Raw genomic sequence first — 57,671 nt, 5'->3', positions numbered from 1 at the left:
TTTAAAGTCTTCTACATACACCTTATCATTTTTAGCTAAACTATCTTTTTTATTGAATTGATAAAAAGCAAAAGTAATTAGAACTACAGCTATGAGTAAAATAATTATTTTCTTCATTACACTCATCCTCATATAAGTTTTCTCCTTGGCTACTCTTCGAATAATCTATGGCTTTTATATTTAGGTTATAATGATTGTGCTGTGTATTATAGATTACAATTCCTGCTTTTTATAATTGAACTATATTATCTATAGAACTGTCCTACTTAGCCAATTCTTCATTCCTATAATCTATTAATTTATGATTAGATAAAACAAAGTTGTGTTCTAATATTAATTCATTGTGGAGTATTTTAGATAAAAATTTAGGTATCATCTCTCCTACGCCGTAATTATAGTCACTTAAAATCCAAGAAATCTCTTTCCAATCTAAAATTCCTTCTGATGCTTTTTTGGGAGTTTGATATGTAAATTCACTAAGTAGCTCTACTAGATAAATATACATACCGCCAGAATATGAAGAATCCTCCCATTTAATAATGCCTTTAAATTGAATTTGATCATGCTTAACTTCTATATTAGTCTCTTCTTTTATTTCACGAATCGCATTTTCTAAAGGTGTTTCTCCCTTTTCTATCTTTCCACCTACCCCGTTCCATAATCCTTTTACAGGGTCATATTCTCTATTTAACATAAGTATCTCTTCATTTCTCTTTATAAAACATAAAGTGTGCTTGTACATAATGTGATTCCTTCCTTTGTTATTAATAAGCTCTTACTGGAGATATAAGATGTACTGCTGCAGATTGTGTCCCTGCTTCAATTAATATCGGTCTCATAGAACCACTGAAACTTAAAGTAACCGTTTCTTCTTTTATTGCCTTTAAGGCATCCATCATAAATCGTCCATCAAAAGATATATTTAATTGTTTTTCACCTTGAATCGTATCTATCTGTTGTGTCTCGGATATTTTTCCAATCTGAGAAGCATTAGAAGAAATTTTAATTGTTGATTCGTTTATGATTTCTAAGTTGACATTGTTATTTGCCCATTCGCTTGCTAATAAGTTTGATCGATCTACACCTTGTAAAATCCTTTTTCTATCTACGTTAATGACTGTTTGAAATTCATTTGGAATTAAACTAGATATATTAGGATATTTTCCTTCAATTAATCTTGAATATAATGTAGTTGTACCGAATGTAAAAATAATGTGACTTTCTGAAAGATAGATGTATACGAATTCTGAATTACTATTCATTAATTTTAGCAGTTCACTAATAGTTGCACTTGGTACGATACAACTTGCTTTCACATCTGTAGATATTTTCGTTTCGCGTATAGCAAGTCTATGTGAATCAGTTGCTACGCAAATTAACTTAGTATAATCTAACTCTAAATGAACACCAGTAAGAACAGGTCTAGATTCATTTTTAGCTACTGCAAAGGCTGTTTGTTTAAACACTTCAATCAATTGTTCCGTTTCTACTTGTACTTTTGCATGATCGTCTATAAGTGGTACATTCGGAAACTCATATGTTGGAAGTCCATTTAAGTTTAATGTAATTTCTTCTGACTGTATCGCAATGATTTGCTCATCCTTACTTTTTATTGTTACATTGCTTGGCATTTTCTTTATAATTTCAATGAAATATTTTGCAGGTACTACAATAGTCCCTACTTTTAATATAGTTGTAATTTGGTCGTCTTCGTTAGAACTAGGGATGAATCTTTCGATGAAAATATTTGAATTACTTGCGATTAAAGTAATTCCAGATTGATCTGCAATTATTTTTATACCGGATAGTATAGGGATTATAGCTTTGGTAGATATAGCTTTACTTACTTCTGAAAGTGCTTGAGTGAAATGTTTATGATTAACGATAAACTCCATTTTTTCCCCGCCTTACATGAAATGATAATTTTATGAAGATTGATGAATGATTGTTCCGTTAAAGAAGTAAGGTACTGTTTCTTTCCTTTGTAATGTATTTAATAAGTGTTCTGGTATACGTAAATGCGGTGCTGCTCTATGTAATTCCATCCAAGTAATCTCTTCAATTTCTTTTGGCCTTGATATATATGTCTCTCCGCCAATTATTTCGCCTAAAAAATTAAAGAAAATTGCATGGTGACCTCTCTCTTCGAAAAAAGCTTCGCTGATAGAACAAATACCGTTTACAGTTATATGTAAACCCTGTTTCTTCTTTCACTTCCCGAGTTACTGCCTCTTCTAACGTTTCTCCCAATTTAACTGCGCCACCTGGTAGCGTGTAATAAGAACCGTTCTTTCCTTTGTTTTTTACCATTAAGATCTTTTCGTTTGTATTATCGTATAAAAGTGCATATGTAACATTTACTTTTTTCATCTAAGTCCACCTTTAATAACGAGAATTTTCTGCCTTTGTTACATTCTACCATTTAATCGTTTTAAAATATAAAAAAGTTAATAGAGTAGTTCATTTATCTGCTCTTAGTAAAAGTAATAATCGATAAACCTTCATTACTAAATAAAAAAGAACGTATTTTGAAAGTAAATATTCAACGTACGCTCTTTATGCTTTATTTTGGGATTCTATATATTTTCTAATCTTTTTTCTAAATAATATCGATTGTGCCCTTTAGGGTGGTCTTCACTTACTCCAATCACCTTATATCCATGCTTTTTATAAAAATCAGGAGCTTGAAAGCTAAAAGTATCTAAATTGATTAGCCTACATTCATTTTCAATTGCAAATTCTTCAATAAGTTTTAATAACTTGCTTCCGTAGCCTTCGTGTCTATACTCATCAGAAACCCAAAGGAAATCGACATGTACGTGGTGCCAAAATGTAATTGCAGTTATTCCGCCTACAATTTCTTCCTTTTCATTTCTCACTATAAAACTAATTTTTTCTGAAGGCTTTTTCTCTTCATCCGAAATATGTTTTTGGTTATATTCAATTACTTTTTCTCTTATGTAATCACTATCTTCTTGGACCCATTGTTTTACTATTTTCATTTTAAGTAGCACACTCCTTTTAAAGTATATATTCAATTTAATAATCGTAATATCCTGTCTAACTTAATAGTCGTAGAGCACTGTTTCATTTCACTAAAATAAAGAAAAGCCGTACTACATTTTATCTGTAGTACGGCTTTATACGGCGTTTGATTCTTTTTAATTAAAACTTCCGTTAGTTTTAACATATTAGTACAATAATTCAATTGTATTACTGCGAAAAAGAATGAACATTCCTAAGCCAATTAGAACAATTGGAACGATAATATGACAATTTCTCTCAAGTACTTTAGCTAAAATAGGAGCTCTTAACAATGTGTAGCTAATAAAACACCATATTGCTATCATACAAAAAAAGATAACTAATGTAACAATATTAGTTTTAAGATTTTGACTAGCGAACATGGGTATATAAATTGAAATATTATCAGCTCCATTAGCTAATGTAATCGAGGCTACTTTAAATAATGAGCTAGAAGCGTTATCAATGACTTCATTCCTTTTATAAGAACGAAGTGACAATAGTACTTTTACCCCCATATACATTGGCACGAATCCTAATAACCCAATCCACGATATAGGAATGAAAAAAGAGCTTAAAGAACCAATGATACTTAGGAAAATAATTACACTAAACCCTAAATATTGTCCAACAACAATATAAAGTTCTTTCATCTTAGTTTTTTCCCGGACAGCTCTACCTTCTTTCTTAATTACTCCTGTCTTTACTTGTGAAAATAAAACAAGGAGTATAAAAATGTCATCAATATTTGTTGAAGTGAATGCCATAAAAGAAGAAATTATGGTTGTAACCAATATAAGCCAACTACCTTTATAATAAAATACTGGTATATAAATGAATTTCATGTCTAATAAAAAAATTGGTTAATGTAGGTTTAAAATAACATTTCAGTTCCTTTTATAAAACCATATGAATATTTTACTAATCTGCTACTTAGTTCGTTGAGAAATAAATCATTTTATTACTTTTCAAATCATTTTACTTAGAATTAAGTAATTCTTTTCTTCCTACACGAGTAGTAAAAACGGAAAATCAAATATTTTGCAATATAAAAAGAGCCCTATATAAGGACTCTTTTTATAATTAAGCTATCTTCCGATACAAATGTTGTGTTTCTTTATTCTTTTCTGCTTTTGGTGGACGAATTAAAATCGAAATAATGAAGGAAATAACACTTAAAACACCGATTATAATAAAGGTCGGTTGAAATCCACCAAGTAATGCTCCAATGAACGCTCCTGCAAGTGCACCAAACCCGAAACCTTGATATACAATCCCGTAATTTGTACTATGGTTTTTTAATCCGAAGAAATCTCCAACAATTGCTGGGAAGATTGTGATATTACCACCAAAGCAAAAGGCAACACTTGCTACACAAGCGAAATAAATACCGTAATTTAGTGGAATGAAACTTAAAGTAAAGACTGACAATCCAATAATAATAAACGTTGCAGAGACAATTTTCATTCGGCCAATTTTATCTGATAACGTTCCAAGAACGATTCTACCTACCGTATTAAAAATTGCAATCATTGCAACGGCGTTAGCGGCGGTTGCTGCACTAAGTCCAACGAGCTGTACCCCAATATCTTTCACCATACCGATTAAATATAGACCGCCCATACACGATGTGAATAGCATAAAAAACAAAAGATATACTTGTTTCGTTCGCATCATTTCACGAGGCGTATAATCATTGTGTAATGTCTCAGTTACAGTATTACTCACTATTGCTTCACGTAAGAAGAACGATCCGGTTAATACTAAAAGTAAAACGATGATACCCCAATATAAAAATGCTTGTGATACACCAAGACTATCGATAAGACTTCCGTTTATATATCTAAAGATTAAGCTGCCCATTCCATATGCCGAAACAGATATACCAGAAATAAGTCCTTTTCGATTTGGAAACCATTTAATTAAATTAGATAGTGATGTAATATAAGCAGTTCCATCTGCATAACCAACAACGACACCAGCTAATAAATATAGTAATGGTAAGGAAGAAACTTGTGAACTAAGTATTAAACCGAGCCCCAAAACAATCCCTGCAGTAGCGATGAGTTTACGAAGTCCTAATTTTTGCTGCAACTTTCCTGCAAATAAGGTTGAGAATGATAATGAAAAACTTGTTATGGAGAAAGTTATCGCTACGGAATTGAGGTTCCATCCAAACTTACTAACAAGGGGTTGATTAAATAAACTCCATGTATAAATTGTTCCAAGGCCAATTTGAACAATAATTGTACCTAGAACAATTAGTAACGGATTTATAGAAGTTTGTTTCATACTAACTGTCCCCTTCTTTTATTTTGACATGATTTTTCACAGTTAGTATAACCATCATAAAATGCAAGATACTGTGTGGAAAATGGAAATTAAGTTCATATACACAAAAAGACACTTCATAATGAAGTGTCTTTTTGCAGGTTATATTAGATTTACTTAAAGAAAGCTTTGTTAAGATAAGACATTTTCGAATGCTTATGTATATAGGATACCAAAAGATTTTTGTTATGTGATGGGACTTAAGATGTATTTTTCATTCATCATATAGTCCGATGAACGAAAAATTAGTATTCAATTTCATCAAAATCCTTCGGCTGCGGTACCGTTTGCATATTAGCAGCATCTTTAGGATCGCTATAAATTGCATTTTGTTCTGTATTCACATCTTTAATATTTTGTTTTTTGTTTTTATTCATTTTATCTTTCATTTTCTTTCACTCCTTTTCATTATAGGTGTAATTATGCCCTATTACCGTTACGAAATGTATCAGCGACTAAATTGCTAAATTCACGTAAATAATATAAATAATTATCACCGCCGTAGTTATATCTTTTATTGTACATTTTCGCAACAACTACATTACATTCAGGTATTACTAAAAGAGTCGGTCCTGTAATTCCTAATATTTGATACGATCCTTTCGGCACTCGTTCACCAAGTTCACTTGAAAGCGCAGGTTCATTTTGAACATACCAAAACAACCCGTTTTGTGGTAGTTCATTGTTTGTAAATGTTGGACTCTGCAAACCTGTTGCAATTTCTATCACTTCTTTTGGAATAATTTTCTTACCATTTATCACACCTTGATTTAAATGAAGATTGCCCCAATAAGCAAATTCTCTAGCTGAGACAAACAGATTTTTTTCAGTACCATCATCTACCGTACCAATTTCACTAATTGCGTCTTCATTTGGATTATCAACAACTTTAACTAAGTTTTCATCTTGCTGAATTCTCCAACCTGTTTCTTTGAAGTTAGCTAGATCAAAAACACGCTCCTTTAACAATTCAGGAAAACTTTTGTTATATAGCTGATAAATAAGACGTGTTACCATTCTTACATTAATATCTCTATACGCCCATGCTTGTCCAGGTTCAAATTCACGAAAAATTGTCCCGTCATTCGTTTCTCCTAAACCGTGCGAATGGGTTACTAAATGTCTTATCGTTGTTTTACCAAGTAATACAGGGTCGAAATCATTAAAGTACTTTATCGCCTCGTCATCAATAGAATTTATTTTCCCCTCGTAAAGCGCATATGCTACCATTAATCCTAAATAACTTTTTCTCGCAGAAGCAACATTAAATTGTGAAGATGCTGTTATTTTTTTACTTGTAGATATATTTGAATGATGACCACTATAATGCTCTAGTACAATTTTATTATCTTTTATAATGCACAGTGCTGTTGCAGAACTATGATTTTCTTCTTTTATATTCTCAACCCAAGAAATCAATTTATCGTACGTATACAAATAAATCCCCCTTACCATGAATAAAAAATTACAACATGAAAGAAAAGTATAAAATAGTATTTACACCTTTCTTTCATGTGAAATATTATTGATGTTCTATACTTAAATGATCCACCAGTTCCAGCAATTAAAGCAGCTGAAACATCCAGCGCAACCTACGCATCCGCCACAACGTCCTGCACAACCTCCGCATCTTCCGCCGCCACATCCACCACAGCGTCCACCACAACCTCCACATCCGCCACAACGACGCGCTTCGTCTTGAATGTAATAGTATGGATATTGATTTTGTTGTAGTTGATCCCAATACACAACATTACCAGATTGATAATCATTAAGGTTTAATGATTGTAATTCTTGTTGAAACTGATTCATTACGAAACCCTCCATTTATACAAATAAATTCCGTCCAAATGTTACAGTTTATCTATTTTTGCAAACAAAGTAGAAATCAGACTATAGACTAAATGCGTACATCAACAAAATATGAACTTACACTAGGTGATGTACCTTGTTTTATAGCCTATTTTCTTAATCTCCTTTCAGTGAACGTATTTACTATTAATAGAGGTGCTTAAAAATTACTAATCCAACAGTTGAGTAGTTCATCACTTAATTTTCTTTCTAGTAACTCTTTAACTGAAGGCACTGGCATGATTTTATACGTATGTAAAGCTTCTTGATTATAATCTATCCAGTGAAACGCTAAATGAGATTCTTTAGATTGTGGTATGAAATCAATATGTAACTCTTGCGAATCTACTTCAAAAATGTGATTGATTTCATGATGAATAACTTCTCGGTCTTCCCATTGGTTTTCTATGACTCCTAAAAAGTTTTTTATACTACAGTTTACTCCGAGTTCTTCTCGTAGTTCTCTTATTAATGCATTCTCAGCTGATTCGCCAACTTCAACATGACCACCTGGTAAAAAATAATGATGGCCAATATATTCAGCCATTAACAATTTTTTATCCTTTATCATAACAGCGCGTACAATATGGTGAAATTTATTTTTCAATTGCTATTCCTCCCAGTTATTTAATTTCATCTTTCATTTCACATCTTTACTTCGTATTACTTAAACGAACAAACGATATACTTGCTCACCATCATATTCATGTCCCAATGGTTGAAAACCGTAAAGTTCATACAGTTTCTTTGCAAAGACATTATCTTTATGTACTGTTAATCTAATTTCTTTACACGCCTTACATGTATTTTTTATTAAGTAAATACTTTCTTGTAATGCCGCTTTACCATACCCATTACCTTGCTGCATTTGATCAATAATAAATCCATTTATCCAATACATATCAGTTGTTTCTCTTACAACAGCATGCATAATAAAACCAACCATTAGATTGCCGTCATATATCGCAAATGGTATATACTCTACATTGTCTCCATCTGGTTTTATATACACTTTAGCAAGTGAAACTGCTACAGATGGAACAAATTTTATTTGCTCTTCTTTAACTTGTAACTTTAATGCATCTTCCCAATTCTCTCTCGTAACAACTTTTAACTGGACATTCAATATTGTAAGCTCCTTTATAAAAAGAATGTATTTATATATTCAACGTAGTGAAATATATCCCTTTTTCGACAACAACTTATAACATGATTTTTATAAAATCTTGAATGAATTGTTGTTCATCAATTTCTAACGCTATACGGGAACCTTTAGATATAGAGCTAGGGCGAAAATCAGCGAATGTTTGTCCTTTCGTATCTCCGTATGTATCTACATTCACTGTACGAAGCGCAAATTTTAAAAAACTTGGGTTAACTAATCCACTTATAGCAACCACATCATGTAGCAAAGGCCCTTCGATAGATGGATTAAGTTTTTGGTATGCAGATAAATAGTAATCATACATCGGTTTCATTATCGTATGAAATGGATTTTTTGCATTAGCTTGGATATAGTTAAATACATTTGGAGTTAACACAGCTTTATTTGTTACATTTAAAGGGAATATAAATAAATTCTTTGCTTGCTGAAAAATAATTTTACTTGCTATAGGATCTCCATACACGTTTGCCTCTGCTAATGGCGTAACGTTTCCTACTTCTAAAAAAACACCACCCATGAAATAGATTCCTTTTACATTCAGCATTAAATCATTCCATAAATTAAAAGCAATCGCTAACGAGGTAGATCTTCCTACATCGACAATTGTTAAATCTTTCCCGTACTTTACAAGAATCGCAGCAATACTGCCAAAATTGTATATCGGAATAGATAATACGCTTTCTGGAACATGGATGGGCCCTAATCCTTCTGCTCCGTGAATTTCAGGGTAGTACATAGTAATTTCTTCTGTAAGTGGTTTTGTTGCACCACTAATGACAGGAATGTCTTGTCTATTTGCTAACTGTAAAATATACGCTGCATTATGTGCAGCATGTATATGCTCAACATTTCCGTATCCGGTTACAATACCGACAATTTCAATTTCGGGATGCAATAAACCATACATAATAGCAAATGAGTCATCAATACCTGGGTCTCCGAAAAATAATACTTTTTCCAAGAAATACCCTCCCCTCATAAAAAATTGAGTCATTAATAACTATGTATATGAAAAAAGTAAGTATATCTATGCAAATTTTAGAACGGATAATGTTTTACAAAATATTAAAAAGGAACTAGCGTATGCTAATTCCTTTCTTAAGTAACCATTCTCAAATTTAATTAATTATCGTATCCTTCATAAATTGCAGCATTTATTTGATTTTGTGTCTTTTTATCTTCAGGTACAGGTTTCCACCAATTTCCTGTAATAAATAACATAGTTAATAAATTATAACTATCACTAAAATAGCTTTCTCTCTTATTCTTCATCCAATCCCAACCGCTATTTACCCACTTTTGATTATTGCTATCCGTTATACTTGCAGCAATAAACGGTGAAACAAATACAGCAGTTGGATAACTACCAATATTGGATCCGTTTAATTGATAACCATCCACAATTTTAGAAGGATTTCCATTCGTTTTATTTTGAATCCATGAAGAGACTTTATCAGAAATGAGTTTACTTCTTTTCTCGCTGTACATCGCATAGTCCATTACAATTCTCAATGGTACCCGACTAGCATTGTAATAATATGCATTTGTATATTCTGACTCATCTAAGAAGTCTTTAGGTGCGGGTTGTGGTGGGTTTTTCACAACGAAATCTGAAATAAGTCCTGTATTTTGAGAGTACTTATTACTAAATTGCGTATAAACATCGTACAAATTATTAATAACAGTAAGCCAAGTTTTATCACCTGTAAATTCATAAAATGCTCTAAGGTGTGACATCATCCAATCAGATGGTCTCGTATCAAATGAATTTTTAGAATCCCAATCTCCCAAATTTAGTCGGTTATTATTTGTAACATTACTAGCTTTAATACCTTTTGTAATCATGTCTTGTGCTTCTTTCAAATAATTAACCGTTCCATGTGATCCCCACTGCTTATGAGCAAGAAGAAGAGAATACGCAATATCTAAATCCCCATCAGTAGCAGAATCAAAATGACCTTGTGCTTTTTTACTATCTGCGACAACCCATCCCATTAAATTAGGATTTTGAGAGCTTTTAAAAGTTCTTGCTGTTTTTAATAAACCGTCATAGATTTTTTGAGCATTCGAATCATAACCAGCCATTAATACTGTAATTATCATCCCATACCCTTGACCTTCTGAAGTTCCAAGTGGCTTAAACCCATCAGCATCACCCGTAATCTCTCCTTTTACGTAATAACCACCAGGTAAAGAAGATAAATCATTTTTCAAATATTTCTTTTTCCAATTATCGTAGTAACTTCTTACAGAAGCATTTAAACTTTCCTGTGTAACATGATTTGGTTTTATAACACCTGCATAATTAACTTGCTGGGGAAATGGTTTCATTTCTTTTACAGCAGCTACTTGTTGATTAACTATGGGAATAGAAGTTTGTACTGAATTGTCCATTACATTTGCTGCGAAACTAGAATTAGAAAAACTAGCTAGTCCAATTCCTATAATAGAAATACATGTGAAAATTTTTCTTTTTCCATTCATTATGTTGTCATCTCCTTTTAAAATGCTTACTATATAAAATGTAACATACAATATTTAACTGAAATACAAAATATTATATTTATCAACATAAGAAGGAAATTACATAAAAAAGTATCATAAAATTATTATTGAATTACATTATACGGATTGATTATTTGCTAAATTCCTATGTTTTTCTTTTCTTAATACTGGTATATGAGCAATCACAATTCCAAGTATAGTAATCCCTCCGCTAATTATCGAAACAAAAGTTGGCACTTCTCCTAACCATATCCAAGCAACAAAACATGCAGTTACTGGAGTTAAATATAGAGAACTTGTTGCCTCAGCAGCACCAGAATGAGATATGATATATGCCAATGCGATATATGGGAGTACTGTTGGAAATAAACCTAAAAATATAACACTCATATTCACTTCAAGAGGAGCTGCTAGTATTTCTTGATAAACTCCGGGTAAGAAAATAAGCATACATACAGTACTAGACAAAATTGTATATATGGTAAGTGGCAAGAAACCATACTTTTTTAAGTAAGAAATTTGGAAAACGAAAAATAAGCTTTCTGAAATCGCTACTAATAATATAAATAATCCTCCACTATTCAATTGAATAGCATCTCCTTGACTAAATGATATGAAAGCAATTCCTATAAAACTAATTACACCACCGATCCAACCATTTATTTTCATTTTTTCATTCAAAAAAACAGATGCAAAAATAGCCGTTACTATAGGTGTGACTGAAACAATTTAACTTGCAGATCCAGCATTTACTGTTTTTTCGCCGTAGTTTAATGCAATGTGATAAAAAGTGAATCCTAAAGCACCGAACATAAAAATTGCTGGGATATCCTTTAAATCCGGTAGCCGTAACTTGTAAATAAAAGAAAACAACAGAAGTATAAATGAAGCGATTAATAAACGTAGTAAAGTAAGATGCTCAGGTGTATAAGATTCAAGCCCCATACGAATTGCCGGAAAGGCAGTCCCCCATATAAAAATCGTAAAAGCATGAGCACAAATAATCCGAAAATCCCATTTTTTATAATTCATGTTTTTCTCCCCCTTCAAACCAACCACTTTATAATTACCAATTATTTCTTTTCATCATATTTAATAGTTGATACAATGTCTTCAACCAGTTACTTATCGTAAAAACCAACCACTTGGCATTTATAAAGTGAACGAGGAAGTTTTTTTATGACAACGAATAAAAAACTGCCTAAATATCGGCAGATAGTAGACTATATGAAAGAAAAAATTGAAAACGGAGAATGGCCTATTGGAAGTAAGATTCCTAGTCAACGGCAGTTAGCCAAATTATTTCATGTAAATTGAAGTACTGTAATAACTGCGCTAGATGAACTTATGGCAGATGGATTGATTCAAGGGAAAATTGGAGCAGGAACAATTGTAACAAATAATACATGGTCATTATTAGCGACGAATCCCCTGCCTGATTGGAGTGAATATGTAAAGGCCGGTATTCATAAACCTAGCAAGTTAATAGTACGAGAAATCAATGAAGCAGAAGCAAATAAAAAACTTATCCATCTTAGTAAAGGTGAACTTGCGCCTCAACTTTTCCCGCTAGAAACTATGCCGACGATTATGAAAAGCGTATGTGAGGAATTAGAGTATTTTGGATACGAAGAACAAAAAGGTTTTTTACCGTTACGTGAAGCAATTAGTAAATACGTAAAATCATTCGGAATACATACATCAGCCAGTTCTATATTAATCGTCTCTGGTGCATTACAAGCACTCCAATTAATATCAATTGGTCTTTTGCATAGAGAATCAACCGTTTTACTTGAACAGCCTTCTTACTTATATTCACTTCATGTATTTCAATCAGCAAATATAAATCTATCTGGTATATCTATGGATCATCACGGTATTTTACCTAACGAATTTTTAAAACGAATTAAATATAGTCAAAAGAAAAATATTTTATATTCTATCCCTTGTTTTCAAAATCCAACAGGGATATTAATGTCTCAAGAACGAAGAAAAGAAATATTAAAAATATGTGAAAAAGAACAGTTACCTATTATTGAAGATGATATTTACCGCGAGTTATGGATTGATGAACCACCTCCAGCTCCTTTAAAGTCGATAGATAAACATGGACATATATTGTATGTTGGTAGTCTCTCTAAAACACTTACTCCTGGACTTAGAATTGGATGGATTATTGGACCAGAACCTGTAATTGATAGATTGTCAGATATAAAAATGCAAACAGACTATGGATCCAGCTCATTATCCCAAAGAGTTGCTGCTGAATGGATAAATAAAGGTTTTTATGAAGAACATGTTGCAAACGTAAGAATTAAACTAAAAGAACGAAGACAAATCATGATACGAGCTTTAAATAAGTACTGCGCAGATATTGCATCGTGGGATATTCCTAGTGGCGGATTATTTATATGGCTAAAGATTGTACCTAGCATTCCGATGAAGAAATTATTTTCAGAGGCACTATCAAATGGAATTCTTTTAAACCCAGGACGTATTTATGAAGAAGAATCAGATCGGTACATTCGCTTATCATATGGATATGCTTCACCAGAGCAAATGACTAACGGGATTAAATTGTTGAGTGAATTAATCCGTAAGCTAATGTCATAACAAAAACTCCTCTTTACTATAGAGGAGTTTTTATGTATCTTATTTACCACAATCTCATTTCCTGTCCCAATAAAATAAGTTCGTCATAAGGGTCTCCGTCAATATTTAATACTTGAGCAAAAGCAGGTTCTGTTTTTAAACCGCTCTCTTTTAAGTGAAGTATTTCTTCCCTTAGATGGGGATGCTGCATTAATAACATGTGCTCTACTATCATATGTCTATATGCATTTTGGTTACGTACTGGCTTAGGCTGAGCAAATAATTCAAATTCAAAACCTTCAAACTCAAAATTTACCTTTATCGATTCTGTAGTTTTAATTTTTTTCTTTTTTATTTTGAATCCTTTATAAGAACCGTATAAAGATCTCATTTCCTGTTCAAAAACATCAAAGTTATGTACTTCCATTACTATATCTAAGTCAGATTGAAGAGTATCAATTCTAATAGGAATTGTCCCGCAAAGAACCGGACTATACAAAGTTAAATCCTCCATAATGTTAAGTTTATTCAAAACATCATACACTTTTTGTTGCTTTTCATTCCCTGATTGTAAATATGTAATAGATGTAAACATGGAAGTCTCTCCTTCATTTCACGTAGTACGTGTCTCACTATATCCAAGAAAAATTTGTCCGTTTAAATTTGTTCTAGGAGTACCTTTATTTCAATATATTAAGGTCGATAAAAAATATGTTTCAACTTTTCTCCTATACTGCAATACTATAAAAATAAAAAAGGAGGAATTATTATGAGCATTTTCAACATTCTTTTAACCATCCATATATTATTTGGAACAATATGCTTAATCACTGGTATTGTAGGGATGGTTGCCCAAAAGAAGAAAGGAAAACATACGGAATGGGGTGAAATATATCATGCATCCTACGTTGTCATCACCCTTACTGCAATTATATTATCCATTATAAACTGGGATCAAATCGCATATTTATTTTATGTAGCAATTTTCTCTTATTCATTTGCGATTTATGGCTACCTGGCACGAAAAAAACGTTGGAAAAATTGGCTGCATCACCATATTAGAGGTATGTTAGGTTCTTATATAGGTGCGGTAACTGCACTTTTAGTAAACGTCGGTATTCATATTCCCTTAATAAATTTACTGCCACCTATATGGTTTTGGTTTTTACCTACATTAATCGGTATTCCTCTCGTAGCCAGTGTATCAAAAAAATATAAAAAGCGTAGTTAAAATTCATTACAATTCCGTTACTTTCTGATGGTAATTACAAAAAATCATACCCAATGTAATATTTTATTAACAAATTCATATTGCTTTAAGTTCGTCACTTAGAGCTAAATAAAAAGAATCCAATAAAAATATTGGATTCTTTTTCGGATTTCATTTCAATATCGGCGCTATGTATTCAATGATGTTACCATTTGAACCATAAACTATCTTTGTATACTTGTGGGTACTTGTTTTATTGGTTCAGTGATAATTACACTATTATAGTTTAACTAACGAATGTAAACGATCCGGGTAATTCGTAAACATCCCGTCAACTCCCCATAAAAGTAACTTTTTCATATCTGTTTCATTATCTACAGTAAATGGATGAACTTCTAATCCGTTTTTCTTTATACTCTTTACATAAGCTGAATCAATATATTTATAGTTCATCCCAAGACCGATACAGTATGTTTTATACTTTTTTATCTCTAATTCAGTTAAATGAGCTGCCTTTTTGTAAGATAGTAATTGTACTAGCGGTATATTAACATCTAAACTATGAATCTTTTGCAGACTTTCTTCACTAAATGATTGAATAATAATTTTATCACTTATTTCGTAGTGCTTTATAATTTCTAATAGCTTTTCTTCCATACCAGGATATTCATCTGGCGATTTTGTTTCAATGTAATAATTAGCATTATGCCCAAACGTTTCAATAATTTCTTCTAGTGTTGGAACTTTAACATCTTCAAATTCTTTCTTCGCTAAACTTAGATGCTTTTCATTAAAAAAAGAACCTGCATTAAGTTGCTTTATTTCTTCTAATGTATGTTCCTTAACTAGCCCCGTACCGTTTGTAGTGCGGTTTACTGTTTCATCATGCATAGCTACTAAATGTCCGTCTTTTGTCATTTGGAGATCAATTTCTATATAATCTCCTCTCAATTGTTGCCCTAATTTATACGCTGCTATTGTATGTTCCGGCGCATACGCAGAAGCGCCTCTATGTGCAATGTTTTTTATATGATTTAATTGATTAATAGCTTTCGTGTACTTAAGTTCATTTGCTTTATGAAAAACAAAAGTACCTATTACCATAAAGGTGCAAATGATTGTAACGATATATATCTTCTTCATAATGATGTTTTAACTCCTACATGAAAGCAATTTGACTTGGATGATTTATTCCATTAAATGTCGATTTTCAAAAACAGTCATTTGTCCTACAGATTGAAAACCAGTCTTTTTATAAATATTAATGCCATCAGGTGAAGCTTGTAATACGCATTGAGCAACTTTCAATTCCTTTGCTTCTTGCAGCAAGTAATTAAACATAGCAGAGCCGAACCCTTTCCCTCTCAATTCTTCTTTAGTTGCTATATCATAAATACCAATACTATCTTTTGTACATACTAATGAACCAACCGATACGACTTCTTCTTTATAAAATCCTAAGTACAGTTTCATTTGTTCACTATTCCATAAATCGAAAGAAGCAGTTTGATTGTAGAACGCTTGAACATGTGTACCTTCCTCTGATGTACCAAATAGATTAGCTAATGTTTCCCCAAACTTTTTAATTTGTCCTGACGAAGATGATTTTTGTATCGTAAAACCTTCTGGCATGTTTATTGTTGGATGAATTGTTTTTAAGTCTGCTACCATCGCGATATTTTGTTCTGCTTCTTTTAAGCCAAGTTTTATTAATACGCTTTTTATAGTCTGCTCATGCCTATCATCCCAAAACCAAACACTCATTGGAAGTTTCTTTTGATTATAGTTGTTTACCACTTTATATAGTTTCTCAATACCTTCCGTTAAATTATTGTTTAGTATAGTAATGATATTAAATGTATCTGCCGGTAAACCACATTCGACAGCAATGTAGTCCTTCGTTTCTTTTACATTCATTCCATGTAACTGCCGCGCAATATATGAGGTTTTATATGTGAAGTTATCTATTAGTAACTGTTTATAATTCATTCATTTTTCTCCTTTCATAAAAATTCGTTTTCGAATTCTTCAGTATTAAATATAACACATAAGAAATGTATCTATTTCTATAAAAATATCTCTATACATTACTCTTTTTTCCTCTAAAAGAATTAAAAATGATATAACGTTGTCGGAATGAAAAAAGTGGTATATAATAAACAGTAACATTACTAGTAATTATTTTAGGTATTCCTAGAATAAAGGAGCGATACATATGAAAATTACTATTTATTTCGGAAGTCATGAAGATCAAGATGTTCGTACTATGGACTGTCATTTAGATGTAGAAGATACAGAAGAGATCGTTTCTGTATCATAATATAAATAGTTGGGATGAACCCTCTTCCCTACAGCGTTTAAGGCACCTTTTACAGGTGTCTTTTTTGTTATTTTTTCATCAAAAACCCTTTACTTTAGAGTGTTTTAATAGTAAAATATAAATATACGAACAAACGTTCTTTTTTATTTTAATTGTACATGAAGGGATGATTTTTACAATGGCTCAAGCAAAGCGCAGAGGAAGAAAAAAGCAAACACCTATTATTTCAAATACAGGCTTTATCGGCTCTGTCTTTATTGATACATTGGAGTTACAAAAGAAATCCTATTATTTCGCTCGTAAAAAACTTCAAATTGTTCATCACGTACTTGATGGCCTCTCTGGAGCAACAAGTTCTCTATTTAAAGAACATAACATTTCAGCATACATGTCATGTGTGTATTTACATAAACAAAAGAAAATCGGCTTTGTTCTTTCAACGAAACCATTTGAACAAAGTGACGGCGTTTCTTACTTTATAAATTATTTAATCGAAAAGAATTTTTACGGTAACGAAGAAGTAGAATATCAAGAAGTATTTAATACAGGTTTTATCGGTGTAGTATTCGCTGATTTATGTAGCATAGATCGCTTTAATTTCGAGTTTGAAATGGGTATGTTAACGAAATTAATGAAAGATATGATTATTCCGGTTAAAGAACTTTTTTTACGCCACAATGTACCGGCCTACATCTCCACTTCTCATTTAGAGGAACAAAACAAATTAGGTTTCGTTCTATCTGTAAAACCATATGATGAACGTGCAGAAGCGGATTTATATTTTGAGGCGTATTTACAAGAACGCGGTTTATTTATCGGTGATGAAGAAGATGATATTGATAAGATTGTTATTAGAAAAACAGCTGAACTACGATAGATAAGCGCAGGATGATTATCCTGCGCTTTTTATAATTTGAGTTTTACTTTAAATCAATATTGTGTACTGTCTTATTTTTTTTAGGGAATCATTATATTAGCTTGGAATATCCCGGAAATCTTGATCACTATGCAAAAGAATCCCTTGTAGATATAGTTAGAATTTTGTATCTCATAGAAATCTATATCCTAATTACTACTATTTATCGTTTAGTTCTTTTATTGTCTGTATTGTTTTCTTTATCTTCTTTAAAGCATCATCCATATGTTTAGAAGACTGTGTGACTGTTTCGGGGTTACCTTTATCTAAACCTTCTACCATTTCTGTTAAAGAGTCTTCGTACATTAACATTGCATCAGACAACTCTTTTTGTAAATCATCATATTTCTTAGGTGGTTTTATCTCTTTCATTTTCTGTGTTACAACCTTAAAATTACCTATTTCTGTTTTAAACTCATTTTCTGTAGTAGCAAATGAAGGGTCTTTTGCTATTACATCTGATATAACTTGATACTGGTTTACCCACTCTTTTGCTACATCATTAACCTTTTCTTTGTAATCATGTGCGTTTTTTAATCTACCATCATCTTGCTTTTCTTCTGCTACTTTTATACTATCAGTTTTCTTTGTTTCGGAGACATCCTTACTGCAACCTACTCCTAATGCTAATGTAATTGGTAAAACTACTGTTAATATTTTACGTTTCATTAATATTTACCCCTTTGTTTAAACTATATCTACGTTTCTTCCAACTCTTTCTTTAGTCTTCCTAATTTATTCACTCTATGAATATTGTTTATTGCACCTTAAGACGTTATATAAATTAGAGTGGCATCTTTTCTTATTTATAACTTATTTAAAGGTGTTGTATTTGACTAGCATAAAGTAAATAATAGTTCCTTTCCTGTTCTCTAATGGAAAATTTAGGTTTTTAATAATATGAACATATGATAACATGTATTATAGTTGTAGATAATCCCCCCCACCGTATGCTTTTTCAATACTCTCCCTAATGTATTTTTCAACGTTTAAGATCCTTTTTGTCTAAGTATTCAGTGAAGAGACATGCTACAACTAACAATATTTCTACAATCTCGATTTAAAAGTATGAGGATTATTTATTGGTATTGAAGAAGATAATATTGATAAGTGTATGAGTGGAATAACAACGGAATTACGATAGAAAAGCGCAAGATGATGATCCAGCGCTTTTTCGATATTATTTAATTACGTTCAACACTATACTCTTTTGAATGAATTTCTAAATTCAACTTATTTGAATAAACTTTATTCAAAATAAGAAATACGATGCCCCCTCCAATTGGAATCGTGTAGGCTGGAATATGATTTAATAATAGACCTGATAATACCAGCGCTATCGGCTGCATCATTTTACCTATACTTAATCCAATACTAAGCACTCTACCCCTATATTCATCTGGAATCTCTTTTTGCATAAAATAAATTAAAGGGATATCGATTAATGCTATCGTTAGCCCTACAAAGAACATAATAGCGCAATACATAGTAACAAATACAATATTATTTACTTCAATACTTTTGAATAAAACAGGGATACCTGAAACTATCATAAAAATCGCCAACATAAAACTTATTTTTTTCAATAGATAGGAATAAGAAAAACGATCAGTTATCTTTTTTACTAATATTGCACCCACTATCATACCTATTGGAAAAGTCCCTTGAATTATACCAAATTGTTTAGGACTCAGATTGAGAACTGTATTAATAATGTATGGTAATGGAACAGTTACAGCAAAACCTAAGAAAAAATTAAGGGAAATTAATATATTAAACGTATTCTTTAAGCTTTTCCTCTCAATTAAGTAAGAGTATCCCTCTTTTATATCTTTAATAAAATTAATTTCTCCCATAGAACATTCCTCGTTTATGTTTTGCTCGAACAATTTAAAGTTAATAAATAATATGGATATACCCGAAAGAATAAATGAAATACCGTTTATAATGATAAATGTTTTAATATCAAAGACTGCAAAAACAATCCCCCCTAGCATAGGGCCTAGTATTAAAGATACAGAATCGATAATTTTACTTATTGAATTAATACTCATAAGCCTCTTTTTAGAGACGATATTTGGTTTTGCAGCCTCTAATCCTATTCCAAAAAAGGTTGTAAAGACCGTCATTAGAAAGGTAGTAGTATAAATGATGAATAAGTTTAATCCATAATAGCTGCTTAATATATAAACAGTTACTAATAAGCACCCACTTAGTAAATCCATACAAACAACTAGTTTCTTTTTATCAACCTTATCAGCGATTACACCAGCAAATGGATTCATAACAATCATTGGAATCGTTCCTAATATGAGCGTAATTGCGAAATTTAACGCAGATCCAGTTATGTGTAAAACATATAATCCTAGTGCGAAACTATACATAGAGCTACCGAATATTGATACTGTTTTTGCAATTGAATATAAACAAATATTTCTTAGTTCTTGATTTCTTTTTTTATTTTCTATATGTAATCGTAAACTTCCCATCACTTTTCCCCCTGCCTAACTTTGTGTTACGTACATTGTAAGTTCTTGGGTCAACCCAATAGCAATATGTACTATTTGAAAAGTTTTAAGGGAAAATAAATAAAAGATGGGGTTAACCCCATCTTTTTCCGAAAAATGAATATGTATAAATTTCTTCTCCTTGAACAAAGAAATCCTCGTATTTTCCACCTCGTTTCAAATAGTTTGAAGTACTTTCATCTATGGATTGAAACTGTAAATCTTGGATTTCTTTCGTTACTTTTGAAAGTGTAAAATTTGCTCGAAAGTTATTTGTAATTTGACTATTTGAGCTGAAATTTTTAAATAAAATAAATAAACTTAATAAATAACAATCCGTTTTAAAAAGTGGATTTAATTCGTGAAGTAAAAAATCCTCATGCTCAAAACTATAATTGCTCGTACCAGAATGATCAATTACAATATCAACAGACCGTTTCTGAATAGGGATATTCAAAAAATCAGCACAGATAAAGAGAATGTTTCTTTTCGGATTTTTTTTCGCTAATACATCTTTTAAAAATAAAAGTTTATTTAAATCTCGATCCACTGCAATGTATAGGCAATCTTCTGGTAGTTCTTCATAAATGTTTCTCAAAAAGAACCCAAGTCCCGATCCTATATCCAGTATTAATTTATTATTTAAATCTAAATGTATTAGTTTCTTTTTCGCCCATTGTCCTTCTCTATGCATATTTTCCAAATACGCATTATCAGTTTCATGAATATAATCCGAAATAGTATCTTCAAGTGACGTTCGCTCATTTGCTTTAAATGATTTACCCGCAGTTATAATTCCTGAAGTAATAATATATTCTTCACCACAATTACAAATTAGCTTCCCCTCAGTAATTTGATTGTTAGTAATAATTCCATCTTGAAGAATTAGTTTTTTGCTACACTTAGAACATGTAAGCAAATGAAGTACGCTTAAATCTATCCCTATAATTGAATTCGAAGTTTCATTTGTTAATAATAAATCATGTAACACTTCCTTTAATTTATCCCGTCTCTTCTCCAAAAGTTCTATTTCCTGTTCCATCTGGTCATACTTCAATTTAAATATAGATTGGTAAAAAGTATCTTTTTTGTAATTCATAGATTTCGCTAAATTTTTATAAAAAAACAGTTCTTTAATTTCATTCAAGCTAAAACCTAGCTCTTTGTAATGTAATATAAGCTCTAAATCTGTTTGACAATACTCGTCAAAAAAATTGTGACCGCCCTTTTTTTCAGAAATAATGAGGCCGAGATCCATGTAATGTCTAATTGTATCAATACTTATGTTATTTACTTCTCCAAATTTACCTATTTTCATAGTATCACTACCATTTATATATTTTTTTATATAGATTTCTATTTTTATATTAAAAAACCCTTTAAACTTTCTAAACAACATTATTTACGGTTTGTTACTTATAATATGTCTTAAACAAAATGTACGCGAGGTGTTAAAATGGTAAGGTTAAAATTATTAAAAGGGATAGGACAATATACTGTTCATAGTTATTTTAGCTTTATGAATTAAAGAGAAAGCGGATTCATATCTTAAATATAAAAAAGACACTTACTGAAAAAGTAAATGTCTTTTTTGAATTAATTATAATCAAATAGCATAAATTACTTACGTTTTACTGCTTGTAGACTGTTTCCCTTTACGTCTGTCATCTTGAACGAACCATCTTTAAATGACTCAACATTGTAGTCTATTGCTACCTTTAACTGACTTGTATCAATCTTATTCCCACCTTTTACAACTTCTTTCGCCGTTAAAGAAACTTGTTTTTTTTCTTGAGTATAGTACCAACTTCCTTCCATGTGGTCTTGCTCATAAGGCGTTTTACCTTTGTCATCATAAGCGATATATGTACCATCTTTTCGGAACTCAACTGCTTTGATAAATTCAGAACCTTCATAGCTACCCCATTCTCCTACTAACTCTTTTCCAGTTATTGATAGTTGCACATCTTTATTACTAAAAGTAGAAGTATCAGAGGTTGAAGGACTATCAGTTTTAGATTCAGAGTTGTTCTTACTTTCATTCGATTTACCTACTATCGTATCTTGAATCGGTTTGTAACCAGATGCCCAAAGTTCAGAACCTTTTTTTAGTAACTCTTTTGACTTATCTGCTTTATCCATAAGTGCTTTCTCGTCTGCTTTCTTGTCCGATGTTAAAATTTCTTCTTGAATCGAATATGATTCTTTATAACAATCTACTGCTTTTAATATGTCTTTATGGGCTTCTTGATACTCTACTGGCGGTTCAATAGTATCAAACTTCTTAATGGTTTTCTGTATATCCTTTAATTGTGCTAATATTTTCATAGATACTTCTTTATTACTGGTTGTTCTATCTTTTGCTATTTCAGACATTTCAGTGACTTTCTGCAAGAATTCGGTAGATATAGCCGTTATACGCTCAGGATACTTGTCTTTCGATAACTTCTCTTTTGTTTCTGCTTTTGATTCCACTTTTCCTTTCGGTTTTGCATCTGTTTTCTCCGATCCACAACCTACTAATAGCATAAATGGTACTGCAAGCGTAACTAGTTTTTTTACTTTCATATTAACTCTTCCCCCTTAAAACTAAAAAATACATACCTAAGCATTTAAAAAGATATATCTTTTATATACTATTGGTTAAATTTGGATGAACGAATAGTATTTTATAGTGAAAAAATAAAAACGTCAAAATTATTTTACAAAAATTATAGGATTTATTGATTGCTGGCTATTTATATTATATCCCCTAAAAACGAAAAAACGTGTTTATATCTGTGAATGTATAAGAAAGGGTAATGTTTTTATTTCTATTTGTGTGTATGATGAATTACATCTATTTCCTTGATAATTTTAAAGATCCTCATTTCCAAATACCTTACGAGTTATTGCTACAAACCTTAGTTGAGCACAACAAATTGATAGAAACCAAGAAAAATTTTTATTGCTTTTTATGTTTAGAGAAGTTAAAAAACCGCTAACATCTCTTTCAAACGCATGGAATATACAGGGATTTACAACTTAATATAGAACATAATAAGGAGAAGTTTATATTTTAAATAAGGGGACATACATATAGAATGGGGATTAAAAAATGAAAATTGCAATAGTCTGTTTTGATAACTTTACTGATATAGATGTTTTTCTACCATGGGATTTATTAAATCGTGTACGTTTAGTTGGCGGTATTTCTGATTGGGACGTTCAACTATTAGGAACGGGAAAAACTCATATATCCATGTCTGGCTTACGTATTCCCATGACAGGAAGCATATCTGATATTCCGTCTGCTGACGCTGTAATATTTGCAAGTGGTAAGGGTGTACAAAATTTATATACAAATCAAGAATATCTTAATAGTATTCATGTAAATCCTCAAAGACAATTAATAGGATCTATGTGTTCTGGTTCATTACTACTAGGAGCTAAAAAATTGCTAACAGGTAAAAAAGCCACTACATATCCATCCGCAGTAGAACAGCTTAAAGAATTTGATGTGGACGTTATTGAACAAAGTTTCGTGAACGAAGGAAATATTTCGACTGCTGCAGGCTGTTTTGCAGCTCAAGATCTCTCAGCTTGGATTATAAGGAACCTAATCAATGAAGAAATGGTCAATACTGTGCTAGAAACTGTTCAGCCAGTAGGCAAAGGTTTATATTTTTAATTTCAAATCAAATTGAGGGATTGGTTGCTCCCAAAAATGATAAAATGATCTTTTTTGCTTGATAGCGATGTAATATGCCTCCAATTTCAATTTAATTAAATAAAAAACCCGCGAATCATTCACGGGTTTTCATCTTAATAACTAATTGCTATTGTACCTTCACCTGCATGAACCGCAAATGAAATTGGTAATGGATATAATTTAAAGTCCATTTCAGGGAATGCTTGTCTAATATCTGAAATCCATTCTTCAGCTCCATCTTTATCGTTAGCATGGAACATATGAAGTACTTTTGGTAATTCTTTTTCAAGCTCATTTTTAATGTATTCTCGACATTTTTGGATTTTGCGAACTTTCTTTTCAAGTAAAAGTTCTCCACCTTTTACTTCTAATATTAAGTTAACACTTAATAAACTTCCAAGTAAAAATTGAACTCCCTTTACACGTCCACTTGCGTAAAGGCCTTTTAAACTTTTCGGGAATACGTGGAAAGGTCTTCTTTTTTCATTTACTAATGTTTTGTGTATATCTTGTAACGTCATACCATCATTGTATAACGATTTCGCTTTTCTAATTAGTTCATCCATTGGATAACTTGTTGTTTCACTATCCAATACCGTTAATGGGAAACCTGCCATGTCTGCAGCTAACTTCATGTTTTGATAAGTTCCACTTACTTTTCCGCTAATAGCAACTGCAAATCCCTCTTCATATTCTTCTTTGCATTTCGAAAATAAATCTACCATTTCCCCTATGTTAGGCTGTGATGTAGTGACAGTTTTACCTTCGTTCAAAGCATTATAAACGCGCTCACGCACACCTTCTTCACAATCTTTGTACGACACACCATCAATAATAACTTCAATTGGGATAACAAAGTTATCTCCTTCTGTTTTAAAACTCGCAGTTGTACTATCAGTAATCCAAGCAACACGCTTCATGTTGTTCCTCCCTTAATTCAATTCCTCTTTTCTGACTTTTCTATATATTTACGTTACGAAAAGAGAATATCCCTGTAATAGTAACAGGACTTTATTGTTTTGGCTATAGTAGATGGATATTAAATGTGAATATTTTTTGTCATTTTCACCAAAAAAAGAAGAAAATCGAAGTATTTGCCCGATTTTCTTCTTATCATACATTATTTAAAAGTTTCATTATCTAAAATTACAACATAATCGTTCGTCAATTGGCCAGCTTCTTTCGTATAACTAACAAGTCTTTGTATGTTATCACAGCAAAGTTTTGCTCCCCATACAAGTAACGGTACACCGATAAAGTCAATGTGGAACCTTCTAGAAAACAGACCACCGAAAGTCATTGGTATAGGTACTGTTGGTGATGTATTAGAAAAAATAATCTTTTCATGACTTTGATAATGTTTTTGCAGAATCTCTCCTAAATGCTTCATCGCAGGTACAACAACTTTTGATGCGCCGCATCCAATTGTATAAACCGGATTACCATTCTCGTCTATTCCATGAAAAATAATTTTCCCCATATCCTCTGTTTTCAATTTATTAAAGTAATCTACATTCAAAATTTCTTCTTTCGTTAACTTACGATCCGTTGGTAATTTATTTAAATGATAAGCTGCAGCAAGTGAAGTTGAATGTGTTCCGCCGAAATCTGTGTAAATAAATATCATATTATCATTCCTTGTTGTAAAAGTTCAATGTTATTTAGTATTACCGTTCACAGCATTGATAAACAAAGGATGAATGTATTTACAATTTTTTTGTTAATTCATTATATATTTTTCGATTATACTATCATCTATTTATTACGGTACACAATGTAATAGTCGTAAGCATTATTAATAAAAATAAACAGACGTACGTTTGACTCGTACATCTGTTAGCATCTTTATTCAAAACAAACATATCTATTAACCTGTATGAACTGTTAGTTAAAATACTTTTCGAAACAAAAACAATCATGAACTCGTTTAAATTGTTTTCTTATGTCTTCTTTATTTTCACCTGTATAATGAGCAAATGTTTGAACTGGATATAGCTGATCTATATCACTTTTCATGACACCTTTTATCTCGTCTTTATGATCCGAGTATACGTGTAAATATGAATCTACGTTTACAAATCCGTTCTTTTCATACTAATTGGATTGAATATGTTTTTTCTATATATTCCGTAAATTCAAGTCCTGTCTGTCTGTTCTTCGATTATTAATCCCAGTATGATAAAACCTGCATTGTTGTAGTGAAACTTACTTCCAGGTGCAAATTTGATCTTTTGTTTTCATTACAAAAACCACCCTTGTTTATCAATATTGTTCACCTTTCTTATATTTTCATATATAGGAGGGTGAACCCTCCTATTGAATACCATAAATCAAAACCAAGAGAACTATTTCGAATTGATTGACTCAGAGGAATACATCTTAGACTGTGATGGCAATAAAGTAAACACACACAATATGATAGTTATAAGTAACATTACTAATGAGCCTACAATAACCACAAGTTGTATAGAAATAAATTGAGTGGCAACTCCGAACAATATCGTAATTAAAATGGTGATGCCCGCAATCACAAGTCCATATATACTCCCAATCCGTCCCATGATATGGACAGGTATATTATTTTGATAAAAAGTATAAAATCCCGTATTTGCATATGCCATAGAGAAAGATAAAATAAAGAATCCGATAGTCGCTATTAAAAATTCATTTGAAAAAGCATAAATTAAATAACCGATTGCAATGAATAATGATCCTATTCCAATTAAAAATGATGGTGTTAATTTTTTTGATAAAATTGTATTTGTTATGGCTCCTAAAATAAACCCAGCTCCAGCGATACTAACTAAAAAGCCATATTCACTATCTGTTAACAATAAAACTTCTTTCGCAAATGATAATTCAAGTGAATCATTTGCGGCAACTAAAACCATCATTCCTTGAAATAAGAAGTAGACAAAAACGATATATAAAGATTTTTTACTAAAATTTAAAACGATGTTCCAATCTTTTTTTAGTACAGCTAGAGATAGCTTGTCATTTGACGTATGAATATCGGATTTTTTATCAAGATTAGGTAACAGCAATGTAATTACTCCTGATATGAGAAATGCTATAGCATTTATATATATAGCAAACTCCGGTGTACTTGCTATTAACAATACTCCCGCTATCGCTGGACCAATTAAAAATGCACCAGACCCTATTAAACTACGTAATGAGTTAAAACGTTGTCTTTGCTCCACGGGAATTAATTTTGTCATATACGTCATAGCAGTTGGCTCATAAATTGCACTGGCCATACTTATAAAGAATACGAATACATAAACAAACCAAAGTGATGGAAGTAGAGGTAAAATAGCGATAAATACCGCACGATATATATCGAGATGAATCATTAACTTCCGTTTATTTAAACGATCAATCATACTTCCTGACCAAGCGTTTGTAAATAAAGCGGCTAATGGTTTAATTACATATAAAGTAGCAACAGCTAAGGCTGATCCCCCCATATTATAGACAAGTACATTTAGTGCTATTAAGTAAATCCATGCCCCTAAATTCGCAATACCAACTCCAGACAGTAGTAATAAAGGATATTTCCAATCTTTAAGTGTGTTTTTCATTTTAGGCCCCCGCTTTCCAAATTGTTTTAAAACAATAAAAAAATCCCACCCCCAAGACTTTTAGTCTTAGGGACGAGATTTATCATCGCGGTGCCACCCTAGTTTGTTAATATGTCGCCATATTAACCTTATCAGGTACTGCATTCTATTACATGCTTATACCATAGCCCTATAACGGGAGCTCCCGTCACACTATCCCCTAATAAAAGGTTCCGATGTGCTGCTCAGAGGCTTGGTTCAATAAAGAATTTTTGCTCCTTTTCAGCTAAATAGAGCTCTCTGTGAAAAATTCATTTTATTTACTCTTCTCTTCACTACATTTAATTTTTTCCATAATATCACAAGTTACGTTAACTGTAAATATAAAATAATCAGATATTTACGAAGTGTCACTGTTGATTCTCTCATTTATTATTTTTTAAAAAAATTACGGTGCGTGAAATTACTTAAATCTATAAAAAAAAGAGCCTATTGTATATAGACCCTTCACTTTGTCCGAATCAGTTTGTATTCGCCTCTGCTAACGGTTGTAACGGTGGTTCCAATTCTAGGATTAATGCATCGCCTTCTTGTATATCTTCTCCCTTTTCAATGCTCTGACTCGTTACATAGCCCGTACCTGTAGTTTTTAAATCTAATTTTAATAATTTAGAGAAATACATAACATCACGCATTGACCAACCTTGTAAATTTGGCATTATTGCGTTCTTCCCTAATAAAAATATACGATCCCCTTCACTCATTACTTCACCAGATTGCGGATATTGTTTTATTATTTTTCCTTCGCCTAAAATTATCGGTTGAAGCTTCTCTTTTTTTACACTATTCTCTACTGTATCCATTGATTGATTGACATAGTTTTGTACTTTTAATTGGGATCGTTTCGTTGCATCTACCATTTGTTTTTCTGTATATGGTTTCACCTTTAAATATTCAAGGCTATTTTTCACAACTGGTTTAAATATTTCAGCAAGCGGCTGAGCTCCATACTCGTCTCCCTTTAACTTTGGTTGTTTAATAGCTAAGTATACAATTAACTCTGGGTCATCAATCGGAGCCATACCTAAAAATGAAAAAATATAATTTTCTTTCCCTTCCATATATCGTCCATTTTCAGGATTCGGAATTTGCGCTGTTCCGGTCTTACCTCCTATTGGATAATCATCCACTTTATACATTGTACCAGTACCTTTTGAAGACGTAATAACACGCTCCATTAAGTCTCTTACTTTGTCCGCTGTCTCTTTTTTTATCGGATTCCCAATTTCTTTCGGTTGATTTTCCATAATAACTTGTTTGTTTGTTGGATTTACAACTTTGTCAACGATATATGGTTGCATCATTTTTCCGTCATTTGCTATAGCAGTAGCTGCTTGGATTAATTGGATGGGAGTTACTGTAGAACCTTGTCCGAAAGAAGTTGTGACTTGTTGAATTTGTGTATTTAATAATAATGTGTTTTTACTTTCGCCAGGTAAATCTATTCCGGTTTTTTGGTTGAATCCAAATTTATTCATATATTGCTTAAATTTATCCGGTTTCAATAACTGATCTTCTAAAATAGAAAAAGCTACGTTGGATGATCTTTCGAAGCCTTCATCAAATGTAATAGATCCCCATCCAAACCCACCGTTATGATCTTTTATATCAGATGAACCAACTGAATATTTTCCAGATTGGAAATATTCTTTCCCGTTATATACCCCTTCATTTATTGCAGCAGCTAACGTAAATATTTTCATTGTTGAACCGGGTTCGTATGCATTTGCGATTGGATCATTTAAAAAGTACTCGATATCACCTTTATTGGGGTTAAAACTAGGTTTACTAGACATCGCTAAAACTTTGCCTGTCTTTGGATCCGCTATGATTCCTACTAACATAGAAGGATCATAGTGTTCTTGTGCCTTGTTCATTGCTTCTTCTAAAAAACCATTAATTTGTTTATCAAGCGTAAGGTATACGTTATTTCCATTTTTAGCGGCTTCTACTTTTCCTATATCATTCGTAAGCGGAATCCCCCCTTGCGTGCCCACATATTCTATTTTCCCATTTGTAGAGCGCAAATATTTATCTAGACTTTTTTCAAGTCCAAATTTTCCTTCTGTATTTCCTTTATCATCTGGTCTAGCAAAACCAAGTATATAGGATGCAAAATCTTCATTTGGATATACTCTGGCTTTCTCTGACATAAAGGATACACCAGGGATTTTTAATTGTTTTATTTTTTCCTTCACTTCTCTAGATAAATTCCGACCAACTTTTCCAATTTCAACTTGCGTACGTCCCTCGTGAAAATTTTTTAGTACGTCCTCTTTATCAATTTCAAGCGCGGCAGCTAATTGTTCTGCGGTTTCATCTTTATTTTTCACGTTTTCTTTTCCTTTTAAATTCACAACAACACGATACGTTGTGGAATCTTGGACTAGCACTTTTCCAGTTTGATCATAAATCGTGCCACGATTTGCTTCCAATACACCATTTTTATTATGTTGTTCATTTGCTAGATCCTTTACATCCACATTATGCAGGACTCCTACTGCCTGAATATAGAAAAAACGCAAAAGCATAATAAGAAACAAAACAATAAAAGCAACCATAAAATACCGCGCGCCTTTATTCGTTTGAAGTTTATGCATGTTTATCTCCTTTCTCTATTAATTGATACATACAAAGATGCGCTTTAAAATATGTGATTTTTGTTTTCGATACTATATGTTTCGAAGTTTTCTTTTTAATTCCTTTAAAACAATGCAAAACTAGTTGTTGTTATTGTAATTTTATTTACATACTTAAAATACAGTACGTGAAATTTAAGAATATTCATTCTTTTAATTTTGTTGGAAGTAATCTATTCACTTGTATACAACAAAAAATCCTCCTCTGGATTTCCAAAGGAGGCTTTTTTGCCTAATCTATAAGATTAATTATGAAATTTAAGCTACATGGTTATATTTCTTTAGAAAAGGAATTCGTTTCGCTACGAGTGCATACATTTTGAAAACAAGTTTTGCGATTGGTTCAAATATACGTTTTTTCTGCAATAATAAACTGCTTGTTATAATCGTTATTACAGCTGCACCCATTACATCTAAAGGAAAATGAACACCTACATACAAACGAGATATACAAACTAAAACCGCCCATAAAAATGCAATATATCTTAACTTTTCTCCTCTAAGCATAAAAGTGAATGCAATCGATAATACAAGTACAGAATGATCACTAACAAATGATGAGTTTTCTGCATGAGGTACTAATTGATTCACTTCATATGATACAAAAGGACGTGGATGATAATATACTACATGAATAAAAACATTTACTAGTAATGCAATTATTACTGAAAGTGTCGTATACAACACTGTATATTGTTTTCTTATCGCATTCTCTTTCTTTCCGTTATGAAACCATAAGATAAACATGAATAGAATAGCCACATATGCAGCGCTATTTGTAATAGCAATCATTGCCTTATCTAAGAGCGCAGATGTACCTGCTAAATTGTTTATCCATTGAAATACTGTGTAATTCACATTACTCTCTCCTTACAATTTCTTGTTTTACTTGAAATTAAGTTACAAGTTTACTTGATTTACACAGTATACAATATTTACACACATTTAGATTTTCAATTTATTCATTTTACTATTTTTCATTTGACAATTATGTAACTATTTACATGTATTAAAAATATATAGGGTGGAAAAACCTTTTAAATCAAATGATTCACAAACTATAAGTGTATATATTACATAACATATTCATATAAAAACATAGGTTATTAAATCATATTTTTATTCCATACGTAGAGCGATATTACCGAACTGTTCGCCCTGTTCCATACGGCTTAACGCTTGAATGGCTTCTTCTAACGAATAAACTTTATCAATAATTGGTTTAATTTTACATTTCTCTATAAACTTAATCATTTCATTAAATTCCTCACGGCTACCCATAGATGTCCCCATAATATCGATTTGATTATAAAATAATGCTCGTAAAGGTAATTCAATTTTATCTCCTGAGCTAGCACCAAAATTAACAATTCTCCCATTTGGTTTTAATACATCAAAATATTGTAAAAATGTTGCTGGACCTATACTATCAATTATTAAATCTACTTTCTCTCCGCGTAAACTCTCTTCCCAATTTCCAGAACTATTAAAAGAAATGTCTGCGCCATATTTTTCAGCAAGCTGTCTTTTAGTCGCTACCCTTGAAGTAACAATCACTTTTGCACCAATTGCTTTCGCAAATAACATGGAAAATGTCGCTACACCGCCGCCTATTCCCGGAATTAAAACATGTTCTCCACACTTCAATCTACCTTTTGTAAAAAGCGCTCTATATGCTGTTAATGCCGATAAAGATAAAACTCCAGCCTCATCCCAAGTAAGATATGACGGTTTTGCCACTACATTTTCAGCTGGTACAATCACATATTCAGCAAACGTACCATCTTTCGGTCCACCTAACACCTCTGGTAACTCAGGTATTTCAGCAATATTATCCCATCCAATGCTAGGATTTATAATAACCTCGCTATTTAATAAATTATTTGAAACACCTTCTCCGATTTCTATAACAATTCCTGAACCATCTGACCCTATTACTAACGGCAGCTCCATTTCTTTTCTATTGTTTATAATAAATAAATCCCTATGATTTAATCCTGCAGCTTTTAACTTTACTTTTACTTCACCAGCATTAGGATTTGTTTCAGATGAAAATTTATATTCTAATCCTTCTATCCCTTTTTTATATTGATGTACAATAGCTTTCATTGTTTAATTCCCCCTTAATATTTTCAATGTACTAGAAATATCGAAATAAATAAAATAATCCGTCTCCAATAATTAGAAATAATGTATATCGTTATGACAAAAGAAAAAATTCCTCCCTATAAATAACGTAGGAAGGGGTTTTTAAAATTTTTTAGATAAGAATCTGTAATTTTAGTTTTTTTGAGTTTTGGCCAATTCTAAAATTCTTTGAATAAACGGTGCCTTTTCCTTTGTATATGAAACACGATCAAAAGGATATGTAGCTGCAAGTTTCTCTTTTAATTCTCTATATTCTTTACGTGCCCATTCATGTTTTATTAGAAAGTCTCGAAATAAAAGATTGTTTTTCCATTCGTCACTATTATAAATATAAACATGCAAATGATGGGTACCAGCTCTCCATTTTCCTTTTCTAAAAAAACGTCGATTAGGTGTTTCTTTTGGAACATACTCATATCCAATTTTTAATAAATCTTCAATCCTCTTTTCAGTAATTTGTAAATCCGTTACGCCAATCATCATATCAATTAGAGGTTTCGCTCCTAATCCTTGTACAGATGTGCTCCCTATGTGTTCAATAGCAATACATTCTCCTCCAAATAATGAAATAAATTTCTCCTTTTCTATTAAATACTCTTCATACCAATCTTTTTGATATGGTTTAATAACGATTTGTTGTTCCATATTGTTCACCCTTTTATAAGTATTTATTATTATATTTATAAAATTTAATGTAATTAACATAGGATTTTTACAAAATATGTCGAATACTGAAATATACAACTTAATTATAATAAATGTGAGGTATATTATGAAAGATATTCCAGTTGAAATTCAATTAAATCAAGTAACATTCCAATTAAAAAAATATCATAATTTTGATTGGCTTATGAAATTAGGAACCGTATTTGCGGTTTTTGACCAGCAAGATTCAGGAAATCTATCTTTTGGTGTAGTAAAAGATGGGCATAAGAAATTTATTAAATATGCAGGGGCACATACAATTGCATATAACGGAAAGACCGGCGATGCAATTGATAGATTAAAAAATTCAGTTTCCTTATATGAAGAATTAAAGCATGAATCACTTATACAATTAATTGAACATTTTCCCGTTCAATCTGGATATGTCTTAATTTTTGATTGGTTTGATGGCGAATGTCTTCATTCACATTGGAGTTTCCCGCCTCCTGAGAAATATAAAAATCCAAACTCTCCTTATTATAAATATAAGCATTTATCTGTTTTGGAGCGAATTCAATCCTTAAATTCTATGTTTTCTTTCCATACATATGTCGAAAAGGAAAACTATGTAGCAATAGATTTTTATGACGGTAGTATTTTATATAATTTTCATACAAATAAGACGAAGATTTGTGATATTGATTTATATTCTAAAAAACCATACGTGAATAAAATGGGAAGATTATGGGGTTCCTCGCGTTTTATGTCTCCTGAAGAATTTGAGCTAAACGCTATGATTGATGCAAGAACAAATGTATTTAATATGGGGGCGATGGCTTTCGAAATTTTAGGAGGTGGAAAAGATCGTTCCTTTACAAAATGGGAAGCAAGTAGGGATTTATATGAAATAGCGTATCGTGCTGTAAATGAAAGCCGAGCTGAACGATATGAATCAGTTAAAGTATTTTATGAAGAGTGGATAAACGTGGCAAATGCTGAAAATATATAACCAATATTATTAAAAACATAAAGTTTCTACTATAATCATGTATAACATAGATGCTTTCATGAATATTGCATATTAGTACTGTCTACTTGGTTAAGTCTATTTTGTATAGGTGTTAGCAAGTTCGTTTGCAAACTTGTTAGCACTTTTTTATTTCTTCTATTACTAAACCTTTTAAATACAACATCCTTTGCAATTATATCCTCCAGCCTCTTTTCTCTGTAGATCCTAATGCTAAATAATTTCAACAAAAATACCTATGTACATATTGAATATAATAATTGTATTTGTTGGAAGGACATACTATTGTATAGAGTTCTGTAATCTTCTATATAATAAGGAGAATGTTTATGAAAAAATCTAGTATCATGATATTCTTACTCACATATGGTTTATTTTATCTTTCCAGTATTTTATTCCCTATCGATCGTGTTTGGTATGATGCCCTGCAAAAACCATCTTGGACTCCTTCTGGTATGATAATCGGAATTGTTTGGTTTTTTTTATATGGGCTTATTGCATTATCAATTACAATTATTTATAACAGGTATGGGCTTCATCAAAAACTATATTGGTTCCTATTTCTTTTAAATTATATCTGCAATCAAGCGTTCAGTTATTTTCAATTTAGCCAAAAGAATTTATTTTTAGCAACAATAGATTGTTTTTTAATCACAATTACCACATTGTTACTAATTGTCTTTTCTTTGAAATTATCTAAGATATCAACTTACTTATTCATCCCATATTTTTTATGGTCTGCATTTGCTACATACTTATCCTGGACGATTTTTAGTATGAATTAATATCTTATAAAAACTTGAGCATAACCAAAAATGCTCAAGTTTTTTCATGTTTGCCAATTAATAAAAAAACATTTTAGAAATAAAAAAGCTAAACTTTCATGCAATCAATTCTATTCTAATTAATTCATATTCTTTAGTTCTTCTATACATTTTTGAACAAGTGTGACTGCTTGACTCATAGTAGGGCCACAGCCAAATGCTGCCGTTACACCAATGCTTTCTAGTATTTCTTGTTCAGAAGCTCCTTGATCAAAACATCCCTTTGTATGATAAATAATACAATACTCATCCTGTGAATAAAGACTAATACCTAATGCAATCAATTGTTTTTGCTTTTTTGATAGCGCACCATCTTTAAAGCACTCTTCCGTAAATGAATTAAATTGTTCAGTAGGTTTCGGCATCTTCTCAGCAAATACTCCCAAACCATATTTGTACTGAAGTAATGCATCTTCTATTGAATTTTTACCTTTATGTTCCATTTTATATTCAACTTCATATCTATCATGTATTAAACACAGATTAGTATGGGCCTAAACAGTTTTGATTACTCATAATTGGTAATAGAAAACAGGTTATATTTTCTTCACTCTCTATTGCTGTAATGAATCCGAAATACTTATTCATAAAAACTCCACATAATTTTACTAAAAAGAAAAATACTAATACTTGTTTCAACGCTTTACTTCAAAGGATTGAAACAAATTTATTACTAACTACGATACAAGGAGGCATCACTGTGGACATTCGTGAAGGATTAATTCCAACAGCTCTAGGTACAGCAGTGACAGCAGCAGGTTATGCTCTTAAACAAACTCGTGGAACTAATAAAATGATTGCAAATACAGTATTTGGTTTTGGTTTAGCTCACGTGGTTTTAGGTGTAATTGATCTTGTTGAACATCGTCGTTAGAACGAAAGGCAAGCATTGATATATGCTTGCCTTTTTGGTAGTGCAATTATTAATTGTGTTTGTATGACGTAATCTTATTAATGAAATTAAATGGTTACACTACAGGAAAATTAGAAAGTAAAAATTTGTACATTGAATTATACAAAATGAAAAGGTGATAGAATGGAATTTTCTTCTGAAAGTAAAACATATCATGCTGGTGACATTGTCTATATTTTTTACCGAAATCCCCATACTCAAGACGTAGCTAATATACAAGCTGCGGCAGTTGTAAATAACCCTGAAAGACCTAATGAATTAGCATTATTTCTTTATGAAACGTATTATCCACTAACAAATGAAATGGCTGTATATGCTACCGAAGATGAGGCAAACCAAGCGTACACTTACTATTATGGTGATATTTCAGAGGGGATGTTGGAATGAATAAACCATTTATGCCTAAGCTTGTATATTTTGAACCTAAAGCTTTAGATTATCCTTTGGGGAAAGAGCTGTTTGAGAAGTTTTCAAAGATGGATGTTGAAATTCGACATACTACTTCCCATAATCAAGTAAGAGATTTACCAGGCGATAACGATTTTCAAAAGTATCGAGTAGCAAAATCTACACTTGTTGTTGGTGTTAGAAAAACGCTGAAATTTGATACTTCCAAACCTTCAGCGGAGTATGCAATTCCTTTTGCAACAGGATGTATGGGACATTGTCATTATTGTTATTTACAAACAACGATGGGAAGTAAGCCATATATACGAACGTATGTAAATGTTGAAGAAATTTTAGATGCTGCTGACAAATATATGGAGGAGCGTGCACCTGAATTAACAAGATTTGAAGCGTCGTGTACTTCAGATATTGTAGGAATCGATTATTTAACGCATACTCTTAAACGGGCCATCGAGCATTTTGGAGAATCGGAATATGGTAAATTGAGGTTTGTTACGAAATTCCACCATGTAGATCATTTACTTGATGCTAAACATAATGGAAAGACAAGATTTCGCTTTAGTGTAAACGCTGATTATGTGATTAAAAACTTTGAACCAGGAACTTCTCCCTTAGCCAAACGAATTGAAGCAGCAGGAAAAGTAGCTAGAGCAGGCTATCCTCTTGGTTTCATTGTAGCCCCTATTTACCTTCATGAAGGCTGGCAGGGTGGATACTATCATATGTTTGAACGCCTAAATGCTGAATTACCTCTTGATGCTCGGGATGATATTACATTTGAATTTATTCAACATCGTTTTACAAAGCCAGCTAAGAGGGTGATTGAAAAAAACTACCCGATGACAAAATTAGAATTAGATGAAGAGAAAAGAAGATATAAATGGGGGAAATATGGCATCGGAAAATACATTTATCAAAAAGAAGAAGAAGAGGATATAAAAAATTATCTGTATTCCTATATGAAACAGTTCTTTCCTAATGCCAAGTTAGAATATTTTACATAAAAAGAAAGAACAACGTTCTTTTCTTCACTAATCTAAGAAATTACTCACCCCAAAAACAAAAGAATATGGTGCTAATGCACCGCACCCTTTAGAAACATTGAAAATTCAAATCCTAAATTTTTTTAATAGGTTTATTAGTTAAAAAGCCGTCTCATCAAGGGCGGTTTTTGTTTTTTCTTCACATACACATAGGCTTAATTTGCTTTTACAAATGCAATAGAACTCTTACCTCAAGTGTTAACCAGTTCGTTTTAAAACATGTTATTACTTTATATATATCTTCTATTACATAAACCTTCACAAAAACATCATATTTAGCTGCCAACTCTTCGAGTTTCTTTTCTCTGTATTTGGTTACTGTAAAGAAATGAATAACTGACATTTTCCCGTTATGCTTCTCCTACGATTGTCATTTAAATCCCTCTTTTTGAATGAGTTGTAATCCCTTCGCTGTCATAACCGGCTGATACTCATTAATGACATCTCCCCACTCAAGCACTTCATCCTCATCTTCATATAAATCATCTATAATATCGTTTGATAAACGGTAATAGCCTTGTACTCACGATTATCAAAAACCTCCTGTCTTGCCATGTGGTCCACAATTGCATTTGTTTCTTTTTTGCCATTTGAATCCCTATACATACCTCTTAATTCTTTTGATGGATACAGGTAAGGCGTTTCGTTCAAATGTGAATATTGCCAACGCATACGCGCCCTCTCCCCTCTTGATGTCCTTGATTTCACTCGGTATTCCTCGTGGTTTTGATATAGGTATATGACCTAGAAAGAAGGATTTTGCCTGTCCATTCTCAAAATATTTAAATGGACAAGCAAAAATTTAAAATGGATGTGGAAATTATGCGAAGTCAATTAAAACAAATTCTTGATGAAAAAGGCATCAAATATGGATATATCGCAAAGAAAGCGAATATAAGTAATTCGGCAATGACGAATTTAATAAAAGGGGGACTTCCAACCTTGCCTGTTGCATATCGTATTGCTCGTGCACTGGAAATGAAATTAGAAGAAATTTGGATCGAAGAAGATATAAAATAAAAAAAGACGGTATACACCGTCTTTTTCACTGTTTCACTTCATTTTTTTCCATTCTTTCTAAAACTTTTAATAAAATTGCTAAAATAATAGTTGCAACAATAGCAATAACTAAGATACCTTTCGACGTTAATTCAACTGATGATAAACCACTTTTGGTCATCCAAAAATACCCTACGTATATTGCTAAAAATGAAGTAACCATTGATATTGTAAACCCTAAAAAGCCTAACTCATCTAACTTCTTTTCAGACAAGCCAACCAAACTTAAAATCTTCGTAAAAAGAGCCGCTATTATAAACATTTCAATAGATAAAATGAATAATGACATTATTCCTGAATATTGAATTTCATTCGGCATCCATTTCCCTAGCCCCAACATTAATAAAGCCGGAAGAAAGATTGGTAAGAATAATCCCAAAATCATTACTGGGACTGCTTTAACACTGCTTGTCTTGTTGTCGTTCTGATTGCTCATAAATCCTCCAAAATAATTATTAATAATAAATACCCAATGGATTTTAGCATAAAACAAAATTAGTGACTACAAGAATTTTAATTAATCTCATTTAGGACATACTCATACTGAGGTGAATTCTATGATTTGGGCTATCCTTTCATTAGTCATCGTTTTTGCATTAGGAATAATCCTTAAAGCACCACAAGTCTCAGAAGAGGAGATTCGTATGAACCAATTGAGAGAGCAGGCTAATCGTGAATATCTAGAGCAAATGGATCCACGAAAATTTGAATACTTAATCGCTGACTTATTTAATTCTCTTGGGTATCGAGCACAAGTTACACCTGGCTCAAATGATGGCGGAAAAGACATTATCCTTTGGAAAGACGATGAAGTGAAATTTGTTGAAGTGAAAAGATATACAAAGGAATCTATTGGAAGACCGTACATTCAAAAGTTACATAGCGCTATTATTGATGGTGATGCAGTTGGAGGATACTTTGTTACACTTAGTAAATTTAATAAGAACGCAAGGCAATACGCTGCGAATAAAAATATTGAGTTAATAGATGGTGACGTTCTTATTAACATGATGAAACCGTAATTATTAATTTACGGTCAAGGTATCTTTTCATCGCATTAAGTTGTGTATCTGACGTTGGCTCAGAAACAAAATACGTTAAGCCATCAGATTGTAATTTGAAGTTCGCTGTCATTTTAACAGTTGTTAAAGCTTGCATAGCATCTTGAACCTCATATGATTACTCCAATGTTTAAAACAACGTGTCTCGTTCGCTAATTCAGCGATTTCAACCTGTAGCGCCAAAATTAAATTACTAACTAAGTTTTGACCTTCTAAACCGTGTTGTTTAATAATTCGATTATCAAGTATCCTTTGTAATCCACGTAATTTTACGATATTCATTATTCTCTTCTCCCTTTCGCTTCACTGATCAATAATGTAATTTCATAAACACCATTTATTAAATATTCCATGTTTCTTCACCCCTTGAATATTTTTCAAAAATCAATACATACTATTTTCAAGCCGCTTAATCCACGGCTGGTACTTCCTTCTCTTTACAGTAAGAGGCAGATTGGTTCATAACTTTTCTAATTCTTACTGTATATTTTTAAAAATATCGAAAATAATACCAACAAGCTGTTTGAACTAGCAGCTTCACTCTTCTCGTAATGGGAATGCAATATATCACAATTAGCTAACTCATTCGGCTAACTGGCAGACAACCGAAAATGTTGTCTGCTTTTTGTATGAAATTTTTCATTTTACATATACTACTTTTGAGCCTGTTACCAATGCAAGCCATTTGGTGTTTTGAATTCCGACTAAGCTTTTTTGTTGCATAGATTATTACATCTTTGACAACACTGTTTTAAAGCGCGTTTTCTGGTTATTCGTAGTTCTAATCCAGAATAATTTTTCTCCTATAAAGGACGGCAGGTACGACTGCTCGTCCTTTTTTACTTATACCGCATACTCTCCCTTCTGGTAGTTTCGAACCACATTGCCCTCATCATCATAGTAAGCAATTTCCCAATGAGGATGGCAGTTATGCCTCTCAATTTCCCCATCGAACAAAACAAACAAATTAGTTTTCCAGTTTCCAACGATCGTACCCCACATGCCAGCTACGTTTACTCGCATACCCATATAAGCAAAATGGAGGTTGCGGAAATTCTGCATTTTCTTAAAAGCTTTCTCCGCGCTGTACATGCGCTTGATATCAAATACACCCTCGTTCTCACACTTTACAAACTTCATAAATTCAACCATCGGCATTGTTAGAAACTTTGTTCTGAACTTTTGCCAATATAGGAATCTTGCTTTTCCTTCGGTTTCTGCTACTACAAATTCTTCATTTGGCCAGTGTTCGAAAATGGTTGTGAGTTTGAATTTGTAAAGGACCGCCATCCTTCCACCTTCCCCTTAATTTGCAATTAACTTATGGAACAATTCTTCGTTTCTTGTGTCTAATGCATGGTCGATGAGGTTATATTTAATTAACTGATCAATTTCATCATGATCTTCCCCGTCGATATGTGTTTCAAGTGAACAGTCACCATCTTCAAGTACTTCCATGTATAAAGGCTCCTTGTATTTACCTTTGAAATTGATTTGAATATAAATTGGAACATCGTTCGCATTGAAATGGTTATATGCAGCTATTCCTTCCGTACCAGTTAGATTCGGTTTATAAAATGCGAACGTGTTGCCTCCTGAAAATCCTGCTGAAATCTCAATATATACAAATAAAAAAGCACTCATAATGAGCGCTTTTTTACAAATTATAACCTATCCATTTTTGTCCTAAAGATGTATTAATTAAATACCAAGCTTGTTTTACTGTAACGTTTTGATTAGCAACATAACCTACTGGTTGAGAGCCCGGATCATTACGTATTGCCACTTTTCCGTCTACATATAAACGTCCCACACCTGCATCAAAATCACGCCATAGTGAAACTTCCCATTGATTGAATCCCATCCATTTTTCCCCTAAAGATGTATTAACAATAAACCATGGTTGCTTTATTGTTACATATTGATTAGCTACATACCCTACTACTGTTGGATCACTTGGACTATTGAATAGTGGCTTTTTACCATAAATATAGTTCTGTAGTACTCCGACATAAGTTACAATTCTTGCATCAGAATTCCCCGCTGCCATAGCTGGTGTAGAACCAATAGCCGTAAATGCTAATGCTAGTGCGAAAAATACTGCTAATAACTTTTTCATCTTTCTTCCTCCCCCTTGAATCGCTTTATAATTCCATCGATTATATTACCGAATTTTCTGTATATTGCAAAGATGAAATTAGTATTATCTGACAATCATACCCTATAACTGAATTTGTTCATATATGGTAAAATGTATCTATCGCTGATATGTCCAAACATGTAATTTTCATAGCAGCAAAATTACAACTAGACTTATACAACATGATTCAAAACAAAATGAAGGAGTGTATTAAGTGAAAGGACATATTCGAAAAAGAGGAAATAATTACTGTATCATTATTGATATCGATCCTGATCCAGAGGCAGGAAAAAGAAGACAGAAGTGGTTTTCTGGTTATAAGACAAAAAAAGAAGCCGAAAAAGATGTGGCGAAAAAGATTACGGAGTTAAATGAAGGGATTTTTGTGGAGCCGTCTAAGCTTACTTTAAAAGACTATCTGGTTCAGTGGTTAGAAATTAAAAGGATGAGTTTAGAAAGAAATAGCTACGTTTCTTATTATAACAATGTAACCCATCATGTTATACCGAGTATAGGAATGATTGCACTTCATAAATTAAATGTTATGGACATTCAAAAATGCTATAAATCAGCATTAGATACTGGTATTTCAAATAATTCCTTAATCCAATTGCATCGAGTACTAAAAACAGCTTTGAATCTAGCAGTAAAACAAAATATTATTTCTAGAAATCCCGCTCAATTTGTTGAGTTACCCAAAAAAAGAAAAAAGCCCCATCCAGACTTGGACGGAGGAAGAAGTAAAAAGATTTCTATTACATTCACAAGACTCACGATATCACATTGCTTACTTATTAGTAATTACTACAGGGATGCGTCTTGGAGAAGTTTTAGGTTTACGTTGGCAGGATGTTGATTTTGAAAATCATACAGTTACCATCAATCAAACTGTTGGTGGTGATGATAAAATTAAAAACACCGCGAAAACAAGTGCATCAAACCGTACAATCCCTGTTCCTGTAGAAACAATAGAAGCAGCAAAAAAACATCGAATTCAAATTAATAAAGAGAAATTACGAATGGGTTCTGCTTATCAAGATTTTAATTTAATTAATTGTAATAAATCTGGTGAGGTTTTATACAGAAATACTTTCAGGTTAAAATTTTATAAAGAAATAAAAAATGCAGCAGTGAAAAAATTTAAAATTCATGATTTAAGACATACACACGCAACTTTATTATTGAAACAAGGAGTTAATCCTAAAATTATCAGTGAGAGATTAGGTCATACAGATATTTCATTAACGCTTAGAATTTATTCTCATGTTTTACCGAATATGCAAGAAGAAGCAGTAAAAAATTTTGGTAAAAGTATCTTTGGTTAGCTAATGTTTGCAATTTGCAATAAAAATCCAAACAAAACCTTTATTATCAAGGTTCGTTCAGCTTAATACATGTTATCATGTATAATACATATAAAATGGAAATTCAAAATAACGAGGAAAATATTATGAACTTTGTTTATATTAATCAAAACGTATTAAATAATCTTCTTTACATTTTAAGTAGTATATTTATTTTTTATTTTATATATGATAGCGGACGCTATTTAAAGAAATATAAAAAACTACTTATTATCCTTTGTACGAGTATCCCTCTTATTTTATGTATGCGCTATCCAATCTATATGGATGAAAATTGTATTCATGATTTAAGACAAATACCAGTTATAATAGGCACACTTTATGGTGGCTTCCCTGTTGGTATCATTTTGTTTGCTATTTTATTAATTACAAGATTTTCATTTTATGGATTTAGTATGTTAACAATAATAGTTTATGGCACAATGTTTATCGTTACAGCATTCGCATCCGCAAAATTTAATAAGTATAATAGAAAAATTAAAGTAGCTTATGGAATGTTTTTAACATTTTTTCTAGCAATATTTACAACTGTAATTGTATTAACTTTATCAGATTTTGAAGTGAATAATTTGTACATTATTTATTTCATAATATTACCAACCATTTTGATGTTGTTTGTCATTTATTTTAATGAAGTTTTAAAAGATGCAGTATGTATGCGATCGAAGATCATTAAAATGGAAAAAATGGAGATTGTCAGCCAACTTGCTGCTAGTATATCGCACGAAGTAAGAAATCCCTTAACTGTCGTAAAAGGATTTACTCAACTTTTAAAAACACCTAATTTAACTCCAGAATCAAGAGACGAGTATATTGAACATATACTTGAAGAATTACATCGTGCACAAGGAATTATTGATGATTATTTAACGTTTGCCAAACCTGCTTCAGAAAAATCAGATCATATTTCAGTAGAACAAGAATTGAACCGAGTTATTAATATGATCTTACCATTATGTAATATGAATACAATACATATTACAAAAGATTTTTCCACGGCAACAATTGTAGGCAATAAACAGCACTTTCAACAATGTTTTTTAAACTTAATAAAAAATGGGATTGAAGCAATGCCTAATGGTGGTACTTTACATATCTCCTCATCTATTAGTAATAATAAAGTTATTATTCTAATTGAGGATAGCGGAATTGGTATGTCACAAGAGCAAGTAAATCGATTTGGTGAACCATATTTTAGTACAAAAACAAAAGGTACAGGTTTAGGTACAATGGTTGCTGTTAAGATCATTGAAACGATGCAAGGTAGTTTGAAAATCCGAAGCGTTATTAATAAAGGTACAACTTTGACAATTACATTGCCGAAATGTAATATGAACTCATCTGAAAACAAATAAAAAAGGAGCATAATTGCTCCTTTTTTATTTGTTTCGATACATAAGTATCTTCTATGTTTTTTAAGTTTACATTTGTGGAGACTAATTAGAAATTAGTACCCTCCGCCCCAGCAGCTGCATCCAACGATAATTAATAAAATAAATAACACAACTAATAACGCGAAACCTCCACCAAAACCACAAGAACCACCGTAACTCATATTTTCTCCTCCTTTTGGTTTGAAAACTAATAGGTAGTTGATCATTTTAACTGGTTCGTATTATACATTATGTAAATATCCCTTTTTTGAGCATGTCCACATAAAAATAAGTAAAAGCACTCATTTAAGAGCGCTTTAAAATGGATACCAAAAGTTTTGAAATACATGTAACTTTAAATACACTGCAACAATTAAAATAAAAACACCTACAAATAAAGCAATGAAATCCCCGCTTTTCGCTTTATTTGTATAAAACCAAGTTCGTGTATTCTTCTTTCCAAATCCTCTTAAATCCATTGCATTTGAAACTGTATCGATTCTATCTAGTGAATGAATAATTAAAGGCCAAAAAATTAAGACACGGTTTTTCATACGAATCCATAAACTTGCTTCTCCTTTTTCAAAAGCTACTCCTCTCGCCTCTTGCGCATGTTTAATAACTTTATATTCGGACTGAATATCAGGTATGTAACGTAATGCAATATTTATTGCATATGTAATCTTATAATGAATTCGAAATTTACTTAAGCTACTCACAAATTTGCTTGGATCAGTCGTATATATAAAAATAAGTGTAAATGGTAATAACGTAAAATATTTTAATGAAAGTGTAGCTGCATAAAATAATGTTTCATATGTAATTGTTGCATATCCGATATGTAAAAACGAAGTATATGATTCGGTTAATTCAGATCCATGAGTTGGTGTAATAAATAAAATCATGACAGAATTTAATAAACTAAATGTAAATATAACAGTAAAAACAATGCAAATTTTACGAAATGGAATTTTAGCAATAAATAGTCCGATACATCCAATTATAAATATAAATAGCAATATACGAAAATCGAAAAACAAAAAAGTAAGTGTCATACAAAAAATAAATAACAACAATTTCACTGCTCCATCCATGCGATGAAAATATGTACTATACACCTTCCTCCCTCCTAATATCCTCAAAATAATGTTCCATAAACCTTTCAGAATATGAAATTCCACTAAATTTAACTAGTTTGAATAAAGAACTTTCCCTTAGGTTCGCCCTTTGTAGCGTTTCTGTATCCCCTAATACAATGGGCGCGGAATTATTCGCAATAATTTCCCCTTCATCTAGAACAATCGCTCTGTCTGCATATTCTAAAGCGAGATTCATATCATGTGTAATAAAAATAAAAGATATTCCCTGTACAGCTAGTTTTCTAATAAACGACATAAACTGTTTATAATGATAATAATCTTGTCCCGCTGTCGGTTCATCTAATATGATAAGTTTCGGATTTGCTATTAGTACAGATGCAATCGTTACTCTCTTCTTTTGTCCATAACTTAATGCCTGAATTGGCCAATTTCGAAGTGGATACAAACCACAAAGTTTTAATGTTTCTTCTGCTCTAAGCTTAATTTCTTCCTTTGAAACCTTTTTTAATTTTAATGAAAATGAAACCTCTTCTATAACAGTAGGTTGTGTAATCATATGATTTGGATTTTGCATCACATAAGATATAATCTCTCCACGTTTACGAATAGACCAAGAATTGATATTTACTTCATCAAATACAATCCTATCATTTTTTGTTTTGTTTATGCCTATAAGACTATGAGCTAATGTTGATTTACCGGCTCCATTATGGCCCAAAAGTGCTACAATTTCGCCTTCATATATGGAGAAATTTACATTGTCCAATACTTTTTGTTTATTAGGATAGGAGAATGACAAATTCTCTACTTTCAATAATTCTTTTTTTGTAAGAGTACCTTTACAAGAAACTTGCTTCTCCATCCACTCATTTATTATGCTACGAACACTTTCCCTTTGAAGATTTTGAAGTGGGTAGTATATTACGTCCTGATTGCTATCAAACTGTAATTTCTTTAATACTTCTATGTACATAGGCTCTCTTAAGCCGATAGATGGTAAAATATTTGACGCTAAAATTTCTTCTGGTGTCCCTATTGCAACAATTTCTCCTTCATCCATTAAAATGATTTTATCTAAATCCAGGTTTAACATTTCTTCTATTCGATGTTCAATAATTACAATTGTTTTATTATATTGTTTATGTATACCTTTAATAAGTTCTATCGTATGTAAACTACTTGCTGAATCTAAATTTGCTAACGGTTCATCGAACAATAATATATCAGCATTTGTTGTTAACAAACCTGCTAAAGAAACAGTTTGTTTTTGCCCTCCCGATAATTCATGTGGACTTTGTTTATGAAAATCATGCATCTTTACTTTTTTTAATGAGTCCGAAACAATCTTTTTCATATCATCTTGAACCACACATTCATTTTCTAAATAAAAAGCTACATCCTCTTCTACTGTAAGACCAATAAATTGAGCATCTTGATCTTGCAAAATTGTTCCTACCTGTTTACTCTGTTCAAAAACACTCTCTTTCCTCGGGTCTTTTCCGGCAATTAAAATATTACCAGTACTAATCCCTTCATAAGAAAACGGGATTAGCCCATTTATACAATGAGCTAACGTTGACTTCCCTGAACCACTTCGTCCAGCAATTAGTACTTTTTCTCCAGGGTATATATGAAATGTAATGTTTTTTACAGTAGGCTGCGCAGCATGTTCATATTGAAAGCTGAATTGTTCAAAAGAAATGATTGGTTTCATGTTAACATCCCTACTTTTCAATTTTTAAATGTGTGTGTTTCTTATTAGATTTAGCTAGGCCTATTGTAATTGGCAATCCAAGAACTAGAAATACAATAACATCAGCAATTGTTGCTCCTAATACTTGTATAACAATTTTGTCAAATGGTTCTCCCATCACAATAACATCAAATGCCCCAGCAAATATAATAGCGATGACAATACCAATTAACCCAGTAATGGCTAAATAAGAAATATCCCGCTTATTATACGTCCCGTTTTTCACACTAAAGCTAACTCTTTTTTGAATGAGTCCCATTGCAAAGCCGATAATGCCTGAACTAATAACCCACCCCCACCAAATACCCCATCCAGCGATTGTATCTGTTACGGTATGACCGATAAGTCCTATTAAAAGTCCTGCCACTGGACCAAATAACGCTCCAAAAACGGTTAAAATAGCTAATGCAGGTTTAATAAATGTATTTGGTGCAATAGAAAATCCCCAAAGTCCTAATATCCCGTATAATGCTGCTCCAATTCCGATTGCTACTACTAACTTTGTTGATAATTTGTTCATTACAATTCCCCTCCTATATTAGTCAACTTTTATTACTCTATATTTATTTTGAAAATGAATTATGCATCAACACTCCCTTTCTATACAACAAAAAATGACCTCTTACATAAGAGGTCATTTTCTTTCACGTTCAAGAATCCTCTTATCTTCCAAAAAACACATTGTGTCCTCTGCGGAATTAGCACCTTCCTATAAAGTTATATAGGGGTTGCTGAGGTTTCATAGGGCCGTTCCCTCCACCTCTCTGGATAAGTATTAATTTGTAATTCGTATTATGGCACTAACAAGTATAAATTTCAACACTTTTCTAATTATTTTTATTTTTTGTTTAACGGTACATTTAAATCATTGTATTCTTATCGGAATTATGAAATAATAAATTCAAAATAGTTACGGGAGGAATGTACGATGAAAGTAATCGGTTTAATTGGTGGACTAAGTTGGGAATCTACATCGTTATACTATAAACATATTAATACACTTACACTCTCTCAACATGATCAAAATGCAAAGCTTGTTTTATATAGCATGGACTTTGGTGAAGTAACTACTTTATTACAAAATCATCAATACGAAGAAGTGAAAAACGAATTAGTCACAGTTGCAAAAAAGGTTGAAAAATCCGGAGCTGATTGTTTATTAATGTGTTCCAATACGGTCCATTTATTTGCTGAAGAAGTAGAAAATGCAATATCTATTCCACTTCTTCACATTGGTGATGTAAGTGCTAAAGAAATGGTAGAACAGAATATAAAGCGTATCGGACTATTGGGTACGAAACAAACGATGGAACAAGACTTCTATAAATCACGTCTAGCAAATTTTAATATTGAGACAATCATCCCAAATGAAGAGGAAAGAAATTTTATTCATCATGTTATTTTAAATGAATTAAGTAAAGGAATTATTTCAGAAACATCAAAAGAAAAACTTTTACAAATTACAAACTCATTAATTCAAAACGGCGCAGAAGGTATATTGCTAGGATGCACTGAAATACCATTGCTCATTTCCCAAAACGACCTTACTGTACCTGTTTTTGATACCGCGCTTTTACATGCAAATACTGCTGTGCAGTTTGCAGTATAATAATATAAAAGCATAAAGGTTAATCCTCTATGCTTTTATATTGTCCAAACTATTTATTTAAAAGAGATTTTATAACTGCAATTGCTTCTTTAGTACCACCACATTCTAAAAAACTATCATTCAGTTTTCGTATACCATGTTTATACTTTTCATTTGAAAGAACGTCTGTTACCGCTTCATTTAAAGTTTGCACATTAACATGTTCTTTCAATAATCGATGTGCTGCTTCAAGTTCAGTTAATCTTTGTGCTATCATTGGCTGGTCTTTATCGTGTGGAATTATAACAAATGGGACATTAAAATAAATAGCATCGTGTACGCTGTTCATGCCACCATGTGTAATAAAAACATCTGCTTCACTTAATATTTCTGATTGGGGTACGTATGAAGCAATTATAAAATTGTCTGGCGCTTTCTTAATTTTAGAACGATCATTTCTATCACCAATTGCCATTACAACTATTCCATCAAAATCAGAGAAAGTATCAATGCACGTATTAAAGAATGGTTCGAGCCCCTCAAGCAGTGTTCCCATTGAAATATATATAACTTTCTTACCTTTAAGCAATTCAAATGGAAACTCTACATTTGTTTTACGCTTTGAAATACTAGGACCAATAAAAATGTTATTTCTTCCAAATAAATCGCTATTAGGTTGAAAATAGCGACTTGTGTACACAAGAGTAATATCTCCCTTGTTATGCATAAATTGAAGATTATTTTTAAGCTTTACTCCAAATTCATGTTCCATTTGACGTAGTAAATTTCCAGAAAACTCATCGGGTCGGAATTGTATTTCTGCATTTGGATGAAAAGGTAAAGTCTCCAAAAATTCTGGAGGAATTAAAAATATAGGAGAAGAAAGTACGCCTGGAATTTGTAAATACTCCTTTACTAACTCTCCAGCACCAAATATATCGTAAATTACGAAATCAAAATTGATGCTCTCACATAATTGTTTCGTAATTTCTAATATATATAAAGAAGTTTGAACATGTACATGAAAGAAAGAATTCCGCCCATGTGAGGTTTCAGTATCAATAGAAATCTCCTTTAATAAATCTGGATGAGTATATACAGTTGCTCCCAAATCTTCAATTCTGCTTTTAAAGTGTTCTGTTGTAATATAATGTACGTGATCACCCCGTTCAGTAAAAGCTTTGACTAAACGTAATGTAGGATTTACATGTCCCTCTGCTGGAAAATTAACCACTAAAATATTTAGCACTTATTTCTCACTCCTTACATTTCAATACTCTTATTAATCATACTGTAATTATTACCGTCCATCTTCCCCTAATAGTCCTAATATACTTACTACTTTAGATTGATAAATAATTGTCAGTTAATAAATTAAAAAAGGCATCTACATAAGTAGATGCCTAACCGTGATAAGGAGTGTTCTGTGAGGTTAGAATAAGCTTTTCAGCTTGTCCTATGCTATCAATATATGTTTTATTTTATAAAGTGTGCATAGTTGATAGAATGATTTTATCCTTCTCTATCATCCATTTTGAATCTATTCATAAATAAGACGACTCTAGTTTCTATAACATTTCATATGTTTTAACCTTCTTGAGAGCTATCTATTTTTGTAGTTTCTCCAGTCAATCGCTTATTTTTTAATTCAAAATAAGCATCTAAAACTTCTTTTCCAATATCAGAGTTAATACCAGATTTATCATTAATAACCCACGGCACAACTACAGAGAATGCTACTTCAGGATTATCATACGGCGCATATCCTGCTAACGTTAAATTATAACATTCTCTTCGCTCACCTTTTTCATTTCTTCCAATATCACTTTCTCCACCGTATACTGTCTGTGCTGTCCCTGTTTTACCTGCTGGCTTATAAGATGCTTTTTGGAACGCCCTTACTCCTGTTCCATCACCTTCCTGGAATACCCTTCTAAATCCTTCTTTTACTTGATTTATATATTCCTCTTTCATATCTATCTTATTTAAAACGATTGGTTCTACTGCATGCACCACTTTACCAATCTCATCTTTTTGCGACGTTTGCTCTCTTACCTCTTGAACAATTTGTGGCTTCATTCGATATCCACCGTTTGCGATTGTTGAAATATACTGTACAAGCTGAAGTGGCGTATAGGTGTCATACTGACCAATTGAGTAGTCTAGTAAGAAGCCAGGTTGATTATCTTTTTTACCAATTTGTCCAGCTGTTTCATTCGGTAAATCAATACCCGTTGGAACACCTAATCCAAATTGCCTGAAATAATACCTCATTTTATCAAAGTACTCCTGTTTAATATTCAATGAACTATTTTTTACATAATCTACACCTGCAATTTTTAATGCTGTATTAAACATATAAACGTTTGAAGAGACTTGTAACGCTCTTAAATCATCAATATTTCCAAACTCTTTCCAAGACTTTTTTTCCTTAGTTCCTTTAAACTTCATAGGTGCATCATAAAAATAAGTACCTGGTGTTATAGCGTTCGTTTCAAATCCAGTTAAAACTGTCGCACCTTTAACTGTTGATCCAAGCTCATAAGAACTAGTCATTGTGCCTAATGCATAGTCTTCAACTTCTGTTTTTCCGTCTTTTTCTACAAGTCTTTTCCCGGCCATGGATAATACTTGTCCGTTTTTCGGATTCATCATCACAACGAAAGCACGGTCCAACATGGATTCTGACCCTTTATATGCCTTTAATATTTTTTCAATACTTTCTTCTACTTTCTTCTGTAATTCCATATCTATTGTTAAAGTTAAATTCTTACCGCTTTTTCCCTCAGAAACGGTTTCCGTTCTAATTGTATTACCTTGTTTATCTGCAACGCTTCTTACTTCTTTTTTTGTACCATGAAGTACATCTTCATATTGCTGCTCGATATAACTTTTTCCAACCCTATCATTTCGGCTATAATCACGTACCAAGTAGTAATCTAATCGTTCGCTTGGTAATCCTTCATCGGAATTAGAAACATTTCCAAGAACAGATCGGAATAATCCATCATTTACGTACACTCTCTCCCAATCCACCGATACGTCTACACCTGGGAGATTCGCTAAACCTTCACTAATTATAGTAAATTCCTTTTCACTAACATCTTTTTTAATAATTTGAGGGGCCATTTGATAACCAGAAGTCATCTTACTTTTAATAGCTAACACTTTTATATCTTTCTCTGTTAATTCCTGAAGATTTTTATCTGTAACCCGTTTTCTTTTTAACTCTTCTATTTTTTTATCTAGCTTCTTGCCGCTAATATCCTTTTCTCTAAATGTATCTATTTCTTTTTTCGATACTAGATTTTCAGCCAGTTTCGGATTTAATTGCATCCAAAAATCTTTCTTATCTGTCTCATTTAACTTATCTATATCTTCTTGCGGCATTTCAATTATGTCTACAAGTTGTCTTGCGGTTTTTAATATATCTTCTGATTTTACACCTTTCATCTTTGTGTACGTGATCGTGCGTAAAGATGTATTATCAACAACTGGATTCCCTTCTCGATCAAATATTTTTCCACGTGGGACAGATAGACTCACAGTTGCATTTTCTCTCTTTTCTACTTCATTTTTATAAGTCTCTCCATCGAAAATTTGTACTTTACCTAACTGTATAATCATTGCAGAAAATAATAAAAATACACAAAGAAATAAAATATTTAACCGCGTCGGTATTGCTCTACCACTTTTTTTCTCATGCTTTGTCACCTTGTCATAATCTCCTCCTTACAGAATTCCTAATAATAATTGAATCTATATATTAAAAGTAATGCACATTTTCTATACAGTACTTTGCACAAATATTAATATACTGATAAAAACTTAATAAAAATTAAAACAAAGGTTAAGAAAAGGTAAAGTTTACTAAATTAAATATAAAAATCCCCAATAACCGAAAGCTTAACTTTTGGTTATTGGGGATTTAGTAATTTAAGAGTTAATAATTGGACGTATTGATTCGAATCTATCATCATAATTTGATAGAGATTTTTCACTCTGAGCTTTCGGCAAGTAAATCGTTACTGTTGTCCCGACTCCAACTTCACTCATAATACTTATATTCCCTTGATGACTTTCAATGATTTTATAACTTAACATTAATCCGATACCGGTACCTTTTTCTTTTGTACTATAAAAAGGCTCACCTAATCTCTTAATTCTATCTTCAGGTATCCCTATTCCTTCATCAATTACATGAATAATGACACCTTCATCGTTTATCTCTTTAATATGAATTGTAATTTTCCCGCCATTTGGCATAGCTTCGATTGAATTTTGCAAAATATTAATAAACACTTGTTTCAATTGATTTTCTGAGCATTCAATGCTTATGTCTTTGGTGTCTGCATATAGTTCCACTTGAATATTCGTCATAATTGCTTTTGTATTCATTAACGATACGACATTATTATAAATTTGATAAATATTTTTTTGTTCTGTATTTATCTCATCTGTTTTAGCAATTGATAAAAACTCTTGAAGAATCGCTTCTATTCTTTCAATTTCAGAAAGCATTAAATCAAAATATTTTTCTTGATCTTCTTTATTAATTTGAAATAACTGTATAAACCCTTTAATGACAGTTAATGGGTTCCTCACTTCATGAGCCACACCAGCTGCTAATTGACCAATTGCTGCAAGTGTATCTGATTTATTTAGCAATTCTTCTGTCTTTTTCCGTTCTGTAATATCGCGTACAATGATCATAATTTTATCTTGTAATAATGGTAAGCATCTAGCTTCAAAGAAATCGATACTCCTATTAATTGTAAGTGGATATTCAACAATTACATTCGTTCCTTTTTCCTTCACTTGATGAATTGCTTCCTGAAACTGCTGTGCTACTGGAGATGGTAATACTTCGAAAAACTTTTTTCCCATAAAAGCTTGTGCCGGTACATAAAATTTCGAAGGGGATCCTGCTTTATAATCTATAATTGTGCCATCATCTTCTGTTAAGAAACATAAATCTGGTAAAGCCTTAAAAATTAATTCCAATTCAGACGTTTGTTGTTTTAACTGCTCTTCTATCGCTTTTAAATGTGTAATATCTACTCCGACAGCCCAGTAGCTATATCCTGTTACAGGAAACTGTTCTGATATATTGGACCACATGATTGTTTTGATTTCACCATTTTTACATGTTAAGTGCATTTCCCAATCCCTGAAATTTTTTCCGCAAGTTAAAAATTTCGTTTGTATTTGGTGACGATAATTATGATCTGGGTACAATAATTGAAGGGCATTTGGATTTCCTATTATTTCTTCAGCGGTATAACCTGTTACAATTTCACACTCCCGATTCCACAAAACAAAATCTCCATTATAATCAAGCGCATCAACCATAACAGGCATGTTTTGTAAAATTGTATGCAGTTCCTCCTCTTTTCGAGAAAGTAACGTTGTATTTTTACTTTGAAATACTTTTGTCGCCCCATCTATAATTAGATTTGAAAGCATTTCAAAGTATTTTTGACAATTGAAAATGTCAATTTTGTTTGACCATACTACAAAAGATCCTAAATGTTGATTGTATAAAAAAATGGGGATTTCAATTTTGGGAAGTTTACATATTTTCATCTCATTTATTCCAAAAGAAAATATACATTCTTTTTCAGCATCAAGAAGTTGATGTGATATGTTGGTTAATTTGTAAAACTGTTCTGCCATGGTTTCTATTGTACTCACATCAATAAGTTCCATTAGCCGCGCATTCATTCCTTTTTCACCTCAATATGTAAAATTAATACAAATTCAAAATTTATACTTCTCCATTATACGAAGAATGTGCCTTTAGGTATATAGCTGCAGAATAATTATTCGAACAAATTTTATTTTTCAATTAAAAAAGAGAAGAATTTACGTATAAAATGAAACTTTAATCATTATGTATTCCATCAAACACCAATTTTAATTTGACAAGCAACCAATAACGCGCCCTCATGCATAGATTTAACTATGACAATAGCATTATTCATATCGCTTGTAGTAGTATAAAAATACAAAAAATATAAAGTTCATAAAATTTTCACAATTAATATGAAAAATATAAACATTTATTCCAATATATTCTATATAATAAAATGTAATAAGGCTTCTATGAATCTCATAGAATACCTTACCCCTAATAAAAAGAAAAAAAGAATCTATTTGGATTCTTTTTTTCTTTTTATATTACATTACATATTTATATAAAGCATGTGCAACACCGTGTTCTTCATTTGATAAGGTTTCGTATTGACACATCGCTTTTATTTCTTCCACAGCATTCCCCATTGCAATTGATATGTTCGCTTTTTCCATCATGGAAACATCGTTTAGCCCATCACCAATCGCTACAGTATTTTCGACTGGAATATTCAGGTGTTCTGCTAAAGTATATAATCCATTTCCTTTTTGAGCATCTCGATGATTAATCTCTAAATTATGCCAATATGAAGATGTAATTGCTAAATCAGTATTATGCAGAAACGTTTCTTTTAATTTTTTTAATTTTTCTATGTCATAAGAAAATGGTAAAAGTTTATGCACATGTATATCTGTTTCTACAATCGGTTTACAACTTTCTGCACTATGAAACGCTGTATGCTCCAGGTATAAAGCTGCGATAGTTTCTAATTCTTTCAAGTCGAAATTTTCTTTTGAATTTTTCACATACTCGATTTCATTACGTACACTCTCTACTCCATAATCCGGTACGTACACACCTTTATTAGTATAAAGCTGATAATATAAGCCATTCTCTTCAAGATAATTCACAATCTCAAGTGCTTGCATATTTTGAATTGGATATCTCTTCATCATTTTATTATCTTTATATATAAGCGCACCATTTTCCGCAATAATTGGACACTCTAAATTAACTTCTAACAACAATCTTTCAATGTCAACGATAGAACGTCCTGTACAAATTGCTACAACATGACCCGCTTCCTGACATTTTCGAATTGCTTCTGCATTCTCTTTACTAATCATTTTATTCCCCGAAAGAAGAGTTCCATCTAAATCAATTGCGATTAATTTCATTATTTCTTCACCACTTTCTATATATACACGAATTTATATTGAACGAAAGGTATCGTTTTCATACTGATTTCGTGAAGTACCCTTTATTTATAATTTATGAAAAGCGTTTCAGGTCAAGAAATAATTAAAAATAAAATCAAAAGCTTTTCTTTTTAAAGAAAAGCTTTTGATTTTAAACTATGAACTATAACTAATATATTTTGTCTCACACATATACACATTTTTTTCTTCAGTTGGAACATATACTTTAAACTTTTCTAAACGTTTTCCGTAAATATGTATAGTGATGACGCTTTCATTTTCTTCTATTTCAAGAATATGACAATCAGTTGGTGGAATGACTTTATCTGTTTCACCTTCTCCCAAATAAAGATTTCCTGTATGCCTTAAATAAACAAGTGAATTTTCAAGCTGCTTAGTTTGTATAAAGTTCTGCACCATTATTCTTCCTGTAAAAACGCCTTCTACTCCCCATGTGCCATCGTGATCATGTAAAGGTGTAGATTGACCATCTTTCCATACAAGAGCTAATACTTCAAAACGCTTTAAAGGATCTTCATATAGCAAGTGTCGTGCATATTGAGTCGAATTCACCTTCTGTTTCTCTAACGGAAGCCATCTTTTCTTTTCTAATAGTTTTCCTAGTAATTTTTCAATTGCACAAACCATTTTCTCTTCGGATAAATTACTATCTATTAAATCGGTTACAGCTTTAATAAATACTTGAAACGTTTTGCTTCCATTACACGTTAACATAAGTATCCTCCTCTACTCTTCTTTCACACACTTCCATACTATAAAACACACTAGAATTTTACAATTGAGAAATAAAAAACAAGGTACAATACAATGCACCTTGCTCAACGTCTTACCTAGTTTTCAAAAGAATAGGTAAGTATTTTAATGTTTGTTCATTTTCCAATATACATTTTTCTAAATTGAACGATGGAGATAACTCTATTTTTTCAAAGACATTTATAAAGGTAGTTAATGCAATTTCAGCTTCTAAACGTGCAAGTGGTGCCCCTAAGCAAAAGTGAGGTCCTTTACCAAAGGTTAAATGCTTTTCATTTCCTATTCTGTGTAAATTAAATTCAGAAGCTTGTAAGAATTTTTTCTCATCTACATTTGCTGCACTTACCCATGCAACAATCATTTGATCCTTTTTCATAAAAGGTCCAAATATATTTGTGTCCTCTGTAATCCTCCTAGCTAATGTAACGGGAAAGCGATAGCGTAATACTTCCTCAATCGCTTTTGAAATTAATTTAGGTGATTCCCTTAATTCTTTATATGTTCCAGGCGAGTCCACTAAAAAACAATAGAAGCTATTAATAATTAAATTTGTAGTTGTTTCATTACCAGCCGCTAATAAACCTAAAGAAAAAGTAACAATTTCTTCATCGGTTAATCTTTCACCTTCATATTCAGCTCGTATTAAATCTGAGATAATATCGTCGGTTAAATGATATCTTTTATTTTGAACAATTGGAAGAAGATATGCTTTAAATTCATTTAACGCAACTCCTTTTTCTACATCCAAATCGTTAAATTTTTCTTTACTATATGGCATAAATAAAATATCAGACCATTCTTTAATTTTTTTACGGTCAGTTATTGGTACTCCTAATAAATCGGATATGACAGTAACAGGTAAAGGTGCAGCAAACTCTTCAACGATATTAACCTCACTATATTTTCCAATATGTTGTACAAGTTCATTTGCGATAGCCTGTATTCGAGGTTTCCATTGTTCTAAACTTCTTGGAGTAAATGCTTTAGAAACGATAGAACGTACATTGCGATGTTCTGGTGGATC

56 protein-coding genes, 9 pseudogenes, 1 riboswitch and 1 other annotated feature (2 of these 67 running past the window's edge) are annotated in these 57,671 nt (G+C 31.8%); of the genes and pseudogenes, 15 read left to right on the top strand and 50 right to left on the bottom strand.

Features of this window, described 5'->3' with window-relative positions; all coding sequences use genetic code 11:
* The 15 genes and pseudogenes from ILT06_RS23980 to ILT06_RS23910 all read right to left on the bottom strand — a co-directional run.
* On the bottom strand, positions 1 to 132 hold the 5' end (the start) of the coding sequence (locus ILT06_RS23980) for a hypothetical protein (RefSeq protein ID WP_098101558.1). The gene continues 807 nt to the left of window position 1, outside the view; only the first 132 of its 939 coding nucleotides appear in the window; it begins with the start codon at positions 130 to 132; its stop codon lies beyond the left edge, outside the window.
* A 130-nt stretch (positions 133 to 262) separates the two neighbouring features.
* A complete protein-coding gene (locus tag ILT06_RS23975; protein WP_064475405.1) occupies positions 263 to 742 on the bottom strand; it encodes an NUDIX hydrolase in 480 nt (159 codons plus the stop codon).
* Positions 743 to 764: 22 nt separating this feature from the next.
* Positions 765 to 1,895, bottom strand: coding sequence for a DNA polymerase III subunit beta (dnaN, locus tag ILT06_RS23970; RefSeq protein WP_098101556.1), 1,131 nt, complete (start codon positions 1,893 to 1,895; stop codon positions 765 to 767).
* A 30-nt stretch (positions 1,896 to 1,925) separates the two neighbouring features.
* A pseudogene (locus tag ILT06_RS23965) lies at positions 1,926 to 2,370 on the bottom strand (NUDIX hydrolase).
* A 206-nt stretch (positions 2,371 to 2,576) separates the two neighbouring features.
* Positions 2,577 to 3,002, bottom strand: a complete 426-nt coding sequence (locus ILT06_RS23960) for a GNAT family N-acetyltransferase (protein WP_064475403.1) — start codon at positions 3,000 to 3,002, stop codon at positions 2,577 to 2,579.
* A gap of 189 nt (positions 3,003 to 3,191) precedes the next feature.
* Positions 3,192 to 3,818 carry a cadmium resistance transporter gene (locus ILT06_RS23955; RefSeq protein WP_064475402.1) on the bottom strand — a complete coding sequence of 209 codons (627 nt, stop codon included), beginning with the start codon at positions 3,816 to 3,818 and terminating at the stop codon, positions 3,192 to 3,194.
* A gap of 289 nt (positions 3,819 to 4,107) precedes the next feature.
* Positions 4,108 to 5,316: an L-lactate MFS transporter gene (locus ILT06_RS23950; protein WP_064475401.1), complete on the bottom strand. Its 1,209-nt coding sequence runs from the start codon at positions 5,314 to 5,316 to the stop codon at positions 4,108 to 4,110.
* Positions 5,317 to 5,600: 284 nt separating this feature from the next.
* Positions 5,601 to 5,744, bottom strand: coding sequence for a hypothetical protein (locus ILT06_RS23945; RefSeq protein WP_000653369.1), 144 nt, complete (start codon positions 5,742 to 5,744; stop codon positions 5,601 to 5,603).
* Positions 5,745 to 5,775: 31 nt separating this feature from the next.
* Entirely contained in the window at positions 5,776 to 6,792 is a 1,017-nt protein-coding gene (locus ILT06_RS23940) for a serine hydrolase domain-containing protein (RefSeq protein WP_098101555.1), read from the bottom strand.
* Between the two features lie 102 nt (positions 6,793 to 6,894).
* Positions 6,895 to 7,167 carry a heterocycloanthracin/sonorensin family bacteriocin gene (locus ILT06_RS23935; RefSeq protein ID WP_064475399.1) on the bottom strand — a complete coding sequence of 91 codons (273 nt, stop codon included), beginning with the start codon at positions 7,165 to 7,167 and terminating at the stop codon, positions 6,895 to 6,897.
* A 199-nt stretch (positions 7,168 to 7,366) separates the two neighbouring features.
* The gene (locus ILT06_RS23930; protein WP_149173575.1) at positions 7,367 to 7,813 is read right to left on the bottom strand and encodes an NUDIX domain-containing protein; all 447 of its coding nucleotides are present in this window, start codon (positions 7,811 to 7,813) and stop codon (positions 7,367 to 7,369) included.
* Between the two features lie 60 nt (positions 7,814 to 7,873).
* Positions 7,874 to 8,332 carry a GNAT family N-acetyltransferase gene (locus ILT06_RS23925; protein ID WP_098101551.1) on the bottom strand — a complete coding sequence of 153 codons (459 nt, stop codon included), beginning with the start codon at positions 8,330 to 8,332 and terminating at the stop codon, positions 7,874 to 7,876.
* Between the two features lie 76 nt (positions 8,333 to 8,408).
* Positions 8,409 to 9,332 carry a nucleoside hydrolase gene (locus ILT06_RS23920; RefSeq protein WP_064475397.1) on the bottom strand — a complete coding sequence of 308 codons (924 nt, stop codon included), beginning with the start codon at positions 9,330 to 9,332 and terminating at the stop codon, positions 8,409 to 8,411.
* A 161-nt stretch (positions 9,333 to 9,493) separates the two neighbouring features.
* On the bottom strand, positions 9,494 to 10,855 hold the full coding sequence (locus ILT06_RS23915) for a family 8 glycosyl hydrolase (protein ID WP_149173576.1): 1,362 nt from the start codon (positions 10,853 to 10,855) through the stop codon (positions 9,494 to 9,496).
* A 138-nt stretch (positions 10,856 to 10,993) separates the two neighbouring features.
* Positions 10,994 to 11,908, bottom strand: a pseudogene (locus ILT06_RS23910) (DMT family transporter).
* Positions 11,909 to 12,055: 147 nt separating this feature from the next.
* Between ILT06_RS23910 and norG the strand changes: the two are divergent.
* Positions 12,056 to 13,489, top strand: a pseudogene (gene norG / locus ILT06_RS23905) (efflux pump transcription regulator NorG).
* A gap of 43 nt (positions 13,490 to 13,532) precedes the next feature.
* On the opposite strand, the gene ILT06_RS23900 reads toward norG, so the two are convergent.
* Positions 13,533 to 14,063, bottom strand: coding sequence for a DUF4269 domain-containing protein (locus ILT06_RS23900; RefSeq protein ID WP_222655605.1), 531 nt, complete (start codon positions 14,061 to 14,063; stop codon positions 13,533 to 13,535).
* Positions 14,064 to 14,237: 174 nt separating this feature from the next.
* Here ILT06_RS23900 and ILT06_RS23895 point away from each other — a divergent pair, with 174 nt between their 5' ends.
* Complete coding sequence (locus tag ILT06_RS23895) at positions 14,238 to 14,699, top strand: DUF2306 domain-containing protein (RefSeq protein ID WP_222655604.1); 462 nt, start codon at positions 14,238 to 14,240, stop codon at positions 14,697 to 14,699.
* 258 nt (positions 14,700 to 14,957) lie between these two features.
* Here ILT06_RS23895 and ILT06_RS23890 read toward each other — a convergent pair whose 3' ends face one another.
* Both ILT06_RS23890 and ILT06_RS23885 read right to left on the bottom strand, forming a co-directional pair.
* Positions 14,958 to 15,821, bottom strand: coding sequence for a glycerophosphodiester phosphodiesterase (locus ILT06_RS23890; protein ID WP_222655603.1), 864 nt, complete (start codon positions 15,819 to 15,821; stop codon positions 14,958 to 14,960).
* A 45-nt stretch (positions 15,822 to 15,866) separates the two neighbouring features.
* A complete protein-coding gene (locus tag ILT06_RS23885; protein WP_064475391.1) occupies positions 15,867 to 16,667 on the bottom strand; it encodes a GNAT family N-acetyltransferase in 801 nt (266 codons plus the stop codon).
* Between the two features lie 509 nt (positions 16,668 to 17,176).
* Here ILT06_RS23885 and ILT06_RS23880 point away from each other — a divergent pair.
* Positions 17,177 to 17,875, top strand: a complete 699-nt coding sequence (locus ILT06_RS23880) for a hypothetical protein (protein ID WP_064475390.1) — start codon at positions 17,177 to 17,179, stop codon at positions 17,873 to 17,875.
* Between the two features lie 198 nt (positions 17,876 to 18,073).
* Here ILT06_RS23880 and ILT06_RS23875 read toward each other — a convergent pair whose 3' ends face one another.
* The 4 genes from ILT06_RS23875 to ILT06_RS23860 form a co-directional block, all read right to left on the bottom strand.
* Complete coding sequence (locus ILT06_RS23875) at positions 18,074 to 18,583, bottom strand: DUF7018 domain-containing (lipo)protein (protein WP_064475389.1); 510 nt, start codon at positions 18,581 to 18,583, stop codon at positions 18,074 to 18,076.
* 515 nt (positions 18,584 to 19,098) lie between these two features.
* Positions 19,099 to 20,403, bottom strand: coding sequence for an MFS transporter (locus ILT06_RS23870; RefSeq protein ID WP_222655602.1), 1,305 nt, complete (start codon positions 20,401 to 20,403; stop codon positions 19,099 to 19,101).
* 112 nt (positions 20,404 to 20,515) lie between these two features.
* Positions 20,516 to 21,739 (bottom strand): methyltransferase domain-containing protein, encoded by a 1,224-nt coding sequence (locus tag ILT06_RS23865; RefSeq protein WP_222655601.1) that lies wholly within the window; start codon positions 21,737 to 21,739, stop codon positions 20,516 to 20,518.
* 302 nt (positions 21,740 to 22,041) lie between these two features.
* Positions 22,042 to 22,989 (bottom strand): DUF7018 domain-containing (lipo)protein, encoded by a 948-nt coding sequence (locus ILT06_RS23860; RefSeq protein WP_222655600.1) that lies wholly within the window; start codon positions 22,987 to 22,989, stop codon positions 22,042 to 22,044.
* Between the two features lie 529 nt (positions 22,990 to 23,518).
* Between ILT06_RS23860 and ILT06_RS23855 the strand changes: the two genes are divergently transcribed.
* A complete protein-coding gene (locus ILT06_RS23855) occupies positions 23,519 to 24,091 on the top strand; it encodes a DJ-1/PfpI family protein (protein WP_064475386.1) in 573 nt (190 codons plus the stop codon).
* A gap of 134 nt (positions 24,092 to 24,225) precedes the next feature.
* On the opposite strand, the gene ILT06_RS23850 is transcribed toward ILT06_RS23855, so the two are convergent.
* The 9 genes and pseudogenes from ILT06_RS23850 to ILT06_RS23810 form a co-directional block, all read right to left on the bottom strand.
* Complete coding sequence (locus ILT06_RS23850; RefSeq protein WP_064475385.1) at positions 24,226 to 25,032, bottom strand: DegV family protein; 807 nt, start codon at positions 25,030 to 25,032, stop codon at positions 24,226 to 24,228.
* A 200-nt stretch (positions 25,033 to 25,232) separates the two neighbouring features.
* The gene (locus tag ILT06_RS23845; RefSeq protein WP_064475384.1) at positions 25,233 to 25,739 is read right to left on the bottom strand and encodes a DUF3189 family protein; all 507 of its coding nucleotides are present in this window, start codon (positions 25,737 to 25,739) and stop codon (positions 25,233 to 25,235) included.
* Positions 25,740 to 25,996: 257 nt separating this feature from the next.
* Positions 25,997 to 26,206, bottom strand: a pseudogene (locus tag ILT06_RS23840) (GNAT family N-acetyltransferase); the annotation flags it as partial.
* Positions 26,207 to 26,228: 22 nt separating this feature from the next.
* Positions 26,229 to 26,334, bottom strand: a pseudogene (locus tag ILT06_RS33175) (penicillin-binding protein); the annotation flags it as partial.
* 123 nt (positions 26,335 to 26,457) lie between these two features.
* A complete protein-coding gene (locus tag ILT06_RS23830; RefSeq protein WP_064475383.1) occupies positions 26,458 to 27,696 on the bottom strand; it encodes an MFS transporter in 1,239 nt (412 codons plus the stop codon).
* Positions 27,697 to 27,761: 65 nt separating this feature from the next.
* Positions 27,762 to 28,020: a binding site (T-box leader), on the bottom strand.
* A gap of 176 nt (positions 28,021 to 28,196) precedes the next feature.
* Positions 28,197 to 30,335 (bottom strand): penicillin-binding protein, encoded by a 2,139-nt coding sequence (locus ILT06_RS23825; protein WP_222655599.1) that lies wholly within the window; start codon positions 30,333 to 30,335, stop codon positions 28,197 to 28,199.
* A 297-nt stretch (positions 30,336 to 30,632) separates the two neighbouring features.
* Positions 30,633 to 31,232: an undecaprenyl-diphosphatase gene (locus tag ILT06_RS23820; RefSeq protein WP_064475381.1), complete on the bottom strand. Its 600-nt coding sequence runs from the start codon at positions 31,230 to 31,232 to the stop codon at positions 30,633 to 30,635.
* A gap of 261 nt (positions 31,233 to 31,493) precedes the next feature.
* Positions 31,494 to 32,483, bottom strand: coding sequence for a zinc-binding dehydrogenase (locus ILT06_RS23815; protein WP_064475380.1), 990 nt, complete (start codon positions 32,481 to 32,483; stop codon positions 31,494 to 31,496).
* Positions 32,484 to 32,654: 171 nt separating this feature from the next.
* Positions 32,655 to 33,167: a GrpB family protein gene (locus ILT06_RS23810; RefSeq protein ID WP_098101539.1), complete on the bottom strand. Its 513-nt coding sequence runs from the start codon at positions 33,165 to 33,167 to the stop codon at positions 32,655 to 32,657.
* Between the two features lie 127 nt (positions 33,168 to 33,294).
* Here ILT06_RS23810 and ILT06_RS23805 point away from each other — a divergent pair, with 127 nt between their 5' ends.
* On the top strand, positions 33,295 to 34,176 hold the full coding sequence (locus ILT06_RS23805; RefSeq protein WP_064475378.1) for a protein kinase domain-containing protein: 882 nt from the start codon (positions 33,295 to 33,297) through the stop codon (positions 34,174 to 34,176).
* Between the two features lie 347 nt (positions 34,177 to 34,523).
* Complete coding sequence (locus ILT06_RS23800) at positions 34,524 to 34,979, top strand: TspO/MBR family protein (RefSeq protein ID WP_222655598.1); 456 nt, start codon at positions 34,524 to 34,526, stop codon at positions 34,977 to 34,979.
* Between the two features lie 119 nt (positions 34,980 to 35,098).
* Here the strand turns inward: ILT06_RS23800 and ILT06_RS23795 are convergent, their stop codons facing one another.
* Entirely contained in the window at positions 35,099 to 35,461 is a 363-nt protein-coding gene (locus tag ILT06_RS23795) for a carboxymuconolactone decarboxylase family protein (protein ID WP_064475376.1), read from the bottom strand.
* A 257-nt stretch (positions 35,462 to 35,718) separates the two neighbouring features.
* On the opposite strand from ILT06_RS23795, the gene ILT06_RS23790 reads away from it, so the two are divergent.
* From ILT06_RS23790 to splB, 3 genes are all read left to right on the top strand, one after another.
* A complete protein-coding gene (locus tag ILT06_RS23790) occupies positions 35,719 to 35,892 on the top strand; it encodes a hypothetical protein (protein WP_000354585.1) in 174 nt (57 codons plus the stop codon).
* A gap of 162 nt (positions 35,893 to 36,054) precedes the next feature.
* On the top strand, positions 36,055 to 36,318 hold the full coding sequence (locus ILT06_RS23785) for a transcriptional regulator SplA domain-containing protein (protein WP_064475375.1): 264 nt from the start codon (positions 36,055 to 36,057) through the stop codon (positions 36,316 to 36,318).
* Positions 36,315 to 37,343, top strand: coding sequence for a spore photoproduct lyase (gene splB, locus ILT06_RS23780; protein ID WP_088046699.1), 1,029 nt, complete (start codon positions 36,315 to 36,317; stop codon positions 37,341 to 37,343). Before ILT06_RS23785 ends, splB begins: the two co-directional genes overlap by 4 nt.
* A gap of 274 nt (positions 37,344 to 37,617) precedes the next feature.
* Here the strand turns inward: splB and ILT06_RS33305 are convergent.
* Both ILT06_RS33305 and ILT06_RS23775 read right to left on the bottom strand, forming a co-directional pair.
* Positions 37,618 to 37,743, bottom strand: a pseudogene (locus ILT06_RS33305) (replication-relaxation family protein); the annotation flags it as partial.
* 9 nt (positions 37,744 to 37,752) lie between these two features.
* A pseudogene (locus tag ILT06_RS23775) lies at positions 37,753 to 38,054 on the bottom strand (hypothetical protein).
* A gap of 150 nt (positions 38,055 to 38,204) precedes the next feature.
* Between ILT06_RS23775 and ILT06_RS23770 the strand changes: the two are divergent.
* Positions 38,205 to 38,402 carry a helix-turn-helix transcriptional regulator gene (locus tag ILT06_RS23770; RefSeq protein WP_064475970.1) on the top strand — a complete coding sequence of 66 codons (198 nt, stop codon included), beginning with the start codon at positions 38,205 to 38,207 and terminating at the stop codon, positions 38,400 to 38,402.
* A gap of 25 nt (positions 38,403 to 38,427) precedes the next feature.
* Here ILT06_RS23770 and ILT06_RS23765 read toward each other — a convergent pair whose 3' ends face one another.
* Positions 38,428 to 38,877: an epimerase gene (locus ILT06_RS23765; RefSeq protein WP_098101534.1), complete on the bottom strand. Its 450-nt coding sequence runs from the start codon at positions 38,875 to 38,877 to the stop codon at positions 38,428 to 38,430.
* Positions 38,878 to 38,998: 121 nt separating this feature from the next.
* Here ILT06_RS23765 and ILT06_RS23760 point away from each other — a divergent pair, with 121 nt between their 5' ends.
* Positions 38,999 to 39,463 carry a restriction endonuclease gene (locus tag ILT06_RS23760; protein ID WP_222655597.1) on the top strand — a complete coding sequence of 155 codons (465 nt, stop codon included), beginning with the start codon at positions 38,999 to 39,001 and terminating at the stop codon, positions 39,461 to 39,463.
* Here ILT06_RS23760 and ILT06_RS23755 read toward each other — a convergent pair.
* From ILT06_RS23755 to ILT06_RS23735, 5 genes and pseudogenes are all read right to left on the bottom strand, one after another.
* A pseudogene (locus tag ILT06_RS23755) lies at positions 39,444 to 39,617 on the bottom strand (N-acetylmuramoyl-L-alanine amidase C-terminal domain-containing protein); the annotation flags it as partial. The gene ILT06_RS23760 and the pseudogene ILT06_RS23755 sit on opposite strands and share 20 nt — an antisense overlap.
* A gap of 2 nt (positions 39,618 to 39,619) precedes the next feature.
* Positions 39,620 to 39,784, bottom strand: a pseudogene (locus ILT06_RS23750) (dUTP diphosphatase); the annotation flags it as partial.
* A gap of 561 nt (positions 39,785 to 40,345) precedes the next feature.
* On the bottom strand, positions 40,346 to 40,792 hold the full coding sequence (locus ILT06_RS23745) for a hypothetical protein (protein ID WP_064475370.1): 447 nt from the start codon (positions 40,790 to 40,792) through the stop codon (positions 40,346 to 40,348).
* A gap of 15 nt (positions 40,793 to 40,807) precedes the next feature.
* Complete coding sequence (locus ILT06_RS23740) at positions 40,808 to 41,146, bottom strand: IDEAL domain-containing protein (RefSeq protein ID WP_222655596.1); 339 nt, start codon at positions 41,144 to 41,146, stop codon at positions 40,808 to 40,810.
* Between the two features lie 13 nt (positions 41,147 to 41,159).
* Complete coding sequence (locus ILT06_RS23735; protein WP_064475369.1) at positions 41,160 to 41,621, bottom strand: hypothetical protein; 462 nt, start codon at positions 41,619 to 41,621, stop codon at positions 41,160 to 41,162.
* A 235-nt stretch (positions 41,622 to 41,856) separates the two neighbouring features.
* On the opposite strand from ILT06_RS23735, the gene ILT06_RS33170 reads away from it, so the two are divergent.
* The 3 genes from ILT06_RS33170 to ILT06_RS23725 all read left to right on the top strand — a co-directional run bounded on the left by ILT06_RS33170 (position 41,857) and on the right by ILT06_RS23725 (position 44,361).
* The gene (locus tag ILT06_RS33170) at positions 41,857 to 42,498 is read left to right on the top strand and encodes an Arm DNA-binding domain-containing protein (protein WP_371410186.1); all 642 of its coding nucleotides are present in this window, start codon (positions 41,857 to 41,859) and stop codon (positions 42,496 to 42,498) included.
* The gene (locus ILT06_RS33165; protein ID WP_374453487.1) at positions 42,425 to 42,967 is read left to right on the top strand and encodes a site-specific integrase; all 543 of its coding nucleotides are present in this window, start codon (positions 42,425 to 42,427) and stop codon (positions 42,965 to 42,967) included. The genes ILT06_RS33170 and ILT06_RS33165 overlap by 74 nt, the downstream gene beginning before the upstream one ends.
* Positions 42,968 to 43,092: 125 nt before the next feature.
* A complete protein-coding gene (locus ILT06_RS23725) occupies positions 43,093 to 44,361 on the top strand; it encodes a sensor histidine kinase (protein ID WP_064475368.1) in 1,269 nt (422 codons plus the stop codon).
* Positions 44,362 to 44,453: 92 nt separating this feature from the next.
* On the opposite strand, the gene ILT06_RS23720 is transcribed toward ILT06_RS23725, so the two are convergent.
* From ILT06_RS23720 to ILT06_RS23705, 4 genes are all read right to left on the bottom strand, one after another.
* A complete protein-coding gene (locus tag ILT06_RS23720; RefSeq protein ID WP_000120182.1) occupies positions 44,454 to 44,561 on the bottom strand; it encodes a YjcZ family sporulation protein in 108 nt (35 codons plus the stop codon).
* 135 nt (positions 44,562 to 44,696) lie between these two features.
* Entirely contained in the window at positions 44,697 to 45,497 is an 801-nt protein-coding gene (locus tag ILT06_RS23715) for an energy-coupling factor transporter transmembrane component T family protein (RefSeq protein WP_064475367.1), read from the bottom strand.
* Positions 45,490 to 47,193, bottom strand: coding sequence for an ABC transporter ATP-binding protein (locus ILT06_RS23710; RefSeq protein WP_222655595.1), 1,704 nt, complete (start codon positions 47,191 to 47,193; stop codon positions 45,490 to 45,492). The genes ILT06_RS23715 and ILT06_RS23710 overlap by 8 nt, the downstream gene beginning before the upstream one ends.
* Positions 47,194 to 47,203: 10 nt before the next feature.
* A complete protein-coding gene (locus ILT06_RS23705) occupies positions 47,204 to 47,752 on the bottom strand; it encodes an ECF-type riboflavin transporter substrate-binding protein (RefSeq protein WP_001038206.1) in 549 nt (182 codons plus the stop codon).
* A gap of 139 nt (positions 47,753 to 47,891) precedes the next feature.
* Positions 47,892 to 48,007: riboswitch (SAM riboswitch) on the bottom strand.
* Between the two features lie 153 nt (positions 48,008 to 48,160).
* On the opposite strand from ILT06_RS23705, the gene ILT06_RS23700 reads away from it, so the two are divergent.
* A complete protein-coding gene (locus ILT06_RS23700; RefSeq protein WP_064475365.1) occupies positions 48,161 to 48,841 on the top strand; it encodes an aspartate/glutamate racemase family protein in 681 nt (226 codons plus the stop codon).
* 49 nt (positions 48,842 to 48,890) lie between these two features.
* On the opposite strand, the gene ILT06_RS23695 is transcribed toward ILT06_RS23700, so the two are convergent.
* From ILT06_RS23695 to ILT06_RS23670, 6 genes are all read right to left on the bottom strand, one after another.
* On the bottom strand, positions 48,891 to 50,069 hold the full coding sequence (locus ILT06_RS23695) for a macrolide family glycosyltransferase (protein WP_064475364.1): 1,179 nt from the start codon (positions 50,067 to 50,069) through the stop codon (positions 48,891 to 48,893).
* 338 nt (positions 50,070 to 50,407) lie between these two features.
* Entirely contained in the window at positions 50,408 to 52,534 is a 2,127-nt protein-coding gene (locus ILT06_RS23690) for a peptidoglycan D,D-transpeptidase FtsI family protein (RefSeq protein WP_064475363.1), read from the bottom strand.
* Between the two features lie 222 nt (positions 52,535 to 52,756).
* Positions 52,757 to 54,544, bottom strand: coding sequence for a PAS domain-containing sensor histidine kinase (locus tag ILT06_RS23685; protein WP_064475362.1), 1,788 nt, complete (start codon positions 54,542 to 54,544; stop codon positions 52,757 to 52,759).
* Between the two features lie 456 nt (positions 54,545 to 55,000).
* Positions 55,001 to 55,852: a Cof-type HAD-IIB family hydrolase gene (locus tag ILT06_RS23680; RefSeq protein WP_064475361.1), complete on the bottom strand. Its 852-nt coding sequence runs from the start codon at positions 55,850 to 55,852 to the stop codon at positions 55,001 to 55,003.
* A 177-nt stretch (positions 55,853 to 56,029) separates the two neighbouring features.
* Positions 56,030 to 56,608, bottom strand: a complete 579-nt coding sequence (locus ILT06_RS23675; RefSeq protein ID WP_064475360.1) for a cysteine dioxygenase family protein — start codon at positions 56,606 to 56,608, stop codon at positions 56,030 to 56,032.
* A gap of 112 nt (positions 56,609 to 56,720) precedes the next feature.
* Positions 56,721 to 57,671 carry the 3' portion of a cytochrome P450 gene (locus ILT06_RS23670; protein ID WP_064475359.1) on the bottom strand. The gene runs 264 nt beyond the window's last position, so 951 of the gene's 1,215 nt are visible here — the last part of the coding sequence; the start codon falls outside the window, past its right edge; its stop codon occupies positions 56,721 to 56,723.

The organism is Bacillus sp. 17RED48 (assembly GCF_019837545.1).
GTDB lineage: Bacteria > Bacillota > Bacilli > Bacillales > Bacillaceae_G > Bacillus_A > Bacillus_A wiedmannii.
This window is presented reverse-complemented; position numbering and strand designations above follow the sequence as displayed.

Bases quoted from the DNA above. Each gene is read 5' to 3' on its own strand.
- ILT06_RS23795 (WP_064475376.1), bottom strand. From the start codon at position 35,461: ATGGAACATAAAGGTAAAAATTCAATAGAAGATGCATTACTTCAGTAC.
- ILT06_RS23675 (WP_064475360.1), bottom strand. From the start codon at position 56,608: ATGTTAACGTGTAATGGAAGCAAAACGTTTCAAGTATTTATTAAAGCT.
- ILT06_RS23810 (WP_098101539.1), bottom strand. From the start codon at position 33,167: ATGGAACAACAAATCGTTATTAAACCATATCAAAAAGATTGGTATGAA.
- ILT06_RS23765 (WP_098101534.1), bottom strand. From the start codon at position 38,877: ATGAGCAATCAGAACGACAACAAGACAAGCAGTGTTAAAGCAGTCCCA.
- ILT06_RS23745 (WP_064475370.1), bottom strand. From the start codon at position 40,792: ATGGCGGTCCTTTACAAATTCAAACTCACAACCATTTTCGAACACTGG.
- ILT06_RS23740 (WP_222655596.1), bottom strand. From the start codon at position 41,146: ATGAGTGCTTTTTTATTTGTATATATTGAGATTTCAGCAGGATTTTCA.
- ILT06_RS23845 (WP_064475384.1), bottom strand. From the start codon at position 25,739: ATGATATTTATTTACACAGATTTCGGCGGAACACATTCAACTTCACTT.
- ILT06_RS23900 (WP_222655605.1), bottom strand. From the start codon at position 14,063: ATGTTTACATCTATTACATATTTACAATCAGGGAATGAAAAGCAACAA.
- ILT06_RS23850 (WP_064475385.1), bottom strand. From the start codon at position 25,032: ATGAAGCGTGTTGCTTGGATTACTGATAGTACAACTGCGAGTTTTAAA.
- ILT06_RS23785 (WP_064475375.1), top strand. From the start codon at position 36,055: ATGGAATTTTCTTCTGAAAGTAAAACATATCATGCTGGTGACATTGTC.
- ILT06_RS23885 (WP_064475391.1), bottom strand. From the start codon at position 16,667: ATGAATTATAAACAGTTACTAATAGATAACTTCACATATAAAACCTCA.
- ILT06_RS23880 (WP_064475390.1), top strand. From the start codon at position 17,177: ATGGCTCAAGCAAAGCGCAGAGGAAGAAAAAAGCAAACACCTATTATT.
- ILT06_RS23960 (WP_064475403.1), bottom strand. From the start codon at position 3,002: ATGAAAATAGTAAAACAATGGGTCCAAGAAGATAGTGATTACATAAGA.
- ILT06_RS23915 (WP_149173576.1), bottom strand. From the start codon at position 10,855: ATGAATGGAAAAAGAAAAATTTTCACATGTATTTCTATTATAGGAATT.
- ILT06_RS23760 (WP_222655597.1), top strand. From the start codon at position 38,999: ATGATTTGGGCTATCCTTTCATTAGTCATCGTTTTTGCATTAGGAATA.
- ILT06_RS23725 (WP_064475368.1), top strand. From the start codon at position 43,093: ATGAACTTTGTTTATATTAATCAAAACGTATTAAATAATCTTCTTTAC.
- ILT06_RS23710 (WP_222655595.1), bottom strand. From the start codon at position 47,193: ATGAAACCAATCATTTCTTTTGAACAATTCAGCTTTCAATATGAACAT.
- ILT06_RS23735 (WP_064475369.1), bottom strand. From the start codon at position 41,621: ATGAAAAAGTTATTAGCAGTATTTTTCGCACTAGCATTAGCATTTACG.
- ILT06_RS23865 (WP_222655601.1), bottom strand. From the start codon at position 21,739: ATGAAAATAGGTAAATTTGGAGAAGTAAATAACATAAGTATTGATACA.
- ILT06_RS23945 (WP_000653369.1), bottom strand. From the start codon at position 5,744: ATGAAAGATAAAATGAATAAAAACAAAAAACAAAATATTAAAGATGTG.
- ILT06_RS23950 (WP_064475401.1), bottom strand. From the start codon at position 5,316: ATGAAACAAACTTCTATAAATCCGTTACTAATTGTTCTAGGTACAATT.
- ILT06_RS23700 (WP_064475365.1), top strand. From the start codon at position 48,161: ATGAAAGTAATCGGTTTAATTGGTGGACTAAGTTGGGAATCTACATCG.
- ILT06_RS23680 (WP_064475361.1), bottom strand. From the start codon at position 55,852: ATGAAATTAATCGCAATTGATTTAGATGGAACTCTTCTTTCGGGGAAT.
- ILT06_RS23855 (WP_064475386.1), top strand. From the start codon at position 23,519: ATGAAAATTGCAATAGTCTGTTTTGATAACTTTACTGATATAGATGTT.
- ILT06_RS23825 (WP_222655599.1), bottom strand. From the start codon at position 30,335: ATGCATAAACTTCAAACGAATAAAGGCGCGCGGTATTTTATGGTTGCT.
- ILT06_RS23815 (WP_064475380.1), bottom strand. From the start codon at position 32,483: ATGAAAGCTATTGTACATCAATATAAAAAAGGGATAGAAGGATTAGAA.
- ILT06_RS23975 (WP_064475405.1), bottom strand. From the start codon at position 742: ATGTACAAGCACACTTTATGTTTTATAAAGAGAAATGAAGAGATACTT.
- ILT06_RS23805 (WP_064475378.1), top strand. From the start codon at position 33,295: ATGAAAGATATTCCAGTTGAAATTCAATTAAATCAAGTAACATTCCAA.
- ILT06_RS23890 (WP_222655603.1), bottom strand. From the start codon at position 15,821: ATGAAGAAGATATATATCGTTACAATCATTTGCACCTTTATGGTAATA.
- ILT06_RS23800 (WP_222655598.1), top strand. From the start codon at position 34,524: ATGAAAAAATCTAGTATCATGATATTCTTACTCACATATGGTTTATTT.
- ILT06_RS23720 (WP_000120182.1), bottom strand. From the start codon at position 44,561: ATGAGTTACGGTGGTTCTTGTGGTTTTGGTGGAGGTTTCGCGTTATTA.
- ILT06_RS23830 (WP_064475383.1), bottom strand. From the start codon at position 27,696: ATGAAAAACACACTTAAAGATTGGAAATATCCTTTATTACTACTGTCT.
- dnaN (WP_098101556.1), bottom strand. From the start codon at position 1,895: ATGGAGTTTATCGTTAATCATAAACATTTCACTCAAGCACTTTCAGAA.
- splB (WP_088046699.1), top strand. From the start codon at position 36,315: ATGAATAAACCATTTATGCCTAAGCTTGTATATTTTGAACCTAAAGCT.
- ILT06_RS23875 (WP_064475389.1), bottom strand. From the start codon at position 18,583: ATGAAACGTAAAATATTAACAGTAGTTTTACCAATTACATTAGCATTA.
- ILT06_RS23860 (WP_222655600.1), bottom strand. From the start codon at position 22,989: ATGAAAGTAAAAAAACTAGTTACGCTTGCAGTACCATTTATGCTATTA.
- ILT06_RS23705 (WP_001038206.1), bottom strand. From the start codon at position 47,752: ATGAACAAATTATCAACAAAGTTAGTAGTAGCAATCGGAATTGGAGCA.
- ILT06_RS23895 (WP_222655604.1), top strand. From the start codon at position 14,238: ATGAGCATTTTCAACATTCTTTTAACCATCCATATATTATTTGGAACA.
- ILT06_RS23685 (WP_064475362.1), bottom strand. From the start codon at position 54,544: ATGAATGCGCGGCTAATGGAACTTATTGATGTGAGTACAATAGAAACC.
- ILT06_RS23770 (WP_064475970.1), top strand. From the start codon at position 38,205: ATGCGAAGTCAATTAAAACAAATTCTTGATGAAAAAGGCATCAAATAT.
- ILT06_RS23935 (WP_064475399.1), bottom strand. From the start codon at position 7,167: ATGAATCAGTTTCAACAAGAATTACAATCATTAAACCTTAATGATTAT.
- ILT06_RS23870 (WP_222655602.1), bottom strand. From the start codon at position 20,403: ATGGGAAGTTTACGATTACATATAGAAAATAAAAAAAGAAATCAAGAA.